The sequence below is a fragment of the Janthinobacterium sp. BJB426 genome (assembly GCF_002735705.1).
GTDB lineage: Bacteria > Pseudomonadota > Gammaproteobacteria > Burkholderiales > Burkholderiaceae_D > Janthinobacterium.
Window position 1 is genome coordinate 170,298 of the sequence record NZ_PDZL01000010.1, and the last position, 54,541, is coordinate 224,838.

The 54,541-nt window shown below is 62.5% G+C and carries 47 protein-coding genes (1 of these 47 running past the window's edge); 38 read left to right on the forward strand and 9 right to left on the reverse strand.

What is annotated here, in order from left to right; all coding sequences use genetic code 11:
- The 3 genes from CSQ93_RS17515 to CSQ93_RS17525 all read left to right on the forward strand — a co-directional run.
- Positions 1–675, forward strand: the 3' portion of a protein-coding gene (locus tag CSQ93_RS17515; protein ID WP_099379135.1) for an FAD:protein FMN transferase. Its footprint begins 366 nt before the window's first position; 675 of the gene's 1,041 nt are visible here — the last part of the coding sequence; the start codon falls outside the window, past its left edge; the stop codon is at positions 673–675.
- Between the two features lie 12 nt (positions 676–687).
- The gene (locus CSQ93_RS17520; protein WP_099379136.1) at positions 688–2,052 is read left to right on the forward strand and encodes a sulfite reductase subunit alpha; all 1,365 of its coding nucleotides are present in this window, start codon (positions 688–690) and stop codon (positions 2,050–2,052) included.
- Between the two features lie 69 nt (positions 2,053–2,121).
- Positions 2,122–2,673: a glutathione peroxidase gene (locus tag CSQ93_RS17525; RefSeq protein ID WP_099379137.1), complete on the forward strand. Its 552-nt coding sequence runs from the start codon at positions 2,122–2,124 to the stop codon at positions 2,671–2,673.
- Between the two features lie 13 nt (positions 2,674–2,686).
- Here the strand turns inward: CSQ93_RS17525 and CSQ93_RS17530 are convergent, their stop codons facing one another.
- From CSQ93_RS17530 to CSQ93_RS17555, 6 genes are all read right to left on the reverse strand, one after another.
- Positions 2,687–3,913, reverse strand: coding sequence for a DUF2325 domain-containing protein (locus CSQ93_RS17530; RefSeq protein WP_099379138.1), 1,227 nt, complete (start codon positions 3,911–3,913; stop codon positions 2,687–2,689).
- Between the two features lie 37 nt (positions 3,914–3,950).
- Positions 3,951–4,277, reverse strand: coding sequence for a hypothetical protein (locus CSQ93_RS17535; RefSeq protein WP_099379139.1), 327 nt, complete (start codon positions 4,275–4,277; stop codon positions 3,951–3,953).
- A gap of 85 nt (positions 4,278–4,362) precedes the next feature.
- Positions 4,363–4,560, reverse strand: coding sequence for a hemin uptake protein HemP (hemP, locus tag CSQ93_RS17540; protein ID WP_034750559.1), 198 nt, complete (start codon positions 4,558–4,560; stop codon positions 4,363–4,365).
- Between the two features lie 250 nt (positions 4,561–4,810).
- The gene (locus tag CSQ93_RS17545) at positions 4,811–5,617 is read right to left on the reverse strand and encodes a Crp/Fnr family transcriptional regulator (RefSeq protein WP_035821063.1); all 807 of its coding nucleotides are present in this window, start codon (positions 5,615–5,617) and stop codon (positions 4,811–4,813) included.
- A 340-nt stretch (positions 5,618–5,957) separates the two neighbouring features.
- Complete coding sequence (locus CSQ93_RS17550; RefSeq protein WP_034783426.1) at positions 5,958–6,602, reverse strand: response regulator; 645 nt, start codon at positions 6,600–6,602, stop codon at positions 5,958–5,960.
- A 155-nt stretch (positions 6,603–6,757) separates the two neighbouring features.
- Positions 6,758–7,225 carry a universal stress protein gene (locus CSQ93_RS17555; RefSeq protein WP_070260284.1) on the reverse strand — a complete coding sequence of 156 codons (468 nt, stop codon included), beginning with the start codon at positions 7,223–7,225 and terminating at the stop codon, positions 6,758–6,760.
- Between the two features lie 466 nt (positions 7,226–7,691).
- Here CSQ93_RS17555 and CSQ93_RS17560 point away from each other — a divergent pair, with 466 nt between their 5' ends.
- Positions 7,692–8,561, forward strand: a complete 870-nt coding sequence (locus CSQ93_RS17560; RefSeq protein ID WP_099379140.1) for a protein phosphatase CheZ — start codon at positions 7,692–7,694, stop codon at positions 8,559–8,561.
- Positions 8,561–10,450 (forward strand): chemotaxis protein CheA, encoded by a 1,890-nt coding sequence (locus CSQ93_RS17565; protein WP_099379141.1) that lies wholly within the window; start codon positions 8,561–8,563, stop codon positions 10,448–10,450. The genes CSQ93_RS17560 and CSQ93_RS17565 overlap by 1 nt, the downstream gene beginning before the upstream one ends.
- A 65-nt stretch (positions 10,451–10,515) precedes the next feature.
- On the opposite strand, the gene CSQ93_RS17570 is transcribed toward CSQ93_RS17565, so the two are convergent.
- Positions 10,516–11,646, reverse strand: a complete 1,131-nt coding sequence (locus CSQ93_RS17570) for a S41 family peptidase (RefSeq protein WP_099379142.1) — start codon at positions 11,644–11,646, stop codon at positions 10,516–10,518.
- A gap of 339 nt (positions 11,647–11,985) precedes the next feature.
- Here CSQ93_RS17570 and leuC point away from each other — a divergent pair, with 339 nt between their 5' ends.
- From leuC to CSQ93_RS17655, 17 genes are all read left to right on the forward strand, one after another.
- Positions 11,986–13,389 (forward strand): 3-isopropylmalate dehydratase large subunit, encoded by a 1,404-nt coding sequence (gene leuC, locus CSQ93_RS17575; RefSeq protein WP_099379143.1) that lies wholly within the window; start codon positions 11,986–11,988, stop codon positions 13,387–13,389.
- Positions 13,390–13,457: 68 nt separating this feature from the next.
- The gene (locus CSQ93_RS17580; RefSeq protein WP_010400408.1) at positions 13,458–13,580 is read left to right on the forward strand and encodes a lipoprotein; all 123 of its coding nucleotides are present in this window, start codon (positions 13,458–13,460) and stop codon (positions 13,578–13,580) included.
- Positions 13,581–13,631: 51 nt separating this feature from the next.
- A complete protein-coding gene (gene leuD, locus CSQ93_RS17585) occupies positions 13,632–14,279 on the forward strand; it encodes a 3-isopropylmalate dehydratase small subunit (RefSeq protein WP_035821053.1) in 648 nt (215 codons plus the stop codon).
- 10 nt (positions 14,280–14,289) lie between these two features.
- Complete coding sequence (gene leuB, locus CSQ93_RS17590; RefSeq protein WP_099379144.1) at positions 14,290–15,360, forward strand: 3-isopropylmalate dehydrogenase; 1,071 nt, start codon at positions 14,290–14,292, stop codon at positions 15,358–15,360.
- 45 nt (positions 15,361–15,405) lie between these two features.
- On the forward strand, positions 15,406–16,533 hold the full coding sequence (gene asd / locus CSQ93_RS17595; protein WP_071653756.1) for an aspartate-semialdehyde dehydrogenase: 1,128 nt from the start codon (positions 15,406–15,408) through the stop codon (positions 16,531–16,533).
- Between the two features lie 250 nt (positions 16,534–16,783).
- Positions 16,784–19,234, forward strand: a complete 2,451-nt coding sequence (locus CSQ93_RS17600; protein ID WP_442778335.1) for a FimV/HubP family polar landmark protein — start codon at positions 16,784–16,786, stop codon at positions 19,232–19,234.
- A gap of 159 nt (positions 19,235–19,393) precedes the next feature.
- Positions 19,394–20,224, forward strand: a complete 831-nt coding sequence (truA, locus tag CSQ93_RS17605) for a tRNA pseudouridine(38-40) synthase TruA (RefSeq protein ID WP_099379146.1) — start codon at positions 19,394–19,396, stop codon at positions 20,222–20,224.
- 28 nt (positions 20,225–20,252) lie between these two features.
- Complete coding sequence (locus CSQ93_RS17610; RefSeq protein WP_099379147.1) at positions 20,253–20,936, forward strand: phosphoribosylanthranilate isomerase; 684 nt, start codon at positions 20,253–20,255, stop codon at positions 20,934–20,936.
- Positions 20,929–22,179: a tryptophan synthase subunit beta gene (trpB, locus tag CSQ93_RS17615; protein ID WP_099379148.1), complete on the forward strand. Its 1,251-nt coding sequence runs from the start codon at positions 20,929–20,931 to the stop codon at positions 22,177–22,179. The genes CSQ93_RS17610 and trpB overlap by 8 nt, the downstream gene beginning before the upstream one ends.
- 79 nt (positions 22,180–22,258) lie before the next feature.
- Positions 22,259–23,056, forward strand: coding sequence for a tryptophan synthase subunit alpha (gene trpA, locus CSQ93_RS17620; RefSeq protein WP_099379149.1), 798 nt, complete (start codon positions 22,259–22,261; stop codon positions 23,054–23,056).
- Positions 23,057–23,253: 197 nt separating this feature from the next.
- Positions 23,254–24,126 (forward strand): acetyl-CoA carboxylase, carboxyltransferase subunit beta, encoded by an 873-nt coding sequence (gene accD / locus CSQ93_RS17625; protein WP_010400390.1) that lies wholly within the window; start codon positions 23,254–23,256, stop codon positions 24,124–24,126.
- A 103-nt stretch (positions 24,127–24,229) separates the two neighbouring features.
- Positions 24,230–25,528: a bifunctional tetrahydrofolate synthase/dihydrofolate synthase gene (folC, locus tag CSQ93_RS17630; protein WP_099379150.1), complete on the forward strand. Its 1,299-nt coding sequence runs from the start codon at positions 24,230–24,232 to the stop codon at positions 25,526–25,528.
- A 24-nt stretch (positions 25,529–25,552) separates the two neighbouring features.
- Positions 25,553–26,512, forward strand: a complete 960-nt coding sequence (locus CSQ93_RS17635; protein ID WP_099379151.1) for an SPOR domain-containing protein — start codon at positions 25,553–25,555, stop codon at positions 26,510–26,512.
- 20 nt (positions 26,513–26,532) lie between these two features.
- A complete protein-coding gene (locus tag CSQ93_RS17640) occupies positions 26,533–27,021 on the forward strand; it encodes a CvpA family protein (protein ID WP_077407525.1) in 489 nt (162 codons plus the stop codon).
- Positions 27,022–27,066: 45 nt separating this feature from the next.
- Complete coding sequence (gene purF, locus CSQ93_RS17645; RefSeq protein ID WP_034750508.1) at positions 27,067–28,590, forward strand: amidophosphoribosyltransferase; 1,524 nt, start codon at positions 27,067–27,069, stop codon at positions 28,588–28,590.
- Between the two features lie 42 nt (positions 28,591–28,632).
- A complete protein-coding gene (locus CSQ93_RS17650; protein ID WP_099379177.1) occupies positions 28,633–29,877 on the forward strand; it encodes a cystathionine gamma-synthase family protein in 1,245 nt (414 codons plus the stop codon).
- A gap of 79 nt (positions 29,878–29,956) precedes the next feature.
- The gene (locus CSQ93_RS17655; RefSeq protein WP_099379152.1) at positions 29,957–30,730 is read left to right on the forward strand and encodes a tetratricopeptide repeat protein; all 774 of its coding nucleotides are present in this window, start codon (positions 29,957–29,959) and stop codon (positions 30,728–30,730) included.
- A 71-nt stretch (positions 30,731–30,801) separates the two neighbouring features.
- On the opposite strand, the gene lexA is transcribed toward CSQ93_RS17655, so the two are convergent.
- On the reverse strand, positions 30,802–31,437 hold the full coding sequence (gene lexA / locus CSQ93_RS17660; RefSeq protein ID WP_035821024.1) for a transcriptional repressor LexA: 636 nt from the start codon (positions 31,435–31,437) through the stop codon (positions 30,802–30,804).
- A gap of 275 nt (positions 31,438–31,712) precedes the next feature.
- Between lexA and rpsF the strand changes: the two genes are divergently transcribed.
- The 7 genes from rpsF to CSQ93_RS17695 all read left to right on the forward strand — a co-directional run bounded on the left by rpsF (position 31,713) and on the right by CSQ93_RS17695 (position 36,519).
- Entirely contained in the window at positions 31,713–32,105 is a 393-nt protein-coding gene (rpsF, locus tag CSQ93_RS17665) for a 30S ribosomal protein S6 (protein ID WP_058049076.1), read from the forward strand.
- A gap of 20 nt (positions 32,106–32,125) precedes the next feature.
- Positions 32,126–32,425 carry a primosomal replication protein N gene (priB, locus tag CSQ93_RS17670; RefSeq protein WP_099379153.1) on the forward strand — a complete coding sequence of 100 codons (300 nt, stop codon included), beginning with the start codon at positions 32,126–32,128 and terminating at the stop codon, positions 32,423–32,425.
- A 25-nt stretch (positions 32,426–32,450) separates the two neighbouring features.
- Positions 32,451–32,741, forward strand: a complete 291-nt coding sequence (gene rpsR, locus CSQ93_RS17675; RefSeq protein ID WP_010400024.1) for a 30S ribosomal protein S18 — start codon at positions 32,451–32,453, stop codon at positions 32,739–32,741.
- 27 nt (positions 32,742–32,768) lie between these two features.
- Positions 32,769–33,224, forward strand: coding sequence for a 50S ribosomal protein L9 (gene rplI / locus CSQ93_RS17680; RefSeq protein ID WP_034783456.1), 456 nt, complete (start codon positions 32,769–32,771; stop codon positions 33,222–33,224).
- Positions 33,225–33,359: 135 nt separating this feature from the next.
- Entirely contained in the window at positions 33,360–34,745 is a 1,386-nt protein-coding gene (locus CSQ93_RS17685) for a replicative DNA helicase (RefSeq protein WP_034750488.1), read from the forward strand.
- Between the two features lie 94 nt (positions 34,746–34,839).
- Positions 34,840–35,466 (forward strand): DUF47 domain-containing protein, encoded by a 627-nt coding sequence (locus CSQ93_RS17690; protein WP_010400015.1) that lies wholly within the window; start codon positions 34,840–34,842, stop codon positions 35,464–35,466.
- Between the two features lie 42 nt (positions 35,467–35,508).
- Complete coding sequence (locus tag CSQ93_RS17695) at positions 35,509–36,519, forward strand: inorganic phosphate transporter (RefSeq protein WP_034783457.1); 1,011 nt, start codon at positions 35,509–35,511, stop codon at positions 36,517–36,519.
- Positions 36,520–36,565: 46 nt separating this feature from the next.
- Here the strand turns inward: CSQ93_RS17695 and CSQ93_RS17700 are convergent, their stop codons facing one another.
- Complete coding sequence (locus CSQ93_RS17700) at positions 36,566–37,462, reverse strand: MBL fold metallo-hydrolase (protein ID WP_099379154.1); 897 nt, start codon at positions 37,460–37,462, stop codon at positions 36,566–36,568.
- Positions 37,463–37,660: 198 nt separating this feature from the next.
- Here CSQ93_RS17700 and CSQ93_RS17705 point away from each other — a divergent pair, with 198 nt between their 5' ends.
- The 9 genes from CSQ93_RS17705 to CSQ93_RS17745 all read left to right on the forward strand — a co-directional run.
- Positions 37,661–39,283, forward strand: a complete 1,623-nt coding sequence (locus CSQ93_RS17705; RefSeq protein WP_099379178.1) for a GAF and HD-GYP domain-containing protein — start codon at positions 37,661–37,663, stop codon at positions 39,281–39,283.
- Positions 39,280–41,535: a CHASE2 domain-containing protein gene (locus CSQ93_RS17710; protein ID WP_099379155.1), complete on the forward strand. Its 2,256-nt coding sequence runs from the start codon at positions 39,280–39,282 to the stop codon at positions 41,533–41,535. Before CSQ93_RS17705 ends, CSQ93_RS17710 begins: the two co-directional genes overlap by 4 nt.
- A 210-nt stretch (positions 41,536–41,745) precedes the next feature.
- On the forward strand, positions 41,746–43,356 hold the full coding sequence (locus CSQ93_RS17715) for a ShlB/FhaC/HecB family hemolysin secretion/activation protein (protein ID WP_099379156.1): 1,611 nt from the start codon (positions 41,746–41,748) through the stop codon (positions 43,354–43,356).
- Between the two features lie 16 nt (positions 43,357–43,372).
- Positions 43,373–49,744 carry a YDG domain-containing protein gene (locus CSQ93_RS17720; protein ID WP_099379157.1) on the forward strand — a complete coding sequence of 2,124 codons (6,372 nt, stop codon included), beginning with the start codon at positions 43,373–43,375 and terminating at the stop codon, positions 49,742–49,744.
- Positions 49,713–50,468 carry a FecR family protein gene (locus tag CSQ93_RS17725; protein ID WP_233516227.1) on the forward strand — a complete coding sequence of 252 codons (756 nt, stop codon included), beginning with the start codon at positions 49,713–49,715 and terminating at the stop codon, positions 50,466–50,468. Before CSQ93_RS17720 ends, CSQ93_RS17725 begins: the two co-directional genes overlap by 32 nt.
- A 103-nt stretch (positions 50,469–50,571) precedes the next feature.
- The gene (locus tag CSQ93_RS17730) at positions 50,572–53,004 is read left to right on the forward strand and encodes a heavy metal translocating P-type ATPase (protein WP_099379158.1); all 2,433 of its coding nucleotides are present in this window, start codon (positions 50,572–50,574) and stop codon (positions 53,002–53,004) included.
- 1 nt (position 53,005) lies between these two features.
- Complete coding sequence (cueR, locus tag CSQ93_RS17735) at positions 53,006–53,425, forward strand: Cu(I)-responsive transcriptional regulator (protein ID WP_099379159.1); 420 nt, start codon at positions 53,006–53,008, stop codon at positions 53,423–53,425.
- A 22-nt stretch (positions 53,426–53,447) separates the two neighbouring features.
- On the forward strand, positions 53,448–54,170 hold the full coding sequence (locus CSQ93_RS17740; protein ID WP_099379160.1) for a glutathione S-transferase: 723 nt from the start codon (positions 53,448–53,450) through the stop codon (positions 54,168–54,170).
- A gap of 95 nt (positions 54,171–54,265) precedes the next feature.
- Positions 54,266–54,541 (forward strand): IS1 family transposase (locus CSQ93_RS17745; protein WP_199534444.1); only part of this gene is annotated, 276 nt, incomplete at its 3' end.

Sequence of the window (54,541 nt, forward strand, 5' to 3'; positions counted from 1 at the left end):
GGCTTCGGCCCCCGCAACCGCTACGATGAGCCGGGTTTCCTGCCGCCGAAAGACGATACCGTGGCGTTGCTGCTGTCGCAGCGCCAGCGCCGCCGCCTGGAACTCGACTTGCCGGCCCGCCGCGCGCGCCAGCCGGGCGGCTTGCAGCTCGATTTGTCCGCCGTGGCCAAGGGCTATGGCGTGGATCGCCTGGCTCGCTACCTGGACAGTCAGGGCATTCAGCATTACCTGGTCGAAGTGGGCGGCGAGCTGTGCGGCGCAGGCTGCAAGCCCGACGGCCAGCCGTGGTGGGTGATGCTGGAACAGGTCGATGGCGCTGCCGATAGTGCCGATACTGCACAGCATCCGCCGGAAATGCTGCTGGCGCTGCATGGCCTGTCCGTGGCGACGTCGGGCGACTACCGGCGTTTCTTCCAGGATGGCTCAGCGCGTTTCTCACACACCATCGATCCGCGCAGCGGCATGCCGATCGCCAATCAACTCGCTTCCGTCACCGTCGTGCATGCCGAATGCATGGCGGCCGATGCCTGGTCGACGGCCCTGACCGTGCTGGGTGTCGAGGCCGGCATGGCCCTGGCCGAAGAGCAGGGCCTGGCTGCGCGCTTCCTGCAGCGCGACGGCGATGGCTACCATGAAACGCTGAGCAGCCACATGCTGGCCATGCTCGACGAATGAACGATTAATTCCATGATTTTTACGCACGATACGACGCGGCTGGCCTTGCTGGCCGCCCTGTCCCTCAGTTATGCGGGCGTGTGCCTGGCGCCCTGGCTGCGCGCGCGCGCCAAGCGCCGCGCGTCCGACGCCGCCAGGGCGGCGCTGGCAAACAGTCCCGCCTGGCTGGTGGCGTATGCGAGCCAGACGGGCAATGCCGAGGAACTGGCCACGCAAACGGCACAGAGCCTGCAACTGGCCGGCATCCCCGTGCGCCTGTGCGCGCTGGCCGAACTCACGGCCCTTGATCTGCAACAAGCGGAACGGGCCTTGTTCCTGGTCAGCACGTATGGCGAAGGTGATGCGCCCGACAATGCGGCGGCCTTCATGGGCCGCCTGATGACGGGTGAGCTGGCGCTGCCGCAATTGCATTACGCCGTGCTGGCCCTGGGCGACCGCAGCTATGGCCAGTTCTGCGGCTTCGGCCGCGCGCTCGACGCCTGGCTGGCCGCGCAGGGTGCGTCGCGCCTGTTCCAGCGCATCGAAGTCGACCGCAGTGCCAGTGCGACCGTCGAGCAATGGTTCCAGCATTTGAGCCACCTGGCCGGCACCAGCGATGCGCCCGACTGGAGCGCGCCCGCCTTTGGCGACTGGCGTCTGACGCAAAGGCAGTTGCTGAATCCTGGCAGCGCCGGCGGCGCCATTTATCACGTGGAACTGGCGCCCGTGGCGGGCAGCTTGCCTGACTGGCAATCGGGCGACCTGGTGCAGGTGACGGCACCCGCCGACCCGTCGCAGCCGCGCGAATACTCGATCGCCTCGATCCCGCGCGATGGCGGCGTGCACTTGCTGGTACGCCAGCATGCGCATCCCGATGGCAGCCTGGGCCTGGCTTCGGGCTGGCTGACGGCGCAAGCCAAGGTGGGCGACGTGGTGCAGCTGCGCTTGCGCCAGCACCGGCGTTTCCGCCTGGAAGACAATGCCCAGCGTCCCCTGATTTTGATCGGCAACGGCAGCGGCATCGCCGGCTTGCGCGGCCACCTGAAAAGCCGCGTGCTGGCAGGGCAGCGGCGCAACTGGCTGATCTTTGGCGAGCGTAACCTGGCCCACGATTTCCATTATCGCGAAGAAATTGAGCGCTGGCACGCCAGTGGCGACTTGCCGCGCCTGGACCTGGCGTTTTCGCGCGACCAGGCAGAGCGGACCTACGTGCAGGACCGCCTGCGCGGCAATGCCGACGAGGTGAAACTGTGGCTGGAACAGGGCGCGGCCATCTATATTTGCGGCAGCCTGGCCGGCATGGCGGGCGGCGTCGACCTGGCCCTGCAGGAAATCCTGGGGCGTCCCGCGCTCGACGCGCTGGCGGCCGAAGGGCGCTACCGGCGCGACGTCTACTGAGTTTTTGACGCCGCCAGCGCGTTCGCGCGCACACGGCTATCATGATTGTTTCATCCAGGGAGAACCATCATGAGCGACAGCATTTACGACATTCCCTTGCGCCGCATCAATGGCGAGCCCACCAGCCTGGACGCGTATCGCGGCAAGGTCGTTCTGGTGGTCAATGTCGCCTCCGCCTGCGGCCTGACGCCGCAGTACGAAGGCCTGGAAAAACTCTACGCCGACAAGCAGGCCGAGGGCCTGGTGGTGGCAGGTTTTCCCGCCAATGAATTCGGCGCGCAGGAGCCGGGCAGCAATGCCGAGATCGCCGACTTTTGCCGTGGCACGTTTGGCGTGCAATTTCCCATGTTTGAAAAAATCGTCGTCAAGGGCCCTGGCCAGCATCCGCTGTACCAGCGCCTGGTGCAAGAGCAGCCGCGGGCGCAGGAAAAGCCGGGCAGCGATTTCCGCGCCAAGCTGGCCGGCTACGGCATCACGCAGGAGCAGCCCAGCGACGTGCTGTGGAATTTCGAGAAGTTTTTGATCAGCAAGGACGGCAAGGTGGTGGGGCGTTTCGCGCCCGATACCACGGTCGATGATGCGCTGTTGCGCGAGGCCATCGCGCAACAGCTGCAGGCCTAAGCTTGGGCCTGGCTTAGTCGGAGGCGTCCAGCGCGGCCGGCTCCATCTCGCCGCTCACTTCCTGCAAGCCGCGCGCCAGGCTGGAAATGCTGGGGTTGTCGATGAAGACGCAGCGCTTGCCCGTGCGCTTGCAATAATCCTTGACGCGCCAGTAGGCGCTGTGGCTGATGCAGCCCGTCTGGCAAATCACCAGGTCGGCCGCCGCCAGGCTCGAGTCGAGCAGGTTGGCATTGTCTTCCAGGCCGCCGTCGTGGTGGGCAAACTGCGCGCCGACCCGTTCGATCAGGGCGCGGTAGGTGGCGACATTGCCGCTGCGTCCGCCCACGCACAAGACGCTTTGATCGACGAGGCGGATCGGCATTTTCAGCTTGCCGCCCGTCGGCACTTCCAGCTTCGGCGCCGGCGGCGGCGCGACCGCGCCTGGACGTGGCTGGGCCTGTTTCAATTCCACGATTTGCTGGCGCAATTCCTTTTCGCGCTCATCCATTTGCGCCAGGCGTTCGACCAGACGCGTGCGCGATTCCAGTGCCGGGATGGCCGCCTGCAATTGCGCCAGTTCCGCGCGCAAGCCATCGATCACGCTATCCTTGCCTATGGCCTCGGCACGCGTGCGCAGCAGCACGGCTTCCTGGCGTTCCAGCTCGCCCGTCTTTTCCATCAGTGCGGCCTGGCTGCGTTGTTGCAGCTTGGCCAGTTCGTGCGTCAGGCGTGCATTTTCTTCCTGCAAGGCCGTAAACTTGCCCATGTCGGCGCGCACGCAGGCGCCGGCCTGGTGCTGGATCATGTGCAGGTCGCGGCACATCTGCTCTTCCAGCTCGGCATCGCAGCGCGGGTGCGTCAGTCCGGCCCAGAAAGCGCCCGACACGTCGCCGTTGGCGACGGCCGTGCGCCACAGTTCGGCCACTTGCGCCGTCGTCTTGGCGCCGCGAAAGCGCAGGATCACGGGAGCGTAGCGGCGTTCGAGTTCCTTTTGCAGCGCTTCGGACAGGCGGTTGCGCGCGCCGCATTCCGTCACGGCACCCACGTGCACTTCGTAATCGTCGGCCAGCACGCGCCCGCCCGTCATCTTGCCCACCAGCTTGCGCAGGTATCCCAAGGGCAAGCCCACGCCGACCAGCGGGCAATGACAGGTATGCGACAGTTCCCACAGCCGGCGGCGGCGCGAAGCGAGTGCGGCCGTGTCGGCCCCGCCGCTGGAACAATTGCTGATGACGGGTAGGGACTGGTCTTTGTCACACATGGCGATATCCTGTTGGACGGTGGGGATGGAAAAGAAATTATTGCGGCAGGGGCGAGGCAGGGCGCTTGGCGCTCAGCATGCGTGCCAGGCGATCCAGCAAGGAGGTCCTGGGCGGCGCGGGCTTGTGCAGCGCCACCAGGGCGGCCCATTGCTGCGACAGTTGCTGGCACGTCGCTTGCAGCACGGGGCCCAGGCCGGGCGAACTCGACAGTACTTGCAGATGGCGTTCGATGACACCGGCCAGTTTCTCGCAGGGACTGCCCGCATGGTAGTGAGACATCAGGTGCAGCACGGCCGACAGCAGCAATTCAGGCTGTTGGCCTTGCGGGGAGGGAAACATCGGGGAAGGTCGGTCGTTCGCCATCAAACACTCCTGTGCGGTGGTTTGGCTGGCTGCGCGCACGGGGCGCGACTGGCTGGCGAGTGTGGTGACTGGCTGCCGTGCTGCTTCAGGCAGTCAGGATCAGCTTGTTCAACTGGGTGACGCGCAGGCGATAGATCTTGCCGCTGTGCTCAATCTCCACTTCGCGACCTTGCTGCAGCAGCGCTTCGCTGGTGATGCGGCGCGCCGGCTGGGCCATGCTGACGGGAGGGCGGACGTGGGCGGTAGCGGCATCCTGGATCAAGGCTGGTTTTGAGCTTTGCATGTTGGGCTTTCTTTATCTCAGTTGAGAATGATTCGTATTTGCATTATTGTTGAATGTGGCCCGAAAAGCAAGGCTTATTTGTGCGGAATCCGTGCTTTTTTATGGTGACATGGCAGCGTGGATGATCGTGCTGCGCAAAGCTGGCCGCAGGAGCGGCGCGGGAGACGGGGGCGGCAAAAAAGACCCGGCAAGGCGTTGTGCGCCTTGGCCGGGTCAAGGCTGTGCCAAGCTTGAGGAAATCGGGATGGCGCTAAATAGTAGCCAGCAATTGCGCCGAAGCGCTGGCGGCGGCGGTGGTGTCAGCCTTGAGCTTGGCGGCGGCCAGCTGCTTGGCGCGCGAGCGCGACGGCGGCAGGCGGCGCAGGGTTTTCAGGGCGTCCGGATCCTTGATGCCGATGGTGCGCTGGTCAACCGTAATCAGGCCGATTTCATTGAAGGCGGACAAGGTGCGGCTCACCGTTTCCAGGGTCAGGCCCAGATAGCTGCCGATTTCATGGCGCGTCATGCGCAGGTTGAACAGCTTGCTCGAATAGCCCATCTGCGCAAAGCGGTCGGCCAGCGAGACGAGGAAGCGGGCCACGCGGGCTTCGGCACTGAGGGCGCCCAGCATGCCGATCATGGCTTGCTCGCGCACCAGTTCGCGGCTCATCACGCCGTACATGACGTTTTCCAGTTCCAGGTGGACTCTGCCCAGCGCCGTCAGCTTCTTGAACGGCAGCAGGATCAGGTCGCAGTCGGACAGGGCCACCGCTTCCGAGGAGTAATGGCGCGAGTGGATGCCGTCGACGCCCAGCATGTCGCCCTTCATGGGAAAGCTGAGCACCTGCTCATTGCCGAATTCATCGATAAGCACGGTTTTCAGGAAGCCTGAATTGACGATGTACAGGGTGTCGAACGGCTGGCCGATCGTGTGCACGCGCTGGCCCGTCTTGAATTGCACGTGCTGGAACAGCAGTTCGTCGGCGGCGATGGTGCAGGCGCTGGAGATATGCAGCAGGTCGCACACCTCCTTCAGGTTCGACCAGAGCCGGCCCTGGCGCTGGCGCCCCGCTTCCATCGGAGAGGAGGGGGGCAGCGATGGTGAGGCGGCGCGGGTGTCGGGCGTTTGCGTGGACAGCATGTTCATCTCCTGGTGACAGGTAGTTCAGAGTTGAATAACGGGGTGCGCGGGACGGCGGGCGGGCAAGGGCCGGCGGCGCGCGTTCAGGCAGGTAATGCTCAATTCGCTGAAGACTTGCTGTGTGATGAAATAACTTCCCAGCAACTTGATTACTGGTTTCAGTATGCCAACAACCGTATGCAATTAATATCAGCAGTGGCTGAATATGGCAGTAGGAGCTGTGGTAGATGTAGTAGGATTGTTCCTACAGTCGACGCGCGGGCGCGCGCCGCCGGACTTAGGTCTTGAAGGGGGAAAGCAGGCGGTGCGCGACGGCATACTGGACCATTTCCGACAGCGAACTCATACCCATTTTTTGCATGATGCGCGTCTTGTGCGTACTCACCGTTTTGACGCTCAGGTGCAGGTTGTTGGCAATTTCCGTGATCGACTTGCCTGCCACCAGCAGGGAAAAGACTTCGAATTCGCGGTCCGACAACTGTTTGTGCAGCAAGCTTTCATTCGGCATCATGATGTTGAGCACGAGTTGCTCCGCCACCTCGGCGCTGATATAGGGACGGCCCGACGCCACCTTGTGGATGGCGCCCACGAGCTGGGTACCCGCGCTTTCCTTGGTCAGATAGCCTTGCGCGCCGGCGCGGATGGCGCGCACCGCATATTGTTCTTCCTCGTGCATGGTGAGGATCAGGATGGACAGCTTGGGCGCCTCGCTGCGGATTTGCCGGATCAGGTCGACGCCGCTGCGGCCCGGCATCGACAGGTCGAGCAGCAACAGGTCGAAGCCGCCCTGGCGCACATGGTTGAGGACTTCAAAACCGTCGATGGCTTCACCCACGATGTCGATATCCGGCGCGCCGTCAAGGATGCGCTTTAATCCTTCACGCATGATGGTGTGGTCGTCGGCAATCACAATACGTATCATAGGCGGGCAATCTGGTGGCGTGTAATCTGCTCTGTCCGTCACCGGACAATCAAATGTTAAGAAACGAGAAATGTTGTCATTTTAACTGAAGTGGCCGCACGTTTGCCTTTTTCTTGGTGCGCCGGCGACGGCGGCCTTCGTGGCCATGTGACCCCTTATTTTGCCGGGGGTTCCTTGATCAGCCTGTGCACGAGCACGGGCAGTTTCGAGTGCGACAGCACCTTGTTGGTCACGCTGCCCAGCAGTAACTGCCCCCAGCCGCTGCGGCCGTGCGAGCCCATGAAGATCAGGTCGCATTGCTGCAATTGCGCCACTTCCACGATTTTCAGGGCCGGGCTGTCGGAAAAGGCCGTCAAGCCCGTCGCCTGCAGACCCCGCTTGGCGGCCGCGTCGAGGATGGGCTGCCAGTGGTCGGCGCCCGCCTTGCGCATGGCGATGCGGTATTCCTCTTCGCTGGGATAGCTCGGTGGAATGATTTCGATGTACACCGGGTACTGGTACTCGGGCGCCACGTACACGGCAAGGATGTCGGCGTGCATCTGTTCGGCAAAGGCAACGCCGGCACAGGCCGTCAAGTTGGAGACGGTGGAGCCGTCCGTGGCGATCAGAATTTTCTTATACATGGCAGGTCCTTTGGCAGTGACTCAGCGCGCGCAACGCCTCTTATTGTAGACGTGGCGGCAGCATTGTATTCATGTAAAGACTTGATAATTATCAATACTACTGCACCTTCAGTATAGACAACATTGGCAGAAAGATCGTGTTTAGCTGCAACGATGGCCGTGCGAGGCTGTTGCGCAGGCGCCCGGAGGCAGGATTTGTCATGTCGCGCGTGGTCTTGCACGCACGCCAATGGTAGTATTTCAAAATACAACAGCAGGAACACTTATTTCCTGGCGGAAAAGCTCTTGTAGACCCGCTTTGCACCAGGAAGCGCGTTTTGAGATTTACCAACAGGGCGGCGCCCTGCTACACTCGCACCATCGCAGCGGTATTGCCTCAAATCATCTTAATCGAGAAATTGTGGGTATCAGTCTGTAAAACGCACAGTTCAGGCGGAATTTTGACAAATTATGGAGAAGCAGGGATATGACCAACGCCGCTGATGATTTCGATGCATTATTCGATGAAGTATCCGCGCAAAGCGCGGCCGCAGCCACGCCGGCGCCCGCCGCCGCGCCCGCTCCTGCCGTGATCGCGGATGATGATTTTGACGCGCTGTTCGACTCCGTGTCGGCCAGCGCCGCCGTCCCGGCAGCCGCAGCGGCGCCGGTGGCTGCCGCGCCAGCCGCTGCGCAAGCGGCCCCCGTGGCCAGCGCCGACGCACATGGCGAGGCGGCAGATCCTGTCGACCAGTCCGACAAGCCGATGTTCGAGCGCTTGGGCGGCATCGTGCGCCTGCTGCACGATTCGCTGCGCGAACTGGGCTACGACAAGGCGTTGACGGAAGCGTCGTCGCAGATCGTCGATGCCCAGGACCGCCTCGAATATGTCGCCACCCTGACGGAGCAGGCCGCCAACAAGGTACTGAATACGCTCGACGAAGGCATGCCGGCGCAAGACGTGTTGTCGAAGAAAGCCAAGGACATGGACGGCCGCTGGACAGCCTTGTTCGACGGCAAGTTGAGCCTGGAAGAATTCAAGGCCCTGGCCGGCGATTCGCGCCAGTTCGCGCAAGCCGTTGCCGAAGCGACGGAAGCGGAAAAAGCACGCTTGCTGGAAATCATGATGGCCCAGGACTTCCAGGACATCACGGGCCAGCTGATCAAAAAAGTGGTCAACATCACCAAGACGGTGGAGCACGAGCTGGCTCAGCTGCTGCGCGACAACGCGCCGGCCGAAGTGCGCGAGAAACTCGCACAGAAGCAGGACGCGCCGCTGATGCAGGGCCCGTCCGTGCCGTCGGTGGCGCTGGACCAGGATAATGTAGACGACCTTCTTGCGGATTTGGGATTCTAATGGACGATATGCTCAAGGATTTCGTCGTTGAGGCGATGGATCTTGCGGTTAATGTTGAAGAGCACTTATTGCGCCTCGAGCGTGATCCTGACAACAAGGAAACACTGAATGCCGTGTTTCGTTCCTTCCACACCATCAAGGGTGGTGCCGGCTTCATGGGCTTGCCCGCGCTGGTGGCAGCCTGCCATCTGACGGAAAACCTGTTCGACGCCTTGCGCACGGGTGCCGCGCCCGTGACGCCGATCGCCATCGAAGCGGCGCTGCAAGCGTCCGGATTCGTGGCCGACCAGCTGACGGAGCTGGCGAATGGCGCCGCGCCGGAAAGCTTGCCGGCCATGCCCGAAGAGCTGGAACACATTCTGACGAACGCCATCGAAGGCAAGGGCATGGACGCGCCTGCGCCAGCTGCCGCCTTGGTGGCGGAAGTTGCCGTTGCCGAGGTTGTCGAAGTCGTCGTGGCCGCGCCTGCCGCCGCCGTTGCCACTGCCAGCGCCGATGGCCTGGACTGGGAAGGCATGTATAACGCCGTCGTGCCTGAGGGTAATCGCGTCGCAGCAGCGCCGCCGGTGTCCGTCGTCGCCGCTGCGCCTGCCGCCGTGGTTGCCGCGCCTGCTGCTGCCGCTGTTGCCGCCAAACCGGTCGCCAAGGCCTGGGATGGCGCCGAACGCCGCGAAGAGCGTCCGGAAGTGCGCCATGCCGCGCCCGTCAAGGAAGACAGCATCCGCGTCGACGCCGTCAAGCTCGACGCCTTGCTGGAAGTGGCCGGCGAATCCGTGCAGGCCGCCAACCAGGCTGCCGTGCTGCTCGAGCGCTTGCTGCAATTCAAATTCGAAGGCCAGGCCGCCACCTTGATGGCGACCCTGGCGGAAACCCTGGAACGCGCTTCGCGTTACTCGACGGAACTGCAGCGGGCCACCCTGGCCACGCGCATGCAGCCTGTCGGCCGCCTGTTCCAGAAATTCCCGCGCCTGGTGCGCGAGCTGGCCAAGGATCTGGGCAAGGATGTCGAACTGACCATCGAAGGCGCGGAAACGGAAGTCGACCGCGTGGTGGTCGACAGCCTGTACGATCCGCTCGTGCACATGCTGCGCAACTCGCTCGACCATGGCGTCGAATCGCCGGAAGCGCGCCTGGCTGCCGGCAAGCCCGCCAAATCGTATATTTCGCTGAAAGCCTGGCAGGAAGCCAACAGTGTCATGATCGTGCTGCAGGATGATGGCAAGGGCATGGATCCGGCCTTCCTGCGCAGCAAGGCCCAGCAAAAGGGCTTGATCAGCGAAAACGCGCAATTGAGCAACGACGAATGCTTCCAGCTGGTGTTCCTGCCGGGCTTCTCGACCAAGGAAGTCGCGTCCAGCGTTTCCGGCCGCGGCGTGGGCATGGACGTGGTGAAAACGGCCGTGGAGAAAAACCGCGGCGCCATCCACATTGAATCGGCGCTGGGCAAGGGCACCAAGTTCGCCATCCGCCTGCCGATCGAACTGTCGATCGTGCCGACCATGCTTGTGTCGACCTCGGGCGCCGCGCTGGCGCTGCCGATGGCGGTGGTGCAGCGCGTCGTCGAATTGCCGGAAACCTTCATGGAGGTGGGCGGCGCGCCCGTGCTGAAAGACCAGGGCCGTCCATTGCCCGTGCGCTCGCTGGCCGGCTCCCTGGGCTACGAATCGTGCAGCGAGCGCGTCGGCATCGTGGTCGCTGCGCCACAGCCGTACATCCTTGCCGTGGAAGCCGTCGATGGCACGGCCGACCTGGTGATCAAACCGATGACGGCCATCACCGTGGAAGGCATCACGGGCACGGCCCGCTCGGCTGAAGGCGAACTGGTGCTGGTAGTTGGCCTGTCGTTCCTGATGGATGGTTGTCGAGGTAGCGTGCGTTTAGCTGCCTGACGTAAGTGTCGCTGTATTCTTTGGAAAGCCCGCCAGGTATGGCGGGCTTTTTTATGGCGCCAGCGTCAAATGTTGTTAGGGCGTAGCGTGCCGCCTTCCAGCCAGCGCTGCACGCGCACGATTTCCTGGGCGCGCCCCGCTTCGTCCTTCGGCGGCGGCAGGTAGATGTCGGGCATGATGCCGCCCAGGTCCACTTGCAGATGCGGCAGCCGGGCCGAGCGCGAGGTCGCGTATTGCAACTCGCGCACGCCGGAGGGCAGGGCGTGCAGGCGCAGGTTGGAATAGTCGAGCGCGCCTTCGCTGTTGCGGCCGATCAATTTGACATGAAAACTTTGCCGCGCCGCCAGCAGGAATTCCTCGCAGGAACTGGCGCACTCGCTGTCCATCAGCACGGCCACGCGTGTGGGGCGGCGCGGCTCCTGCGCGCTCACGCGGGCATAGCTGATGAGTTCGTCATTTTCCTGTGGCACGTAGTCGCCCGGCTTGACCGTGCGCATCTGTTTCACGGCCTGGGTCGCAAAGTCGATGCAGTCCTGGTCGCCGGGTGCCACCAGCGCGCAGATTTTTTCCTGGCTCGCGATATTGGCCGGCGTGGACAGCCATTCGGCGCCCACGCTGACCATCTCGTCTGAGCTGATCCATTGCAGCAGCGGCGCATACGTGCTGTCGCTGCCGCCGGCGTTGCGGCGCACGTCGATGATCCAGTTGGGACGCGCCGCCAGTACCGCGCGATGCGTATCGAGCAGGGCGGCCACGGCGGCGCGGTAGGGGTCGTGAAAGCTGGGCAGGCTCAGCAGCACCGTCGCGTCAGACAAGATTTGCAGCGCCGGCTCCTTCGACGGGGCTGCCTGGCTCGCCACGTTCGGCCTGGCTGGCGCCGGCTTGGCAATCTCTTGCACGCTGCCCGGCTTCACATACAAATGGCTCTTGCGCCACATGCCCAGATAGTTTCCCAGGATCGCGTTGCAAGCCTTGTCGTCGGCCGCGCTGGCCGCCGCCGTGGTGGCCGTGGCCAGCGCCAGGTCGAAGTAAGCCTGGCCCTTTTGCGCCAGGTGGGCACGTGCGCCCGTATCATTTTCCAGCAGGAAGGGAGTAATCGCGCGCAAGTCCCGCACGCAGGTTTCTCCCGGCGCGGCGGCCAACGCATGCGTGTTGGCCAGGGTGAGGGCGGCCAGCGCCCAGAAGTGCAGTTTCATTCAGGTCCCCATCGGTTGTGGGCGCGTGCGCTTGCGCGCGCCGGTCATTATTGTCGAAATACAATACACGAAAGATTAAGTAAAAAATATCATTTTTTTGACCGCGCCGTGACTCGTTCGGCGGCCTGCGTGCGGACGGGGCCGGTATGCCGCCAGCAAGGCGATATCGGCAATTTTTCGCCCATATCCAACAAATGAGCCGAACTTTGTATCGCCAATCCCACGATTTTGCCTGTTTCGGTTCTGTATTCCCCAATATATGGCATAATCCTTGTGGATCACCGTATGACCTGGTATCACTTGATCACTTAAACAGGCTGTGGCAACGCTGCATAAATCATGATGAAGACGCTTTACGACAAACTTTGGGAATCCCACGTTGTTCGGGCCGAAGATGATGGCACGACAATTCTGTACATCGACCGGCACCTGCTGCACGAAGTCACCAGCCCGCAAGCCTTCGATGGCCTCAGCGTGGCGGGCCGCCAGCCGTGGCGCATTTCCGCCAACCTGGCCGTGGCCGACCATAACGTGCCCACCACCAGCCGGGTCGACGGCATTGCCGACCCCGTTTCGCGCCTGCAGGTGGAAACGCTGGACAAGAACGCCAAGCACTACGGCTTGACCTACTTCAACATGAACGACAAGCGCCAGGGTATCGTGCATGTGATCGGCCCGGAACAGGGCGCGACCCTGCCCGGCATGACGGTCGTCTGCGGCGACTCGCACACGTCCACGCACGGCGCGTTCGGCGCGCTGGCGCACGGCATCGGCACGTCCGAAGTGGAACACGTGCTGGCCACGCAGACCTTGCTGCAAAAAAAATCCAAATCCATGCTGGTGCAGGTCGACGGCGCCTTGCCGGCCGGCGTGACAGCGAAAGATATCGTGCTGGCCATCATCGGCAAGATCGGCACGGCCGGCGGCACGGGCTACTGTATCGAGTTTGGCGGCTCGGCCATCCGCGCGCTGTCGATGGAAGGGCGCATGACGGTGTGCAACATGGCGATCGAGGCGGGCGCGCGCGCCGGCATCATCGGCGTGGACGACACCACCATCAATTACGTCAAGGGCCGTCCGTTTTCGCCGGCCGGTCCGCACTGGGAACGGGCCGTGACCTATTGGCGCACCCTGCATTCGGACCCGGGCGCCCGTTTCGACCTCGTCGTCACGCTCAACGCGCAAGAGATTCAACCGCAAGTGACATGGGGCACGTCGCCGGAAATGGTCATCGGCATCGATGGCCGCGTGCCAGATCCGGACAATGAAAAAGACAGCGTCAAGCGCGACGCCATCGAAAAAGCCCTGGTCTACATGGCCCTCAAACCGAACACGCCGATCACCGACGTACGTATCGACAAGGTTTTCATTGGTTCCTGCACCAATTCGCGCATCGAAGATTTGCGCGCGGCAGCCGCCGTGGTGCGCGGCAAGTACCGCGCCTCGAACGTGACCCTGGCGCTGGTCGTGCCCGGTTCCGGCCTCGTCAAGGATCAGGCCGAACGCGAAGGCCTGGACCGCATCTTCAAGGATGCCGGCTTCGAATGGCGCGAACCGGGTTGCTCCATGTGCCTGGCCATGAATGCGGACCGCCTGGAACCGGGCGAACGCTGTGCATCGACCTCGAACCGCAACTTCGAAGGCCGGCAAGGGCAGGGCGGCCGTACCCACCTGGTGTCGCCCGCGATGGCGGCCGCGGCGGGTATCGCTGGCCACTTTGTCGACGTGCGGGGCTTGCGATGACGGCAGGGACTGGCGCCGCTGGTTTACACTAGCGTTCCCAGTCCCTTACTTACTATCAAGAAATCATCATGAAAAAACTCTTCGCCCTCCTCATCGCCACCGTGATCCTGTCTGGCTGCAACACCGTCTCCGGCATCGGCCGCGATGTGCAGAAAGTCGGCCAGGTCGTCACTGGCGCCGGCGGAAAATAAACCGTGACGTGCCGGCGCCCAGCGCCGCGCGTCCTACCGAGTAGAAACAGCATGGATAAATTTACGATTTACGAAGGCCTGGTCGCTCCGCTGGACCGCGCCAACGTCGACACCGACGCGATTATCCCGAAGCAATTCCTGAAATCGATCCACCGCAGCGGCTTCGGCCCCAACCTGTTCGACGAATGGCGCTATCTCGACCATGGCGAACCGGGCCAGGACAACAGCCGCCGCCCGCTGAACCCGGAGTTCGTGCTCAACGAGCCGCGCTACCAGGGCGCCTCGATCTTGCTGACGCGCAAGAATTTCGGCTGCGGTTCCTCGCGCGAACACGCGCCGTGGGCACTCGATCAGTATGGCTTCCGCGCCATCATCGCGCCCTCGTTCGCCGACATCTTCTTCAATAATTGCTACAAGAACGGCTTGCTGCCCATCGTGCTGTCGGAAAGCCAGGTCGAGCACCTGTTCAATGAAGTCAAGGCGTTCCCCGGCTTCAAGCTGGTGGTGGACCTGGAGCAGCAATGCGTGCGCACCAGCAATGGTTCCGTGTCGTACCCGTTCGAGATCGACGCCTTCCGCAAATATTGCCTGATGAATGGCCTCGACGATATCGGCCTGACCTTGCGTCACGCCGACGATATCCGCGCCTTCGAAGAACGGCATCTGACTAATCAGCCTTGGCTGGCCAACGTTATCTAAAGATCATTCCATGAAAATTGCAATCTTACCCGGCGACGGCATCGGTCCTGAAATCGTCGCGCAAGCCGTCAAGGTCTTGAATGTGCTGGGCGAATCGTTCGAGCTGGAAACGGCGCCCGTGGGCGGCGCCGGCTATGCGGCCCATGGCCACCCGTTGCCGGAAGGCACGCTGGCGCTGGCGAAAGCGGCCGATGCCGTGCTGTTCGGCGCCGTGGGCGACTACCAGTACGACAACCTCGAGCGCCAGTTCCGTCCGGAACAGGCGATTTTGGGCTTGCGCAAGAACCTGGGCCTGTTCGCCAACCTGCGTCCGGCCATTTTGTATCCGGAACTGGCGGGCGCCTCGACCCTGAAGCCGGAAGTGGTGTCCGGCCTGGATATTCTGATTATCCGTGAATTGACGGGCGACATTTATTTTGGCCAGCCCCGTGGCGTGCGCGAGTGCCCGGATGGCCCGTTCAAGGGTCAGCGCGAAGGTTTTGACACCATGCGCTATGCGGAAGGCGAAATCCGCCGCATCGCCCATGTGGCTTTTCAGGCGGCACAAAAGCGCGACAAGCGCCTCACCAGCGTGGACAAGGCGAACGTGCTGGAAACCTTCCAGTTCTGGAAAGACATCGTCACCGACGTGCACAAGGAATACCCGGATGTTGCGCTTGATCATATGTATGTCGATAACGCGGCCATGCAACTGGTGCGGGCGCCAAAGAAATTCGACGTCATGGTGACCGGCAACATGTTCGGCGACATCTTGTCGGACGCTGCCGCCATGCTGACGGGTTCGATCGGCATGCTGCCGTCGGCCTCGCTGGACGCCAACAACAAGGGCTTGTACGAGCCATCGCACGGCTCGGCGCCCGATATCGCGGGCAAGGGCATCGCCAATCCGCTGGCGACGATCTTGTCGGCCGCCATGATGCTGCGCTATTCGCTGAACCGCGAAGAGCAGGCAAACCGCATCGAGGCAGCCGTCAAGCACGTGCTGGCGCAGGGCTTGCGCACGGCCGATATCCACGAAGCGGGCACGACTTTGGTCGGTACCGAGGCGATGGGTGATGCAGTTGTAAAAGCACTGGGATAAAATAGTCTAATGACGGCAGTCGCCGTCTCATCTTGAGGAATGGTAATGAAATTAGTTGGCTTGGTAGGTTGGCGCGGTATGGTCGGTTCGGTCCTGATGCAACGCATGCAGGAAGAGGGCGATTTCGCCCACATCGAACCGGTGTTTTTCACCACCTCGAACACGGGCGGCGCGGCGCCGGCCATGGCGAAGAATGAAACCATCCTCAAGGATGCCAACAACATCGCCGAACTGTCCAAGTGCGACATCATCATTTCCTGCCAAGGCGGCGACTACACGAGCGCCGTCTTCCCGCAGCTGCGCGCAGCGGGCTGGAATGGCTACTGGATCGATGCGGCCTCGACCTTGCGCATGGAAAAAGACGCCGTCATCGTGCTCGACCCCGTCAACCTGCACGTCATCAAGGATGCGCTGGGCAAGGGCGTCAAGAACTACATCGGCGGCAATTGCACCGTATCGTGCATGATGATGGGCCTGGGCGGCCTGTTCCAGCACGACCTGATCGACTGGATGACGTCGATGACTTACCAGGCGGCATCGGGCGGCGGCGCGCAGCACATGCGCGAACTGCTGACGCAATTTGGCACCATCAACGGTTCCGTCAAGGCGCTGCTGGACAACCCCGCTTCCGCCATCCTGGAAATCGACCGCCAGGTGCTGGCCACCCAGCACGGCTATTCCCCGGATGAAATCAAGCAATTCGGCGCGCCGCTGGCCGGCAACCTGATCCCGTGGATCGACAAGGACCTGGGCAACGGCCAGTCGAAGGAAGAGTGGAAGGCGGGCGCGGAAACGAACAAGATTCTGGGCCGCGGCATCGACTTCGGCACCAAGGAAATTCCTGTCGACGGCCTGTGCGTGCGCATCGGCGCCATGCGCTGCCATTCGCAAGCCTTGACCATCAAGCTGAAAAAAGACGTGCCGCTCGATGAAATCAACGACATCATCGCCAGCAACAATCAGTGGGTGAAATTCGTGCCGAACACGCGCGAAGCGTCCGTGCGCGACCTGTCGCCGGCGGCCGTCACGGGCAGCCTGACGATCCCCGTCGGCCGCGTGCGCAAGATGAGCATGGGCGGCGAATATCTGTCCGCCTTCACCGTGGGCGACCAGTTGCTGTGGGGCGCGGCCGAGCCGCTGCGCCGCATGCTGCGTATTTTGCTGGACGCGTAAGCGCCACAAATTGCTGATCCAGATCAAGCCGGGGCTGTTTTCCCGGCTTTTTTTTCGTCCTGGGCCCGTCAAGGCTCAACCATGCGGAGCTTGCATAGCTCTGGGCATGATGATATGTTGATACCTCTGGAAAAGTAACAGTTTTCCCATGTCAACTAAGATGCCGCCAACTATGCCTGTACACACTCGTCCCCGGGTCGCCTCCCTTGCCATTCAAACACTCAGCAGCGCTGTCGCCTGTGCGGTGTTATTGTCACCGGCGGTATCCGCAGCCGAGCTGGGCAAGATCACGGTGCTGTCCGCCGCCGGCCAGCCGCTGCGCGCCGAGGTCGAATTATCGGCCGTCAAGCCAGGCGAGGCGACCAGCCTGCTGGCCAAGCTGGCGCCGCCTGACGCCTACCGCCAGGCCAACGTGGAATTCAATCCTGCCCTGAATGCGCTGACGTTTGCCGTGGAAAACCGCAACGGCAAGTCCTTCATCCGCATCAGTTCGGCGCAACCGGTAGCCGAGCCCATGGTCGACCTGCTGCTGGAACTGAGCAGCAAGAGCGGCCGCCAGGTGCGCGAGTATGCATTCGTGCTCGACACGCCGGAAGCGCGCCAGACGCGCGGCGCGCAAGTGACTGCACCAGTCGAGCCGGGCAAGGCCAAGCCGGCCGCCGCCTCTGCCGCTGCCGAGACTGCGCCGCCGGCCGTGAAAAAGGCGGCAGGTGAATACAAGGTCAAGGCGGGCGACACCCTGAGCCGCATCGCCAGCGAACTGAAGCCATCTGGCGTCTCGCTCGACATGATGCTCGTCGCCCTGTACCGCGCCAATCCCGACGCCTTCAAGGGCGAGAACATGAACCGCATGCAGGCCGGGCGCATCCTGGCCGTGCCGGGTGCGGACACCGTGCGCGCCACTGGCGCGGCCGAAGCGAAGGGCATCGTGACGGCGCACGCCATCGATTTCGACGCCTACCGCAACAAACTGGCCGGCCAGGTGTCGCAAAGCAAGCCAGCCAAGGCCGCGCAAGCGACGCAAAGCACGGCCGGCAAGATCGGCCCGACGAAGGTGCAGGAAAAACCGACGGCCGTGAGCGAATCGCAAGACAAGCTGAAGCTGTCGAAGGCGGAGCCGGCGGCCAAGTCGGCCGGCAAGAGCGCCGTCGCCAGCGAAGAAGACAAGATCGCCAAGGCGAAACAGGTCGATGAAGCGGCTGCCCGCGTCAAGGAGCTGGAAAAGAACGTCAGCGACCTGGAAAAGCTGATGGCGGTCAAGAGCAAGGCCATGGCCGACAAGAGCGCGCCGGCACCCGCCAAGCCGGCCGAGGCCGCTGCCAGCGCATCGGTTGGCGCGCCTGCCAGCGCCGTTGCCAGCGCACCGGCCGAAGCCCTGCCACCCGTGCCGAAGGCGAAACCGGTGCCGCTGGTGAAAAAACCATCGCCGCTGGAACCGACCTTTGCCGACAAGATCAACGACCACCTGGGCGCCATCGGCATCGGCCTGGCCGCGCTGCTGGCCGCCGTGGCCGCGCTGGTGATCGCGCGCCGCCGCAAGGAGACGCCGCCGCCCGCCGAAGCTATCGCTCCCGTGCTGGAGCCGGAAGACCAGCAGTCCGAAGCGAGCAACCACCTGTTCGGCACGGGTGCGGCCGCTGCCGGAGTGGCCGCCGCAGCGGGCGCCAGCATGCTCGACGCGAATGAAACGGACCCGGTCGCCGAAGCGGACGTGTATATCGCCTACGGCCGCGATGGCCAGGCGGAAGATATCCTCAAGGAAGCCTTGCGCATCCATCCGGAGCGCCATGCCGCCCGTTTGAAGTTGCTGGAAATCTATTCGGCCCGCAACGACGTGCGCGCGTTTGACGACCAGGCCAGCGAGCTGTACAGCCTGACGCGTGGCCAGGGCGAAGAGTGGCCGCAGGCGGCCGCGCTGGGTCTGGCGCTCGATCCCACCAACCCCCTGTATGGCGATACGGAAGACGACGCCGTTGTCAGCCTGAGCAAGGCTGCCGGCGACGACTTGCACGGCCAGAGCATGGATTTGCCTGACGAGCCGTCAGCGCCGCTGGCCGACCTGGCGCCAGCCGAGCCGGTATCCGCCGTGGCGGCCCGCGATGCCCGCGATCCGCTCGACTTTGACCTCGACAGCCTCGATTTCGAGCCCGTCTCCACCAGCGATCCGATCGTCATGCCGGGGCCGGACAGCAAGCCGGTCTCCGCCGCGCACGATGCGCAGTATGACGCCAGCATGGATTTCGGCCTGGACCTGGAGCCGCCAGCCGGCCCCGTGAATGGCGTGGGCGCCGGCTTGACGCCGTTGCCTGATCCGTTGAAGGATGTCGATCTGGCCCATTTTGACCTCGACGAACCGGTGGCACCCGCTGCCACGCCGGTGGCGGCGGCCGAACCTTCGCTCGACAGCCTGTTTGACGATGCGCAAACGCCCGCCACCTTGCCGGAAGCCATACCGCCGGCACAGGAATTCGACCTGTCCGGCATCGACCTGGACCTGAGTGACGGCAAGACGGCCAGCGTGGGCGTGGACGACCCGCTGTCGGCCATCCACATGGAAATGGATACCAAGCTGGACCTGGCGATCGCTTACCAGGAAATCGGCGACAAGGAAGGCGCGCGCGAGCTGATCGATGAGGTCATCAAGGGTGGCAGCGAAGAGCAGGTGAAGAAGGCGAATACCATGCGCGCTTTGCTCAGCTAAGCTAAGCGTCGATACGACGTCCATGGCTGCGTTGCGCGGTCATGGCGTCCACCTTGTACTATTCGTACTGTCTTCGACCGTGCGCCTTGCCCTGAACGCCGTCTCGCTCGCTTAGGGCGATACGGCGCACCGGGGCTGCTGCGCCGGTATAATGCTTCGATGCAAAATATTACGACAGCAACGCCATTCAAGCGTATCGTCCTCGGCCTGCAGTACGACGGCACGGCCTGGCACGGATACCAGAAGCAGGAAGACGGGCAAACGGTGCAGGACCAGCTGGAAAATGCGCTGGAGCAGTTCGCCCGCGTGCGCCTGGCCACCACTTGCGCCGGCCGCACGGATACGGGCGTGCATGCGCTCGAGCAAGTCGTGCATTTCGATACGGACCTGAACCGTGACGTGCATTCGTGGGTGCGCGGCGTCAACGCCTTCCTGCCGAAATCCATCGCCGTGCGCTGGGCCAAGGAACTCGAAGGTGATCCGACGGTCAATGACTTCTTCCACGCCCGTTTCAGCGCCCGCGCACGCACCTATCATTATGTGTTGTACAACAACGCTACCCGTTCGCCGCTGGTGGAAGGGCGTGCCGGCTTCTTTTTCCGGCCGCTGGACGTGGAACTGATGCGGCAAGCCGTGCAGCCGCTGCTGGGCTGGCACGATTTCACGGCCTTCCGCGCCGCGCAATGCCAGGCCAAATCGCCTGTCAAGCTCATGCATGACATCCGCATCGAGCGGCGCGGCGATTGCGTCATCTTTACCATTACGGCCAATGCCTTCCTGCACCACATGGTGCGCAACCTCGTCGGTTCGCTCGTCTACATCGGCACGGGACGGGAAAAGCCGGAATGGCTGGGGCATCTGCTGGAAAGCAAGGACCGCCACGCGGCCGCGCCCACCTTCATGCCGGACGGCCTGTACCTGGCACAGATCGATTACGATCCGAAATGGGCATTGCCGCAGGACAGCAGCAGCGCTTTGCCCTGGTTTTGATCTGCATCAAATCAAGTAAAGGATTGCCATGCCTCGCACACGCATCAAGATCTGCGGCCTGACCCGCGTTGAAGACATCCAGGCCGTCGTGGCGGCCGGTGCCGACGCCATCGGCTTCGTGTTCTATCCGAAAAGTCCCCGCTACGTCACGCCCGAACAGGCAGCTGCCCTGATCGCCGCCGTGCCGCCCTACGTGACGACGGTGGGCCTGTTCGTCAACGCCACGGTGGAAGAGGTGCGGGCAACGAAGGCCGTGGCGCCTTTATCCCTGCTGCAATTTCATGGCGACGAGACGCCGGAACATAGCGCCGCGCTCGCTGGCGCCGTGAATACGCCGTTTACGCAAGTGTTCCGCGTCAAACCCGACACCTCCTTTGAAGATTTGCTAGAATACGAACAGCGCTATCGCGCCGCCAGTCCCTTGTTTTCGAGTCTCTTGCTCGATACCTATGTGGATGCCTATGGCGGTGCAGGAAAGGTATTTGATTGGTCCCTCATTCCAGAAGAACTCGCGCCTCGGGTCGTTTTAAGTGGTGGCTTGAGCGTACAAAACGCGACTGACGCAGTGGTGCGCGTGCGCCCTTACGCCGTCGACATCAGCAGTGGTGTCGAAGCGTCCAAGGGCATCAAGGACGCGTCCCGTGTCCGCGCGTTTATCGCCGCGGTGCAGGATGCTGATGCCATCATTGCCAGAGGAAACAACCATGAATGACCGTACCACAGCGCCCGGCGCAGCCGCCGCATTGTTCCACGCCACCGATTACCCGTTTCCCGACCTGCGTGGCCACTTCGGCCCGTACGGCGGCTCCTTCGTTGCCGAAACGCTCACCCACGCACTGGCCGAGCTGAAGGATGCCTACGCCCGCTACAGCGTCGATCCGGAATTCCTCGAAGAATTCCGCTACGAGCTGAAACACTTCGTCGGCCGTCCCTCGCCGATCTACCACGCCAAGCGCTGGTCCGAAATGGCCGGCGGCGCGCAAATCTATTTCAAGCGCGAAGACTTGAACCACACGGGCGCGCACAAGATCAATAACGTCATCGGCCAGGCCCTGCTGGCCAAGCGCATGGGCAAGCCGCGCATCATCGCCGAGACGGGCGCCGGCCAGCACGGCGTGGCCACGGCCACCATCTGCGCCCGCTTCGGTCTCGAATGCGTGGTCTACATGGGCAGCGAAGACGTCAAGCGCCAGGCGCAGAACGTGTACCGCATGAAACTGCTGGGCGCGACCGTCGTGCCTGTCGAATCCGGTTCCAAGACCCTCAAGGATGCGCTGAACGAAGCCATGCGCGACTGGGTCACGAATATCGAAAACACCTTTTACATCATCGGCACCGTGGCCGGCCCCCATCCGTATCCGATGATGGTGCGCGACTTCCAGTCCGTGATCGGCGAGGAATGCCTGGTGCAGATGCCGGAAATGACGGGCCGCCAGCCCGACTACGTGCTGGCCTGCATCGGTGGCGGCTCGAACGCCATGGGCATTTTTTACCCGTATATCGACCAGAAGGATGTGAAATTGATCGGCGTGGAAGCGGCCGGCGAAGGATTGGACACGGGCAAGCACTCGGCGTCGCTGACGGCCGGTTTCCCGGGCGTGCTGCACGGCAATCGCACCTATCTGCTGCAGGATGAAAATGGCCAGATCATCGAGACGCATTCCGTCTCGGCCGGTCTCGACTATCCGGGCGTGGGCCCGGAACACGCGTGGCTGAAAGATTCGGGCCGCGCGCAGTATGTGTCCATCACGGATGACGAGGCATTGCAGGCCTTCCACGACTGCTGCCATATCGAAGGCATCATCCCGGCCCTGGAATCGTCGCACGCACTGGCCTACGCGGCCAAGCTGGCGGCCACCTTGCCGAAAGACCAGATCGTGCTGGCCAACCTGTCGGGCCGTGGCGACAAGGACATGCATACCGTAGCGGAACGCATGGGATTGAATTTCAGTTAAGCAACTGACAATTCCAAGCAGGTCGGGTTGGCGCGAGCGCGTAACCCGACATTTCTCACCGATAACACGAAAGCATCCCATGTCCCGTATCGCCACCACCTTTGCCAATTTAAAATCCAACAACAAGACCGGCCTGGTCACGTTCATAACCGCCGGCGACCCCGGCCCTGACGCCACCGTGCCCCTGATGCACGCGCTCGTCGAGGGCGGTGCCGACATACTGGAACTCGGCGTGCCGTTTTCCGACCCCATGGCCGAAGGCCCCGTCATCCAGCGCGCCTGCGAACGGGCCTTGAAATTCAATGTCGGCATCCATGACGTGTTCGGCTATGTGCGCCAGTTCCGTGAATCGAACCAGACGACGCCCGTGGTGCTGATGGGCTATGCCAACCCGATCGAGCGCATCGGCAGCGCCGCTTTTATTGATGCAGCGCAAGCGGCCGGCGCGGATGGCGCCATCGTCGTCGACTATCCGCCGGAAGAGTGCGAGGAATTCGCGGCCGCCATGCGCGCAGCAGGCCTGGACCTGATCTTCCTGCTGGCGCCGACCTCGACCGAAGAGCGCATCGCGCAAGTGGCCAAGGTTGGCGGCGGCTTCAGCTATTATGTGTCGCTGAAAGGCGTCACGGGCGCCGGCAACATTGATACGGAACAGGTGGCTGAGCGCCTCGCGGCCATCCGCCAGCATGTAAAATTGCCTATCGGCGTGGGCTTCGGCATCCGCGATGGCGCCACTGCCAAGGCCGTGGCCAAGGTGGCCGATGCCGTCGTGATCGGCAGCCGCATCATCCAGGAGATAGAAAATGCCCCGGAAGGTGGCGCCGTCGACGCCGTGCGCAGCTTTACGGCAGGTATCCGCTCCGCACTGGATGCCTGAGCAAGCTTGTTGTTTACACAAGCTCGGGTGGCGGCAAAGTTCGACAGCCCGGCGATAAACGGCTACACTTCGGCCACTGATTTGCCTGTTATTGTGCAATAGATAAAATTTTTGGTGGCGCCCTGCGGGGCGTTGCCGTTTACCGTCTGCCGGGGGCGTCCACCGACGCTACCCCTACAAGGGCCCAAGGAGAAAATATGAGTTGGTTGGAAAAACTGCTGCCACCGCGCATCCAGCGTTCGGACGCCGCCGCGCGCAAGACCATGCCGGAAGGCCTGTGGGTCAAGTGCCCGTCGTGCGAAGCCGTGCTGTACCGTACGGACCTGGAATCGAATTTGCACGTGTGCCCGAAATGCGACCACCACATGCGCATCCGCGCGCGTGAACGCCTCGACAGCCTGCTCGACGCGGGCGGCCGCTATGAAATCGGCCAGGAAATCCTGCCTGTCGACACCTTGAAATTCAAGGACAGCAAGAAATACCCGGACCGCCTGAAGTCCGCCATGGAAGCGACGGGCGAGACGGATGCGATGGTCGTCATGGGCGGCGCCATCATGAGCCTGCCGGTGGTCGTGGCGTGCTTCGAATTCGAATTCATGGGCGGCTCCATGGGCTCCGTCGTGGGCGAGCGCTTCGTGCGCGGCGCGCAGATCGCGCTGGAACAGAAAGTGCCGTTCATTTGCATCACCGCCACCGGTGGCGCGCGCATGCAGGAAGGCTTGCTGTCGCTGATGCAGATGGCCAAGACCACGGCCATGCTGACCAAGCTGTCGGAAAAGAAATTGCCATTCATCAGCGTGCTGACCGACCCGACCATGGGCGGCGTGTCCGCCTCGTTCGCCTTCATGGGCGACGTGGTCATCGCCGAGCCGAAAGCGCTGATCGGCTTTGCCGGCCCGCGCGTGATTGAAAACACCGTGCGCGAAAAACTGCCGGAAGGCTTCCAGCGCGCCGAGTTCCTCGTCACCAAGGGCGCCGTCGACATGATCGTCGACCGCCGCAAGATGCGCGAAGAAATCGCTCGTCTGCTGGCCTTGTTGCAAAACCAGGCTGTCGAAGTCTTGGCGTAATCCGCCAACGTAACAGGCCGGGCGGCGTCCGCAGGACACGCCCGGTTGCCACGCTACACCGTCTGCGCGCCGCGCGCACTGTCTCCTCATCAAGAAGTCTCCCATGCACAACCTCCCCACCACCTTGCCGGACTGGCTCGCCATGCTGGAAACCCGCCATTCGGAAACCCAGATCAACATGGGCCTGGACCGCGTGCAAGCCGTCAAGGCGCGCATGCAACTGGCTTTTACCTGCCCCGTGATCATGGTGGCGGGCACGAATGGCAAGGGTTCCACCTGCGCCATGCTGGAATCCGTGCTGTTGCGTGCCGGCTACAAAGTGGGGCTGTACATCAAACCGCACTTTCTCGATTTTAACGAGCGCGCCCGTGTGTTGGGCGAGATGGCCAGCGACGAACAACTCGTCGCCAGCTTCAACTCTGTTGAAGCCGTGCGTGGCGACACGCCGCTGACGTATTTCGAATTCACCACCCTGGCGATTTTGCACCTGCTGTCGCAGGCCAAGCTGGACGTGGCCATCCTGGAAGTGGGCCTGGGCGGGCGTCTGGACGCGGTCAACGTGATCGACGCCGACGTGGCCATCGTCACCAGCGTCGATATCGACCACACGGATTACCTGGGCGACACGCGCGAAGCGATCGGCTTTGAAAAGGCCGGTATCTTCCGTCCGGGCAAGGCGGCCATCTGCAGCGACCCCGTGCCGCCGCAGTCGCTGATCGACCATGCGACCGCCATCGGCGCCGACCTGTGGCTGATGGGCCGCGATTTCAATTATTCGGGCGACAAGCAGCAGTGGAACTACGGCGGGCGCGAGCAGCGCCGCAATTCGCTGGCTTACCCGAGCTTGCGCGGCGCCAACCAGATCCTGAATGCGACGGCCGTGCTGGCCGCGCTGGAAGTGCTGAAGCTGAAACTGCCCGTGGGTGCGCAGGAAGTGCGCACGGGCCTGGTGACGGTGGAACTGCCGGGCCGCTTCCAGGTCTTGCCTGGCCGACCCAGCGTGATCCTCGACGTGGCGCACAACCCCCACGCGGCCTCGGCGCTGAACCAGAACCTGGGCAATATGGGTTTCCACCCGTACACCTATGCCGTGTTCGGCTCCATGCTGGACAAGGATATCGATGGCGTATTGGCCGCGATGAGCGAACATGTCGACCACTGGTGCCTGACGGGCCTGCCTTCGCCGCGCGCGGCCACGGCTTCCGAGCTGGCCGCCAAGGTACAGATCATGCTGGAAGACAAGCCTGACAGCAGCGAACATACTGTGTCTATTTTCGATGATCCGGCACAAGCTTTTGCAAATGCAATGAGCCGGGCCGGTGAGAATGATAGAATTGTGGTCTTTGGTTCTTTCCTCACCGTTGCCGGCGTGATGAAGGCCCGAAAATCCTCACTTCACTGAAACGCACTCGACTGAAAATCACGCATGGGCTTGTTCTCGAAACTGTTTAAAAACAAGCAAGAATCCTCTGGCGAAGACAGCGGCTTTTATGTCCCTGGCGAAGCACAGTCGCCGACCCGCAAGCGCGCAGCCAACACCTCCGGTGGTGGCGGATCGCGCCGTGGCGGCAAGGAAGCGCCGGATCCGGTCTTGCCTGAAAAAAAACGCGCACGCCGCCGCCTGGTCGGGGCCATTGCCCTGGCCCTGGGCGTGGCTGTCGGCTTGCCGATGCTGCTCGATTCCGAGCCGAAGGCGCCCTTCAACGATATCGCCATCGACATTCCGTCGAAGGAAAAGGCTGTGGCGCCTGCGCCGGCGCCCGTGCCTGCTGTTCCGGCCCAGGCCGCATCGAATGGTCTGGACCAGTCCGAGGAAATTGTCGACGCGCCGCTGCCGCCTGCGGCCAAGCCGACGCCGACGCCAGCACCCGTGCTGGCCGCCGCCCAGCCTGCACCGGTCAAACCTGCCTATGTGGAACCGAAGCCCGAGCCAAAACCTGTCAAGGTGGAATCGAAACCGGAACCGAAGCACGAACCCAAGCCGGAGCCGAAACACGAACCCAAGCCCGAACCCAAGCATGAAGTAAAACCGGAAACCAAGCCCGAGACTAAGCCCGCCAAGCCGGCGCAATCGGCCGACGATGCCGCGCGCGCGCTGGCTATCCTGGAAGGCAAGCCGCAAGAGAAGGTGCAAGACAAGGCGCACGACGCCGGCAACGGCAAGTTCGTGGTGCAGGTGGCGGCCTTGGCGACGCAGGACAAGGTCGATGAATTGCAGGACAAGCTGCGCGAAGCGGGCATCAAGTCGTACACGCAGAAAGTCTCCAGCCCGGCGGGCGAGCGCATCCGTGTAAGAGTTGGCCCGTTCGGCAGTCGCGAAGATGCCGAAAAGACCCGCGCCAAGCTGCAGAAGCTGGGCCTGGGCGGCAGCCTGGTACCGGCGTGATGTTGCAAGGCTGAACGCGCGTGACGATCTTCGATTACCTGGTGCTGTTCGTGCTGGTGACGTCCGTGCTGATCAGCATGATGCGCGGCCTGGTCAAGGAAATACTGTCATTGGTCAGCTGGATCGTGGCTTTCGTCATTGCCAACGCCTATGGCGCTACCCTGGCGAAATTCCTGCCGGAAGCCGTGCCGGGCGAGGCCATCCGCCTGCTGCTGGCCTTCGTGGTGCTGTTCATCGGTGTGCGCATTTTGATGGGATTGCTGTCCATGACGGTCGACGCGCTGGTCAAGGTGACGGGCCTGAGCCTGGCCGACCGCACCCTGGGGAGCCTGTTCGGCGTGGCGCGGGGCCTTGTGATCGTGCTGACCGCCGTCATCTTGTGTGGCATGACGTCCATACCGCAGCAGCCCTTCTGGAAAAACGCGCAGCTCAGCCCGCTCGCGGAGCAGGGCGCGCGCGCCATCAAGCCTTATCTGCCTGCCGCTTACGCGCAGCATGTGAAATTTTGAATTTTGAATTTTTTTAAAATCAGTAGCACAGTTTAGGAGCACACCATGTGTGGCATCGTCGGCGTCGTTTCCCATCAACCTGTCAATCAATTGCTCTATGATGCATTGTTGCTCCTGCAACATCGCGGTCAGGACGCGGCAGGGATTGCGACCAATCACAGCAGTATGTTTTCCATGCACAAAGCCAATGGCCTCGTGCGTGACGTCTTCCGTACGCGCAACATGCGTTCGCTGCAAGGCACGACGGGCATCGGCCATTGCCGCTACCCGACAGCCGGTTCGTCGAGCGAAGAGGAAGCACAACCGTTCTATGTGAATGCGCCGTTCGGCATCACCCTGGCGCACAATGGCAACCTGACCAACTGGGAACAGTTGAAGCTGGAAATGTTCAAGAACGACCGCCGCCACATCAACACCGATTCCGATTCGGAAGTGCTGCTCAACGTGCTGGCGCATGAAATCCAGGAAGCGACGACGGGTCTGAACCTCGATCCGGAAGCCATCTTCAAGGCCGTTACCGTGCTGAACCGCCGCGTCAAGGGTGGCTACGCTGCGGTCGCGCAAATCGCCGGCGTGGGCTTGCTGGCCTTCCGCGACCCGCACGGCATCCGTCCGCTGTGCCTGGGCATCAATGAAACGGAGCAAGGTCCTGAATACCTGATCGCTTCCGAATCCGTGGCACTGGAAGGCATGGGCTTCCGCTTCGTGCGCGACATCGGTCCCGGCGAAGCCGTGTTTATCGATGCCGATAAGAAATTGCACAGCGCTCAATGCGCCGACAATGCCAGCCTGAACCCGTGCGTGTTCGAATTCGTCTACCTGGCCCGTCCCGACTCCGTCATCGACGGCGCCTCCGTGTACGCCACGCGTCTGAAAATGGGCGAGTACCTGGCCGAGAAGATCCGTGCCGAATTGCCAGGCGTGCATATCGACGTGGTCATGCCGATTCCCGATTCCTCGCGTCCGGCCGCCATCCAGCTGGCCATGGCGCTGAACATCGAGTACCGCGAAGGCTTCATCAAGAACCGCTACATCGGCCGCACCTTCATCATGCCGGGCCAGGCGGCGCGCAAGAAATCCGTGCGTCAGAAGCTCAACGCCATCCCGTCCGAATTCAAGGACAAGGTCGTGCTGCTGGTCGACGATTCCATCGTGCGCGGTACCACCAGCCGTGAAATCGTGCAGATGGCGCGCGAAGCGGGCGCGACGAAGGTCATCTTCGCCTCGGCCGCGCCACCGGTGATTTACCCGAACGTGTACGGCATCGACATGCCGACGCGCGACGAACTGATCGCCTATGGCCGCACGACGGAAGAAGTGTGCCGCGAAATCACGGCCGACTACCTGGTCTACCAGGATATCGGCGCGCTGAAGCAGGCGATCGCCGACGTCAATCCGGCCCTGACCAACTTCGAAGCATCGTGCTTCGATGGCGTGTACGTGACGGGCGACGTGTCGCAGGAATACCTGGACCGCCTGGAGTATGCACGCCACCATCCGAAGGCGGCAGCGCCCGAAGATACGCCGCGTTCCCAGCTGAACCTGAACCTGGCGACGACAGAAGCATAAGTACCTGCCCGGCCGATGCCGGGCTTTTTTTTCTTTGCGATCATGAACGATAAAAAAAACTACGGCTTTACCACCACCATCCTGCATAACGACCGCCGCAAGGGTATCGAGCACGGCTCCCTGCACAAGCCCGTGCACACTTCCGTTGCCTTTGGTTACGCCGATGCGCGCCAGCTCGCTTCCGTGTTCCAGGGCAAGGAGCCGGGTTTCCGCTACGGCCGCCAGGGCAATCCGACCGTCTCCGCGCTGGAAGACAAGGTCAACAAGATGGAAGACGGCGTGGCGACCCTGTGCTTCGCCACCGGCATGGGCGCCATCGGCGCCGTGGTGCAATCCTTGCTGCGCGCCGGTGATCACGTTGTGTCGTCGGCCTTTTTGTTTGGCAACACCAACAGCCTGTGGCAAACGGTGACGGGGCAGGGCATCGCCGTGTCCTTCGTCGACGCCACCGACGTGGCCAACGTGGCGGCCGCCATCACGCCGGCCACGCGCATCGTGTTTGTCGAAACCATCGCCAATCCGCGCACGCAGATCGCCGACCTGGCAAAAATCGGTGACTTGTGCCGCGAGAAGGGTATTTTGTACATCGTCGACAACACCATGACGACGCCATACCTGTTCCGTCCGAAAGCGGTGGGCGCGGGCTTGGTCGTCAATGCGCTGACGAAATCGATTGGCGGTCACGGCAATGCGCTGGGCGGCAGCTTGACGGACACGGGCGTGTTCGACTGGACGCGGTATCCGAACATCTTTGAGAATTATAAAAAGGCGGCACCGGCACAATGGGGCATTGCGCAAATCCGCGCGAAGGCCTTGCGCGATTTCGGCGCCTCGCTGGGCCCGGAAGCGGCGCACCACATCGCCGTCGGCGCGGAAACCATGGCCTTGCGCATGGATCGCACCTGCTCGAACGCCCAGGCGCTGGCCACCATGCTTGCCGCCGATCCGCGCGTAGCGGCCGTGCATTACCCGGGCTTGGCGTCGCACCCGCAGCACGCGCTGGCGACGGATTTGTTCCGCAGCTATGGCTCGCTGTTCAGCTTTGAGCTGAAAGACGGCATCGACTGCTTCGATTTCCTCAATCGTCTCAATCTTGCTATTCCAGCGAGCAACCTCGGCGACACGCGCACCTTGGTGATTCCCGTTGCCCATACGATTTTCTACGAGATGGGCGCCGAGCGCCGCGCCAGCATGGGCATCGCCGAATCGCTGATACGCGTGTCGGTGGGTATCGAAGACGAGGTCGATCTGCTGAGTGACTTCAAGCAAGCATTGAAAGAAGAATAAGGTTTCACTTTTCCGAGAAAGAGATTACATTTAAGTGTAATTAAAGCATATGTGTCTATTTCTTAATTGGAGAGTGAGAATGAAAAAAATTGTATTGAGTGTTCTTTTATTGTTTTCTTGCGCTGCATATGCTGATGACCTGACGGATGCGAATAAATTCCTGCAATCCAAGGCTTATCCGCAAGCCTTGGATTTGTACAAGAAGCTGGCTCAGGCTGGGAATGCCGAGGCTCAATTTCATTTGGGTGAGATGTATCTGTATGGCGAAGGGGTGGGCGTTGATGCCGCGCAAGCCGGACAATGGTTTGGGCAGGCATCCAAGGCGGGCAACAAGAATGCCGAAGCCGCGCTTGCCCTTATGGCTAACCGTGTCGCGCGAAAAGGTGACATTGATTACTATGTCAACGCATATGCTGGCGAGGATGTTGCCTTGAGTAAGAGCAAGTGCGTTACCCCGGTGATCCCTGCATTCTCCAAAACCAAGCGTCAGATCAGGGATGTAGCCGATAGTGTTGATGCCTGGATGACGTGCTATAACAACTTTGTCAGTAACCTGAATGCTTCTTTACCGCCTGGAAAAGCCATTCCTTCTGCTATTGAATCGTTGATGAATGAGCAGGAATTTGAAAAGGCCAAGCTGCGCATGGATGCAGCCTATGCGAGGGTGAGTGCCGAAGGGCGTGAGCTGGCAAAAAATATCTTGGCGCAGCGTGATGAGTGGCACGCCAAAACAGAGGCGTATCTCTTGGCGGAGAATAAAAAAATTCAGACAGAAAATGAAATGAGTGAACTGAATCGCTCACGTACCGCGAACACGCCGCAATGGGTGACCAGTCCTTTGCCAAGCAAGTAAGACAGTCTTGCCGATGTGCTCAATAGGATGGGAATTAAGCGCTCGCAGGTATGATGCAAGCGCTTTCCCTCTTAATGCCAGCTGCGCATCAGTCCGACGGCCAAACCTTCCAATGCAAACTCGTCTTCCGGTGATACGGTAATCACCTTGAAGTCGGGGTTTTCCGGCAGCAGTTCGATGACGGAACCCGTCTTCTTGTAGCGTTTGACGGTGACTTCGTCGCCGATGCGGGCGACGACGATCTGGCCATTCTTGGCGCTGTCGACCTTCTTGACGGCCAATAAATCGCCATCCATGATGCCGGCGTCGCGCATGGACCAGCCGCGCACCTTCAGCAGGAAGTCGGGTTTGGCCGAGAACAGGGCCGGATCGACGTTGTAGCTCGCTTCCAGGTTTTCCTGCGCCAGGATGGGCGAACCGGCCGCCACCCGGCCGATCAGCGGCAGCGACATCAGCAGCGCTGCCGGCACTTTCGATGGCGCCGCTTCAGCGGCGGCGCCGATCAGGCGGATGCCGCGCGAGGTGCCGGGCGAAATCTCGATCGCGCCCTTGCGGGCCAGGGCCTGCAAATGCTCTTCGGCCGCGTTGGCCGATTTGAAACCCAGTTCATTGGCGATTTCGGCACGGGTGGGAGGAAAGCCCGTGTTTTCAATCGCGTCCTTGATCAGGTTCAGGATTTGTTCTTGTCGTGCTGTCAGCTTGATCATGAGCGGTGGGTGCATACTAAAATGCTGTCTATATGAACAGTCTGTATTTTTGTACAGTATCGCCCACTATGCAAGGGGATTTCCGTGTTTTCGGCGAATTTCGCAAGAAATAGTCGGCTATGGGCGGAAAGCACGCTGGCGCACGGTCTTTTCGGGCGCGGGTGGAAGGAATGATTGAAACGTTTGCAAAAGGCGGTTATAATCTTCGGCTGACCTTCCCACACCCGTCTTGACGCCGGGGTGGGCGATTATCAATCCGACCTGAAGGAGTTTGCATGCGTCATTATGAAATAGTCTTTATCGTCCATCCGGACCAAAGCGAGCAAGTGCCCGCGATGATCGAACGCTACAAAGCCAGCGTAACCACCCGCGGCGGTTCGGTTCACCGCGTGGAAGATTGGGGCCGCCGTCAAATGGCTTACTCGATCCAAAAGCTGCCTAAAGCACACTACATCTGCCTGAACATCGAATGCGACAACGAGACCCTGGTCGAGTTGGAAACAGCATTCAAATTCAATGATGCCGTGTTGCGTCACCTGACCGTTAAAATGAAGAAAGCTGAAACAGCTCCTTCGCCGATGATGAAATCGGTACAACGCGAAGACGCGGCCAAAAGCCACCGCACCGAAGCACCAGCAGCCGCTCCAGCCGCAGCAGCAGCAGCTTAATTCTTGACCAGGATCGTGCGCTGAACCAGCTACAAGTCACCGCCATCATTGCCGAGCGCGAAATATTGCGCTATACCCCGGCAGGGCTGCCGATTGTGAATGCAGTATTGCAACACAGTTCGCAGCAGATGGAAGCAGGGATTGCCCGTTTGACCGAGTTTGATGTTGCCGCGCTAGCCGCTGGCGAAATCTCAGGCCGGTTCAGTCAGGCAAGCTTGGGCGGGGTATATCAGTTCACGGGTTTCCTGGCCAGGAAGAGCCGCAACAGCAAGAGTTTGGTGTTTCACATCATTGATTTTAGTGCAGTCAATTTTGACTAGCGCATTTTAGATACAGGAGCCTGACATGGCATTCGGTAAAAAGTTCGACAAAAATAAGCTCAAGCTTAAAGAAAAACGCAAACAGCAAAACCCGTTGTTCAAACGCAAGAAGTTCTGCCGCTTCACCGCAGCTCACGTTGAGCAAGTCGACTACAAAGACGTCGACACGCTGAAAGACTTCGTCCAAGAAAACGGCAAGATCATGCCAGCACGCCTGACCGGTACCAAAGCGCACTACCAGCGCCAAGTTGACACCGCAATCAAGCGCGCTCGCTTCCTCGCGCTGCTGCCATACACCGATCTGCACCACGCTTAATCGGTCAGATATTCCTGGAGAAGAACTATGCAAATCATTCTGTTAGAAAAAGTTGTTAACGTCGGTAACCTCGGCGAAGTCGTCAAAGTCAAAGACGGTTACGCACGTAACTTCCTGATCCCGCAACGCCTGGCACGTCGTGCTACGGCAACCGCTGTGGCTGAATTCGAAGTCAAGCGCGCCGAACTGGAAAAAGCTGCTGCTGCCAAACTGGCCGCATCGCAAGCCCAGGGCGAAAAACTGAGCGGTCTGACCGTTCAAGTTGCTCAAAAAGCTGGTGTTGATGGCCGTCTGTTCGGTTCCGTCACCAACTTCGACATCGCTGAAGCGCTGACCAAGCAAGGTTTTGCTGTTGAAAAAGCACAAATCCGCATGCCTACCGGCCCGCTGAAGATCGTTGGCGAGCACAACGTTTCGGTTGCTCTGCACACCGACGTGGTTGTGGAAGTTGTTATCGCTGTCGTTCCAGACGCGAACGCGTAATCGTCTGCGGGCCTGGCCCGCAGGCATTGCCGCACTATGAAAAGCCGGGTTCGCCCGGCTTTTTTGTGGCCTTTTTTTCGCTCAATTTCAGCCCTTTATTTTTGCCAGCACGCCGAAGCGGGTATAATTCGCGCCATGAACGCCCCCTCTGATCCGCAACTGGATTCCCTCCGTATTCCGCCGCATTCGATCGAAGCAGAACAATCCGTTATCGGTGGTCTGCTGCGCGACAATGCCGCATATGACCGCATCGCCGACTTCATGCATGCGGAGGATTTCTATCGCTATGACCATCGCATCATCTTCGAGCAAATCGTCAAGATGGTTAACGCTTCCAAGCCCGCCGATGTCATTACTGTTTTTGAAACCCTGACCCAGCTCGGCAAGGCCGATGATGTGGGCGGACTCGCTTACCTGAACGCCATGGCGCAAAACACGCCATCGGCCGCGAACATCCGGCGTTACGCCGAGATCGTGCGCGACCGCGGCGTGCTGCGCAAACTCATCACCGTCGCCGACGATATCTCCGGCACGGCCTTCAGCCCGCAAGGCAAGGAAGTCAAGCAAATGCTTGACGAGGCCGAATCGAAGATTTTTGCCATCGCGGAAGAAGGCGCGCGCGGCGCCCAGGGCTGGACCGCCATCCAGCCCCTGCTGACGCAGGTGGTCGAGCGCATCGACGAGCTGTACAGCCGCGACAACCAGAGTGAAATCACGGGCGTGCCCACCGGTTTCATCGATCTCGACCGCATGACCTCCGGTCTGCAGCCGGGCGATCTGGTGATCGTGGCGGGCCGTCCGTCGATGGGCAAGACGGCGTTTTCCGTCAACATCGGCGAAAACGTGGCCATCGACAGCGGCTTGCCCGTGGCCGTGTTCTCGATGGAGATGGGTGGCGCCCAGCTGGCCATGCGTATGCTCGGCTCCGTCGGACAGCTCGACCAGCACCGCCTGCGCACGGGCCGCCTGAACGACGAAGACTGGCCGCGCCTGACGAATGCGATCCAGAAGATGAACGACGCGCAGTTGTACATCGATGAAACGCCGGCGCTCAATTCCATCGAATTGCGCGCCCGCTCGCGCCGCCTGTCGCGTCAATGCGGCAAGCTGGGCCTGATCATCGTCGATTACTTGCAGCTGATGTCGGCCAATACGCCAGGCGACAACCGCGCCACGGAGATTTCCGAGATTTCACGGGGCTTGAAAGGCCTGGCGAAAGAACTCGGTTGCCCCGTGATCGCGCTGTCCCAGCTGAACCGCTCGCTGGAGCAACGCCCGAACAAACGCCCCGTCATGTCCGACTTGCGCGAATCGGGCGCTATTGAGCAGGATGCCGACGTGATCCTGTTCATTTACCGTGACGAGGTGTATAACCCCGACTCGCCAGACAAGGGAACGGCCGAAATCATCATCGGTAAACAACGTAACGGTCCAATCGGCAGCATCCGCCTTACCTTCATGGGGCAGTACACCAAATTTGGCAATTACAGTGGTGGCCTGGCGCTTTACCAAGGCGACTAAGACTCAGCAGCACTGGCAATTCCATCGGCCGCCCCCGATAACGGGGCGGCTTTCTGTAGTAAATAACACGACTCAATGCTTAACGGAGAATGACATGTTTGGACGCTTGATGCCCACTGAGGGCAAGTTTTTTGAATTGTTTAACCAGCACGCGGAACTGTGCGTCAAGGGCGCCAAAGAGATGCTCGGCCTGATGACCAATTTCGACGACCTGGAAAACCGCGTGCATGCGATCGAAAGCATCGAGAAACAGGCGGACAAAGTCACCTACGCCACCGTGGAAATGCTGCACAAGACCTTCATCACGCCGATCGACCGCGACGACATCCATCAGCTGATCACGCGTCAGGACGACATCCTCGACCTGCTGGAAGATGCGGCGCAAACCGTCTCGCTGTACGACCTGAAAGCCGTCACGCCGGAAGCCAAGCGCCTGGCCGAACTGGTGCTGGCCTGTACCGAAAAAGTGCGCGACGCCGTCGCCATGCTGCACAACATGGACAACTCGCGCAAGATCGTCGCCATCTGCGAAGAGATTGACCGCCTGGAATCGGACGCCGACCACGTGATGCGCGCCGCCATGTCCAAGCTGTTCCGCGACGAACCGGACGTGCGCAACCTGATCAAGTTGAAAGCGATCTACGAAATTCTGGAAACCGTGACCGACCGTTGCGAAGATGTGTCCAATATTATCGAAGGCATCATCGTCGAAAACGCGTAAGCGTTGGGCCTGTCCTGAACCAGAATCAGAAAAGAAACTACAATGACCATACAAATCAGCATCTACGTGCTAGGCCTGTTGATCGTCCTCGCGCTGCTGTTTGACTTCATGAACGGCTTCCACGATGCCGCCAACGCGATCGCCACGGTGGTCTCGACGGGCGTATTGAAACCGCAGACCGCGGTTGCCATGGCCGCCACGTTCAACTTCGTCGCCATCTTCGTGTTCCACCAGCTGACCGTGGCCGCCACGGTGGGCAAAGGAACCATCGATCCGGCTGTGATCGACCAGTACGTGATCTTCGGCGCGCTGATGGGCGCCATCTTCTGGAATTTGTTTACCTGGTACTACGGCATTCCCTCGTCGTCCTCGCACGCGCTGATCGGCGGCTTGGTAGGCGCCGCTGTCGCCAAGTCCGGCACGGGCGCGCTGGTCGCGGCCGGCCTGTGGAAAACCGTGGCCTTCATCGTCATCGCACCGGTACTGGGCTTTGTCTTCGGCTCGATCATGATGCTGCTGGTGTCGTGGATATTCGTGCGTTCGACGCCGCGCAAGGTCGACAAGTGGTTCCGCCGTTTGCAACTGGTCTCGGCCGCTGCTTACAGCCTGGGCCACGGCGGCAACGATGCGCAAAAAACCATCGGCATCATCTGGATGCTGCTGATCGCCGCCGGCTACTCGAGCGCGGCCGATGCCATGCCGCCGATGTGGGTCATCATTTCGTGCTACACGGCCATCAGCTTCGGTACCCTGTTCGGTGGCTGGCGCATCGTCAAGACCATGGGCCAGAAGATCACCAAGCTCAAACCGGTGGGCGGCTTCTGCGCCGAAACGGGCGGCGCGATCACCCTGTTCGTCTCGACGGCGCTGGGCATTCCCGTGTCGACCACGCACACCATCACGGGCGCCATCGTCGGCGTCGGCTCGTCGCAAAAAATGTCGGCCGTGCGTTGGGGCGTGGCGGGCAATATCGTCTGGGCCTGGATCTTCACGATTCCTGCTTCCGCTTTCGTGGCAGCAGTCGCGTGGTGGATTGGCCACCACATCATGTGATGGATAGCCAACGCCAGTAAAAAGGGAGCCTTGCGGCTCCCTTTTTTTATGCACCGGCCAGTTCCACCGTCAGTCCCTCGTAGGCAAGGAACACCTGCAGTCCGGCCAGGCGGCTCGCATAGCGGCCCATTACGTCGGCAAACACGGCTTCGAGCTGCTCGTCGCTGCGGGTCGGTTCGTGGTGGGTGCAGTACAGGCGCCGCGCGCCGCAGCGCAGGGCCAGGTCGAAGGCGGCGTCGAAGGTGCCGTGGCCCCAGCCCTGCTTGCCCGGGTATTCCTCGCGCGTGTACGAGCAATCCATGATCAGAGCATCGACGCCGGCGACGACCGCATCGATGCCGGCCTGGCGCTGCGCATTGCGCGCCGCGCAGGCCGCATGCTCGGCGTGGCCGGGCGGATGCAGGTTGTAGAACGGTTCATGGTCGCCGCTGAAAAACAGCGCGGTGCCGCCGCAGTCGATGCGGTAGCCGAGGTTGACGACCGGGTGGTTCATTTCCGCGCCGCACACGCGCGCGCCGCCCACTTCGACGGCTTCGCCTGGCGCCAGGGTGCGGTACTCGATGCTGGCCGCCATGGCCGCTTCGCTGACGGGGAAATAGCTGCTTTGCAGCTGCACCGCCATCACGTGTTCGATGCCGCGTCCGGCGGCCGCATCGTGGGCGCCGTGCAGGCGCATGCGGTTGCCGGCCACGAACAGCGGCGAAAACATGGGCAGGCCGTGGATGTGGTCCCAGTGGCTGTGCGTGATGAAGACGTGCGCGTCGACGGGCTCGCCCGGCGGCAGTTGCTGTGCCAGCGAAAAGATGCCGCTGCCCGCATCGAGGATGATCAGGCTATCGTTGTCGGTGCGTACTTCGATGCACGTGGTGTTGCCGCCATAGCGCGCCGTGCGCGGGCCGGGAGAGGGGATGGAGCCGCGCACGCCCCTGAACGTGAATTTCATTCAGTACCTTGTTACGGTGTAATTATTGTTGATTCTATTCTAATTAATAAGATTGGCGGCAACATTTATGCGTGTTGCGATACGGCAAGTTATTTCATTTTGTTGTAACTAAGTAATGTACAGTGCGCAGGGGGGCCGTTACACTGGCGCTTGCCGACTTCCCCTTTTTTGCTTGCCCATTACCTGATTGCCGCCAACATGCCTCAGTTGCACCCTGAGAAAATCGCCCACAGACTGGAGCAATTGACCGAACTCAGTGTCGCGCTCGGCCATGGCCTGGGCGGCGAGGGACACGATATCGGCGCCCTGTTGCAGCGCATCGTGCTGCTGGCAAAAAGCATGAGCGGCGCCGATGGCGCGACCCTGTACCGGCCCGTGGCCGAGGGCCGTCAGCTGGCGTTCGACATCAGCGTCAACGACAGCCTGGGCATCGCGCAGGGCGCCGACATGGGCTTGCCGGGCGTGCCCCTTTTCGACGCTGCCGGCCAGCCGAACCTGGCATCGGTGGCCGCGTATGCGGCGAACCTGCGCCGCAGCGTGAATATCGCCGACGTCTACCGCGACGAGGGCTTCAATTTTTCCGGCATGCGCGAGTTTGACCGCCACCACGGCTACCACACGCAATCGATCCTGACGGTGCCCATGAGCGACCACGAGGGCGACCTGATCGGCGTGCTGCAACTGGTCAATGCCAAGGATGGCGAGACGGGCCAGGTGCGCGCCTTTTCCTCGACCGACCAGCGCTTCATCGAGGCGCTGGCCGCGCAGGCGGGCGTGGCGCTGACGAATCAATTGCTCATTTCGCAGCTGGAAGAGCTGCTCGAGTCCCTGGTCACCCTGATCAATATCGGCATCGATGAAAAGTCGCCCTACACGGGACGGCACTGCCAGTTCGTGCCCGAGCTGACGATGCTGCTGGCCGACGCCGCGCATGCGACGGACAGCGGACCGCTGGCCGATTTCCGGCTCAGCGACAACGAGCGCAAGCAGCTGTGGCTGGCCGGGCTGCTGCACGATTGCGGCAAGATCACCACGCCCGTGCACGTGGTCGATAAGGCCACCAAGCTGGAAACGATCTTTGACCGCATCGCCCTGATCGATACGCGCTACGAAGTGCTGCTGCGCGACGCCGAGATTGCGGCCTTGCGCCAGCAGGCGGCGCAGCCGCAGCAAACAGACGCTATCACCCGCGCGCTGGAACAGGAGCAAACGGCGCTGCGCGAAGAGCGCGACTTCATCCGCACGGTGAACGTCGGCGGCGAAAGCATGGCGCAGGCGGACCAGGAAAGAGTGCGGCAGATCGCCAGGCGCCGCTGGCGCGCGGCCGACGGCGAGCTGCGCGATTTCCTCGACGCCGACGAGACGGAAAACCTGACCATCCGCGCCGGTACCCTGACGGCTGCCGAGCGGGCCATCGTCAACAACCATATCAGCGTGTCGATCCGCATGCTCGAGGCGCTGCCGTGGCCCAAGCACCTGCAAAAGGTGCCGGAATATGCGGGCGGCCACCACGAGCGCATGGATGGCAAGGGCTATCCGCGCGGGCTGACGAAAGAGCAGATGTCGGTGCCGGCGCGGCTGATGGCCATCGCCGACATTTTCGAGGCGCTGACGGCGCGCGACCGGCCGTACAAGAAGGGCAAGTCGCTGTCGGAATCGCTGCGCATCCTCGGCAATTTCAGCCTGAACGGGCATATCGACCCGGAGCTGTTCGACGTTTTCATCCGCAGCAAAGTCTATCTGACCTTCGCTGAAAAGCACATGCATCCGAGCCAGATCGATGCCGTCGACGAGGCGGCCATTCCGGGCTATACCCCTTGAAGCTGTCGCCGGCCTGGCGCAAGCACGGGGCGCGCTGCTTGCTGGGCGTGCTCCTGAGCGTGGGCGCGGCCGTCCTGTGCCTGGCCGGGAATGAGAATATTGCCCGCCTCGACGCCATGCTGGGCGACTGGCGCATGCGTGCCGAGACGCCGCAGCTCGACCGCCGCATCGTCATCGTCGACATCGACGAGCAAAGCCTGGCCCGAGTGGGCCGTTTTCCCTGGAGCCGCGATATCCAGGCGCGCCTGGTGCGTCAGCTCACCGGCCATTACGGCGTGGCCGCACTGGGCTTTGACATTGCCTTCCCCGAAGCGGACACCAGTTCCGGCTACGCCGTGCTGCAAGGCCTGGCGCGCGGCGAACTGGCGGGCGTGGTGGGCTTGCCGGCGCAGCTGGAAAAACTGCGCCCGGCCATGGATTACGATGGCCTCTTCGCCGAAGCCATGCGCGGCCAGCCCGTGGTGCTCGGCTACAGCGTGTCGGAGCAACAAAGGAAGGGCGTGCTGCCCAAGCCCGCCTTCACCGTCGCCGACCTGAATGGCCGCACGGTGACGGCTTACGTGGCGCGCGGCTACGAAGCCAATATCGCGCCCCTGCAGGCGGCCGCGCAAGGCGCCGGCATCTTCACGGCGCTGACCGATGCCGACGGCGTCGTGCGTTCCTCGACCCTGTTGCAGCGCATCGGCGACGGCTATTACCCTTCGCTGTCGCTGGCCACCGTGGCCGTCTACCTGCAGACGCGCGCCATCGCCCCCCGTTTCACGGGCACGGCCGATACCCTGTCGGCGCGCGAACTGGCCAGCGGCGGCCTCGAACACATCATGCTGTTTACGCCGCGCGGCGCGCTGGCGATCCCCGTGGGCGAAGCCTTGACCACCACGGTGCAGTACCGCGGCGCGGGCGGCCCCGATGGCGGCGCCTTCCGCTATGTGTCGGCGTCCGACGTGCTGGCCGGCACGGTGCCGCCCGCGCTGCTGAAGGGCGCCCTCGTGCTGGTGGGCACCACGGCGCCCGGCTTGAACGATATCCGCGCCACGCCCGTGAATGCCGAATATCCGGGGGTGGAGGTGCACGCCAACCTGATCAAGTCCATGCTCGACGGGCGCTTCAAGGCGCGGCCCGACTATGCGCTGGCATTGGAACTGGTGCAGATCGTGCTGTTTGGCCTGCTGCTTGCGGGCGCCCTGGCCGTGCTGCCGCCGGCCGGCGTGATGCTGGCCACCGTGGGCGCGCTGGCGGCCGCCATCGGCATCAACCTGTACCTGTACGCCGCGCACGACCTGGTGCTGGGCGGTGCCGTGCTGCTGTTGCTGATCGCGGCGCTGTTCATCGCCAACCTGGCGTGGGGCTACTTTTTCGAGGTGCGCAAGGGACGCGCACTGGTGGCGCGCTTCGGCGAATACGTGGCGCCCGAACTGGTGGCCGAGATGGCCGACGATCCGCAGCGCTACACGATGGAGGGCGAGAACCGCGAACTGACGGTGCTATTTGCCGACGTGCGCGGTTTCACGGCCATTTCCGAGCAGCTGGCGCCGGCCGCGCTGCGCGAATACATCAATACCTACCTGACGGCGATGTCGGAAGATATCCGTGACAGCCATGGCGGCACCCTGGACAAATACATCGGCGACGCCGTGATGGCGTTCTGGGGCGCGCCCGTCGCCTTTGGCGATCACGCCAGCCGTGCCGTGGCCAGCGCCCTGCTGATGCAGGGCAGCGCGGCGCGGCTGAATCAGCAGTTCTGCGCGCGCGGCTGGCCGGTGCTGCGCATCGGCATCGGCCTCAATACGGGACCCATGCATGTGGGCGACATGGGCTCGCGCATCCGCCGCGCCTATACGGTCATGGGCGACAGCGTCAACCTGGCCGCGCGCCTGGAAGGCGCCAGCAAGCTGTATGGCGTGGGCATCGTGGTGGGCGAGGCCACGCGCGCCGCCGCCCCGGATTTCCTGTACCGAGAACTCGATCGCATACGCGTGCTGGGCAAGCAGGAAGCGGTGGCCATCTTCGAGCCGCGCTGCCTGCTGGCCGGTGCCGCTGCCGCCGAACTGGCGCAGCTCGAGCGCTGGCACGCGGTGCTGGCCCGTCTGCGCGCGCGCGACTGGGTGGCGGCCGGCGCGCAGCTGGCCCGTTTGCAGGCGGAGTTTCCTGACGACGGCTTGTACCGGCTGTACGCGGCGCGCCTGGAGCAGTACCGCAACGCGCCACCGCCGGCCGACTGGGATGGCGTGACAGAATTGCACAGCAAGTAAGGCTGGCAGCGCGCCGGAAAATGCAAGCGATTGCGGCATTTTTATCATGCTGCGCGCACGGTTTGTTGCGCTGCGATGAAAATCTGGGAGAAATGTTAGAAATTTCTGACTGGAAACTAAAAGCCGTCTAAAATTTGTCTTCAATCCATTGCCGGACATGCAGGCGCCTGCGGGCCGCGCGCTTGTCCGGTTACACAAGAAATCCTTCACATGACATATCGTTTGGTGCACCTGCTTGCGGGTTCCGCGCTGCTGTTCGCCGTCGGCGCCGCCGGCGCTGCCGTTTCCATGGATGAAGCTGCTCCTGCCGCGCAGGAAGACGGCGTGCCGCGCTTCGAGATCCGCCGCTTCGACGTCCAGGGCAATACCCTGCTCACGTCAGCGCAGGTGCAAGCCCTGCTGGCGCCTTTTACAGGAGCGCAGCGCGATTTTTCCGACATCGCCCGTGCCGTCGAGGCGTTGGAAGCGGCTTACCGCGAGCGCGGTTACAGCGCCGTGCAGGTGCAACTGCCCGAACAGGAACTGGAGCATGGCGTGGTGCGCCTGAGCGTGCTGCAAACGCCGCTGGGCAAGCTCGCCATCAGTGGCAACGCCTACGTCGACGAGGCCAACGTGCGGCGCGCCTTGCCGTCTTTGCGCGAAGGCGAGACGCCGAACCTGCCGGCCTTGTCGCAAAGCCTGAAGCTGGCCAATGAAAACCCCGCGCGCAAGATCGAAGTGCGCCTGCAGGCCGACGAGCCGGCCGGCGCCATCGACGCCATCGTCACGGTGGCCGATGAAAAGCCGTGGAAAGCCATGCTCAACGTGGACAATACGGGCAATGCGCAAACGGGCAAGACGCACGTCGGCGTGGTGCTGCAGCATGCCAATCTGTTCGGCCTCGATCATGTAGCCAGCCTGCAATACACGAGCAGCCTGGAAAAGCCGGACAAGGTGGGCGTGTATGGCGCCGGCTACCACTTGCCGTTGTATGCGCTGGGCGACTCGATGGATTTTTTCGCCAGCTATTCGAACGTCGATTCGGGCAGCGTCTCGGCCGGCATTTTCGACCTGGCCGTCAGCGGCCAGGGCAGCATGGCCGGCATCCGCTACAACCAGAACTTTCCCCGCAGCGGCGATTTCGAGCCCAAGCTCGTGTACGGCGTCGACTACAAGGCTTACCGCAACAGCGTGCAGCTGTTCGGCATGGAGCTGGGCGCCGACGTCACCGTGCACCCGCTCAGCGTCAGCTACATAGGCAACTGGACCTTGCCCACGGGCGAGACCAGCGTGGCGGTCACGTTCGCGCACAATATCCCTGGCGGCAAGCATGGCGCGCAAGCCGATTTTGACCGGGTGCGCGCGCACGCCAAGGCGGCCTACAACACCTTGCGCCTGAGCGCCAGCTCGGGGCGCGTGCTGGCCGGCGACTGGCAATGGCGCGCGCTCGTCAATGCGCAAGTCACGCCGGATGCGCTGGTGCCGGGCGAGCAGTTCGGTGCCGGCGGCGCAGCGTCCGTGCGCGGCTTTGCCGAGCGCGAGGTATCGAACGATTCGGGCATCAACCTGAACCTGGAACTGTACACGCCGAACTGGTGCGGCCAGGCACTCGGCTACCAATGCCGCGCGCTGGCTTTCTATGACACGGCATGGCTGCGCCGCAACCATGCGCTGCCTGGCGAAAGCGCGTCGCAAGGGATCAGCAGCGGCGGCCTCGGCCTGCGTTTACTGCTGAGCCGCTATGCCAATCTGCAACTCGATTACGCCCATGTCGTCAATGGCGGCGACACGGGACAGCGGGGCGCCAACCGCCTGCATTTCCGCCTCGCCTTGGCCTACTAGCATCAGGATGAACACCATGCACAACCACGTTCAACACGCCTCCGTTTTCATCCTGACGCCACCGTTTGCACCACCCTTGCGCCGCACGGCGCTGGCGCTGCTGCTGGCCGGCTGTTTCGGCGCGGCGCAGGCCAATCCCGCCTTGCCGCAGGTGGTCAACGGACAGGCGACGTTCAACCAGCAGGGCAACATCTTCTCGATCACGAACACGCCCAACACCATCATCAACTGGCAGAGCTTTTCCATCCATGCGGGCGAAATCACGCGCTTCATCCAGCAAAACGGCAATAGCGCCGTACTCAACCGCATCACGGGACAAGACCCCAGCAAGATCCTCGGCGCGCTCGAATCGAACGGCAAGGTCTTCCTGATCAACCCGAACGGCATCGTCTTCGGCCAGGGCGCGCGCGTCGATGTGAACGGGCTGGTGGCGTCCAGCCTGGGCATGACGAACGAGGATTTCCTGGCCGGCAAGCGCCAGTTCACGGCCGGCAGCGTGGCCGGCGGCGTCAGCAATGCGGGCACCATCAACGCTGGCAAGGGCGGGCAAGTGCTGCTGATCGCGCCGAACGTGGAAAACACGGGCATCATCACGGCGCCAAATGGCGAAGTGATCCTGGCGGCCGGGCGCAGCGTGCAGCTGGCCGACCCCGGCAATCCGCAATTGCGCGTGCTCGTCTCGGCACCGACCGACCAGGCGCTGAACCTGGGCCAGATCATCGCCCAGGGCGGCAGCATCGGCATGGCCGGCGCGCTGGTCAGCCAGCGCGGCGTGCTCAACGCGAACAGCGCCGTCGTCGGCGAGAACGGCAGGATCGTTCTGAAGGCCAGCGGCAAGGCGCTGCTCGAAGCGGGCAGCGTCACTAGCGCCACGGGCGCGCTGGGCAAGGGCGGCGACATCCAGGTGCTGGGCGAACAGGTGGGCTTGCTGGGCAATGCGACCATCGACGCCAGCGGCACCACGGGCGGCGGCACGGTCTTGTTGGGCGGCGACTACCAGGGCAAGAACGCGGCCGTGCAGAATGCGCGGCAAGTGCTTGTCGGCAAGGACGCCAGCGTCAAGGCCGACGCGATCAACAGCGGCAACGGTGGCAAGGTCATCGCCTGGGGTGATGACTCGGCGCAGGTGCACGGCAGCATCTCCGCGCGTGGCGGCGCGCAAGGCGGCGACGGCGGCTTCGTGGAAACCTCCGGCCATTCCCTGGCCGTCGACGGCATCCGCATCGATACCAGCGCCCGCTCCAGCAGAGGCAAGCGCGGTATCTGGCTGCTTGACCCATTCGATATCGATGTGGTGCAGGGCAGTGGCGGCAGCCTCGATGATGTAGACCAGTTCCTGGAGGGGCCGCCCGCCAGCAGCACCAGCATCGGTGCCGATACCATCTCCAACGCCAGCAGCAATGTGATCTTGCAGGCCCAGCACCGTATCAATTTCAGCGCTGCCGTCAACATGGTGCATGCCGACATCGGCCTGAGCGCCACGGCTGGCGAGACGATCAATGTGTACGCGCCCATCACCACCAATGGCGGTAACGTGACCCTGTCGGCGAACGACGCCAGCAGCGGCGGCGCGTACGGCGCCGGGTCGAACGTCATCCTGAACGCGGCGATCACGACGAATGGCGGCAGCGTGTCCCTGTCCGGCGCCAGCGTGGTGGGTGCGGGCGTAGTCAGTGTCGGCAACGGCAACCTGTCCCTGCGTGCCAACCATGCGGGCGGTGAAATCAACCTGATGGGCGGCGGCGCGCGGCTGGTCGGCAGTGGCATCGCCAACCAGAGCGTGACCCTGCAGGCGGACAGTATCACGCTCGGCGGCACCTTGAATTTCGGCGGTAGCGCCGCAGGCGCCAACGTGACGCTCAAGCCCCTGAGCAGTTCGCGCATCATCGACCTGGGCAGCAAATCCGGTGGCGCCCTGGGCCTGACGGCAGACGAGCTTGCTGGCATCTCGGCCGCGTCGCTGACCATCGGCGACGGCACGAACACGGGTGGCATGCGGATTTCGGATGCGCTCGCCAGGACCGGTGATCTGCACCTCAATTCAGGTTCCGCCATCACGGCCACGGGCGCCGTGACGGTGGATGGCAGCTTTGTACTCGACGGCGGCAGCTGGGTGCAAAACGGGGCGGTCCTGCCAGGATTCAGCGCCAGAAGCTTTGCCATCGGCAGCGGCGCCAGTTTCCTGCGCGCGGCCGGCGGCGACGGCGGTTCGTCCTCGCCTTATCTGATCGCCGATATCTACGGCTTGCAAGGCATCGCCAGCCTTGGGCTTGGCAACAGCTATCGCCTGGCCGGCAATATCGACGCCAGCGGCACCGCGAATTGGAACGCTGGCCAGGGCTTTATGCCGATCGCCGGCGGCGGCAGCGGTTTTTTCGGCGTCTTCGATGGCGGCGGATTTACTCTCAGCAATTTGAAAATCGATCGCAGCCTGGCCTCCGGTTCGGCGGCAGGTCTGTTTGGCACCGTGCAGGGCGGCACCTTGCGCAACCTGACCCTGAGCGGCGGCAGCGTCACCGGCACGGCCAACGTGGGCGCGCTGGCGGGCGAGGTCGTCAGCGGCGTCATCGATGGCGTGAACAGCAGCATGGCCGTCAGCGGCCAGCGCAATGTCGGCGGCCTGGTGGGCAGCAATGGCGGCGTCATCACCTTGTCCGCCAGCAGCGGCGCCGTCACAGGCATCAATGCCGATGGCGGCGGCGCCATCGGCGGCCTGGCGGGATTGAATGCGTCCGGCGCCCGTATCGCGACTTCGTACGCCACTGGCGTGGTGACGGGCGCGCGCGAAATGATCGGCGGCCTGGTCGGCAATAACCAAGGCGCGCTGAGCCAGTCTTATGCCACCGGCAATGTCACTGGCGCGCGCAGCATCGGCGGCCTGGTGGGCCTGAACGGCGGCAGCATCGACGATGCGTATGCCAGCGGCGCCGTGGGCCGGGCGGGCGTTGCCGATCCCATCCTGGCCAGGGAAAACATGGGCGGGCTGGTCGGTGAAAGCACGGGCAGCGTCAGCCATGTCTTCAGCAGCGGCGCCGTGACTGGCGACGGCTATGCGGCCGTGGGCGCGGTAGTCGGCCGCGTGTCCGCCGGTTCTCCGTTCAGCTATGGTTTTTTCAATTCTGAAACGTCGCTGGTGCAGACCGATCCAGGCGGCTCCAGCGGCCGCAGCACGGCGCAGATGCAGCAGCAGGGCAGCTTCAACGACTACGATTTCAGCAGCGTTTGGCGCATCTACGAAGGCTACACGACGCCGATGCTGAAGGCTTTCCTGAAGCCGCTGCAAGTGAATCTTTCTGGCAATGCCGCGGGCAAGGTCTACGATGGCCAGCTGGCTGCCTTCCTCGGTGCAATCGGCTATGTGGGATTGCTCGACGGCGATGCCGGCGTGAATGGCAGCCTCGGGTACGGCAACGCGCGCAACGTGGGCAGCTATGCAGCGACGGGCCTGTGGTCGACCAAGTACGACATCACGATGGGCGGCACGACGACCTTCGCCATCACGCCACGCGCGCTGACGGTGAGCCTCGGCGGCAATGGCAAGATCTATGACGGCACCCTGGGTTACGACGGCGTCAACTTTGTGCTGGGCAATGTGGTTGCGGGCGACAACATCAGCATCAGCGGCAGCGCCGCCTTCCTCGACAAGAATGCGGGCGGCAGCAAGGCCGTGCACGCCAGCGGCCTGGCCCTGGGCGGCAATGAACTGGGCAACTACAGCCTGGCCGCGACGACGGTGGACGGCACGGCGGCCATCACGGCACGCATCCTGAACTATGGCGTCACGGGCGCGCAAAGCCGCGTCTACGATGGCACCTTGCAGGCGGCCCTGAATGGCTACTTCGAAGGCCTGGTGACGGGCGACCAGGTCGGCATGGCCGGCTTGCTGGGCAGCTTCCGCGACAAGCATGTCGGCACCGGCAAAGTGGTTGATTACCAGGTGGCGACCGGTCACCTGACGGGCGCCGATGCGGGCAACTATGTGCTGGGCAGCAATGCGGGCAGCACGACGGCCAATATCACGGCACGCGCCCTGAATGTGAGTGTTAACGGCATCAACAAGACGTATGACGGCACGACGGGCGCGCAAGTGAGCTTTGGCGACGACCGCATCCAGGGCGATGCCTTGAACGTGAGCGGCAGCGCGGCCTTTGGCAACAAGAATGCGGGTAGCAGCAAGGCGGTCATGGTGACGAATGTGGCGCTGGGCGGCGACGACGCGGGTAACTATGTGCTGGGCAGCAATGCGGGCAGCACGACGGCCGACATCACGGCTCGCGTCCTGAATGTGAGTGTTAACGGCATCAACAAGACGTATGACGGCACGACGGGCGCGCAAGTGAGCTTTGGCGACGACCGCATCCAGGGCGACGCCTTGAACGTGAGCGGCAGCGCGGCCTTTGGCAACAAGAACGCGGGTGCCGGCAAGGCTGTCACGGTGACGAACATGGCGCTGGGCGGCGACGACGCGGGCAACTACGTGCTGGTCAGCAATGCAGGCAGCACCACGGCCGATATCGCGGCGCGCGCGCTGAACCTGTCCGGCGTGGCGGGCAACAAGGTCTACGATGGCACGACGGGCGCGCAGCTGAACCTGGGTGATGACCGCATTGCCGGCGACAATTTGACGGCCTCGGCAGTGGCCAATTTTGCGGACAAGAACGTGGGCGTAGGCAAGGCCGTGCAGCTCAGTGGCGCGGCGCTGACGGGCGCCGATGCGGGCAATTACTTTATCGTCTTGCCAACGGGCTTGCTGGCCAGTATCACGCCCGCCAGCCTGACCCTGGCGGGCCTGAGCGCCGCCGGTAAGGTGTATGACGGCACGACTTCCGCTACCGTCAGCGCCACGGCGAACGGCGTGCTGGGCCTGGATGTGGTCAGCGTGGTGGGCGGCAGCGGCAGCTTCGCCGACAAGAATGCGGGTGCCAACAAGCTGGTGACTGCCAGCGGCTTCCGCCTGGCGGGCGCCGATGCGGGCAATTACACCCTGGAAATGTCGGGCGGCACGGCGCAGGCAACGATTGCGCAAAAACAATTGTCGACCTGGGTCGGCAGCGGCAACGGCTTGTGGAGCGATGCGGCCAACTGGGACGGCGGCGTGGTGCCGGAAGGCGCGAACGTGCTGGCTGTCGACTTTAGCAACAGCAAGGGCGTCGTCACCTACAGCGCGGCGGCCGGCAACACCGTCCTGAAAAACCTGAACTCGGCGACGGGCTTGCTGTTGACGGGCGGCAGCCTGACCCTCGGTGAAAGCGCGCTGGACCGCTCCGTGCTGGGCGGTCTGGCTGGCCTGGAAATCAACGGCGGCAGCTTGCTGTTGAATGGCAGCATGTCGGCGGAGCGCTATGCGCAAGGCGGCGGCATGCTGAGCGGCAACGGTAACTTGCTTGTCGCCAACAGTTTTAATCAGACGGCCGGTGCCATCCGGCTGGCGGGTCAGCTGGCCATTACGCAAGCGGCTGGCGATTTGCGCTTCGCCAGCCTGGCGGCGAGCGAAGTACGCTTGAGCGCCCTGAACGGCGCCATAGTCCAGGACGGTGCCTTGCTCGCCAGCAGCCTGGCTGCGCAGGCGCGCGACGGCATCGTGCTGGACCATGCGGGCAACCAGGTAAGCAGTTTTACCGCCAGCAATAGTGCGGGAGGCGGGATTACGCTGAACAATACCTCGGCGCCGGGCACCTTGACTCTGGGACCGCTGACCACGGGCGCGGGCAATATCGCCATCGACAACACGGGCGGCATCAATGCTGGCAACATCAATGCGAATGGCGGCAACGTCAGCGTGACGGCGCACAGCCCCGTCACCGTCAACGGCAAGATCGCGGGCAATGACATCGCGCTTAATGCCAGCACGGATGTCGTGCTGGGTGATGGCGCGCAACTGGCGGCGGTGCGCAATGTCAGCATGACGGCGGGGCGCGACATCAATGTCGGCGGCAATGCGAATATCGTTAGCGGCGGCAATTTCAGTGCCAGCGCGGAAGGCTATGTGCGCTTTGCGGACACGGCAAGCTTCGTCTTGCCGGCAGCGGGCAGCATGAGCGTGCTGGCGAAAACGGGCAACATCACGGGTGACTCGGGCGTGCGCATCAACCGCCAGCGTGCCAACGTCAGCTTGCTGGCGCCGAACGGCACGGTGAGCATGGCGGACGCCATCTTCCTGCCAGCGATCACCATCGACAAACCCGTGATCGACGCCGCCACGAGCGCGGCCATCGACGATGCCTTGCGCATCATCAAGCAGGCCGATCGTGCCAACGATACGCTCGCGTCCACGCCGGCAGCCAAGCCGGACGACAAGAAGAAGGAGAGCAAGGATGTTGCCGATGCCACAGATAAATCCACAGGATACAAATTTGATGACCCTACTAAAAAAATGTACTGCAATTAAGGCCTTGCTGTGGCTGGCCCTGATGTGCCTGGGCGCGCACGCCTGGGCCGGGCAAGTGGCCGGCACGGTGATGCAATTGAGCGGCCCGCTGATGGCCAAGAAAGTGGACGGCAAGGTGAAAATCCTGGCCATCAAGTCCGAGGTCGAGCAGGGCGACACCTTGCTGACGGAAAAGGACACTTATGCCTTGATCAAGCTGATCGACAATAGCGAAATCACCCTGAAGCCGAATACCAGTTTCGTGATCGAGCAATTCAGTTACACGGCCGAGCAGCCCGACGGCGACCACGCCATCTTCAGTTTGCTCAAGGGAGGCTTGCGTTCCGTCACGGGCCTGCTGGGCAAGCGCAACAAGGAGCGCTTCGAAATGAAGACGCCGGCTGCCACCATTGGCATCCGCGGCACGACGTTTATTGCCAGCTATGTCGCTCCCTCGGCAATGCCGCTGCCAACGGCGGCGCCATCGGCAGGACCAGGGCTGGCTCCCGGCCTGTATGTGCATGTGCTTGACGGCCTGATTCAGGTGAGCAATCCGGCTGGCGCGCAAAGCTTTGCCCCGGGCCAGTTTGGCTTTACGCCCAACTTCAGGCAGCCGCCTGTGTTGTTGCCCGTCAATCCAGGCCTGCAGTTCACGCTGCCGCCGGCCTTTGTACCGTCGCCATCGAGTGGGGGCGCCCCTGCCACGCCCGGCAAACCTGCTGCCATCGACTGCGTGGTGCGCTAGGTTTTCAAACAAGCCCTGCACACCGTGCAAATAGGGCTTGACCTTCCCATCATGGGATAGCAGATCCTGACCCTATTCGTTAATCTTTCGTACAGGATCTGCCATGAACCAGAGTGCACTCGCTCCCGCCAATTCCAGTCCTCCCCCTCCCGCCGCCGCGCATGCGCAGGCGCTGGCCATTGAAGGCATGAGCTGCGCCTCGTGCGTGGGCCGCGTCGAAAAGGCCTTGGCCGCCGTGCCCGGCGTGAGCCAGGTCAGCGTCAACCTGGCCACGGAAGTGGCCAAAATCACGTCCAGCACGCCGATTTCCCTGGTCACCTTGCAGGCGGCAGTGGAAAAGGCTGGCTATACGGTGGCGCAGCGCGAGATCGACCTGAACATCGCCGGCATGACGTGCGCCTCTTGCGTGGGCCGGGTGGAAAAAGCCCTGCTGAAAGTGCCGGGCGTGCTGGCCGCCAGCGTCAACCTGGCCACGGAAAGCGCGCGCATCAAGGTGACGGGCGGCCTGGAGGCGGGCACCCTGATCGCCGCCATCGACAAGGCCGGCTATGCAGCCAGGGTGCCCGCCGCCAGTCAGGCCAGTGCGTCCGCTGCCGCACCGAACCGCGACGGCATGAAAGTGGCATTCGCGGCCGTGCTGGCTTTCCCCCTGATGCTGCCGATGCTGCTCGAGTGGGCCGGCATCCATCTGATGCTGCCCGGCTGGCTGCAATTCGCGCTGGCCTCGCCGGTGCAGTTTTACTTTGGCGCGCGTTTCTACAAGGCGGGCTGGAAGGCGGCCCGCGCCGGCAGCGGGAATATGGATTTGCTGGTGGCGCTGGGCACGAGCGCCGCGTATGGCTTGTCCGTCTACCAATGGCTGACGGCGGGCGAAATGCTGCCGCACCTGTATTTCGAAGCGTCGGCCGTCGTCATCACCCTGGTGCTGCTGGGCAAATGGCTGGAAAGCCGCGCCAAGCGCCAGACGGCTTCGGCCATTCGCGCGCTGCAAGTCTTGCGTCCGGAATCGGCCCGCGTGCGCCGCGACGGCGTGGAAATCGACTTGCCCGTGGAGCAGGTGAAAGTGGGCGACCTGGTGGTGATCCGTCCCGGCGAGCGGGTAGCCGTCGATGGCGTGGTGGTGGAAGGCGCCAGCCAGATCAATGAGTCCTTGATCACGGGCGAAAGCTTGCCGGTCGATAAGCATCCGGGCGACAAGGTCACGGGCGGCGCCATCAATGCCGATGGTTTGTTGCTGGTGCGCACCCAAGCCGTGGGCGGCGAGACGACCTTGTCGCGCATCATCCGCCTGGTGGAAGATGCGCAGGCGGCCAAGGCGCCGATCCAGCATCTGGTCGACAAGGTCAGCGCGATCTTTGTGCCCGTGGTGCTGGTGCTGGCGCTGCTGACCATGCTGGGCTGGTGGTTCGCTACCGGCGAGCTGGAGAACGCCATCATCAATGCCGTTGCCGTGCTGGTCATCGCCTGCCCCTGCGCGCTGGGCCTGGCCACGCCGACGGCCATCATGGCTGGCACGGGCGTGGCCGCCCGCTATGGCATTTTGATCAAGGATGCGGAAGCGCTGGAAGTGGCGCACGCCGTCAATACCGTCGTGTTCGACAAGACGGGCACCCTGACGGTGGGCAAGCCTTCCTTGGCAGCCCTGCATGCGCATGGCATCGAGGATGCACGGCTATTGCAACTGGCGGCCAGCATCCAGCGCGGTAGCGAGCATAGCCTGGCGACGGCCGTGCTGGATGCGGCTGCCGCGCGTCATATCGAACCCTTGCCGGCCACGGGCCTGTCGGCCTTGCCGGGCCGCGGCTTGGCGGCCCACGTGGATGGTCTGGAGTTGAAACTGGGCAGCACGCGGCTGATGCAGGAACTGGGCGTGGACATGTCGCCTCTGGCGGCCCAGGCCTTGTCGCTGGAAAACACGGGCAACACGATTTCGTGGCTGGCGTCGGGATCGGAACTGCTGGGCTTGTTCGCCTTTTCCGACCAGGTCAAGCCGAACGCGCAGGCAGCCATTGCCCATTTGCACAGCCTGGGTATCCGCACGGTGATGTTGACGGGAGATAACCAGGGCAGCGCCGACGCCGTCGGCAAACTGCTGGGTATCGACACGGTGGCGGCGAAAATGCTGCCGGCCGATAAAACCGCTAAAATTGTCGCGCTGAAAGGCGAGGGCGCGAAAGTGGCCATGGTGGGCGACGGCATCAACGATGCGCCCGCGCTGGCGGCCGCCGACGTGGGCATCGCCATGTCGACGGGCACGGACGTGGCGATGCATGCGGCCGGCATCACCCTGATGCGTGGCGATCCGGCCCTGGTGGCGGACGCCATCGATATCTCGCGCCGCACCTACAGCAAGATACGGCAGAATCTGTTCTGGGCCTTCATTTATAACCTGATCGGCATTCCCTTGGCCGCCTTCGGCCTGCTCAACCCCATGGTGGCGGGCGCGGCGATGGCCTTCAGTTCGGTCAGCGTGATCAGCAATGCCCTGTTGCTGCGCCGCTGGAAAGCCCGCAGCGCGCATACCAAGGAGTCATAGGATGAATATCGGCCAGGCGGCAAGCGAGACGGGCGTATCGGCAAAAATGATACGCTACTACGAGAGTATTTCATTGTTAAAACCCAGCGCACGCAGCGACGCCGGTTACCGCATATACACGCCGAACGATTTGCACGCCCTGCGTTTCATCAAGCGCGGGCGGGGCCTGGGCTTTTCGCTGGAGCAGATCCGCGAGCTGCTGTCGCTGTGGCAAAACGACCAGCGCGCCAGCGCGGACGTGAAAGGCATCGCGCTGGCCCATGTCGCCGAGCTCAACAAGAGGATCGCCGAATTGACGGAGATGCGCGACACTTTGGCCCACCTGGCGCAATCGTGCCATGGCGACGACAAGCCCGATTGCCCCATCTTGCAAAGCCTGGGGCTGGCCGGAGACGCGGAAGCGAAAGCCTGTTGCCATTGAGGTAAATCAAAGGAGGTGGGGTATGGCGTATGCACTGTATTACTGGCCCGCGATACAGGGGCGCGGCGAATTCATCCGGCTGGCCCTGGAAGAGGCGGGCGCCGAGTACCGCGATATCGCCCGCTTGCCTGAGCGCAAGGGGCAAGGCCTGTCTGCCATGCTGGCCTGCCTTGATGGCGACAGCACGTCACAGGCCGCTTACGCGCCGCCCGTGCTGCGCGATGGCGATGTGCAGATCGGCCAGACGACGAATATCCTGTTGTATCTGGGCCGGCGCCTGGGGCTGGCGCCGCGCGTGGAAAGTGGCCGTTTGTGGCTGAACCAGCTGCAACTGACCATGGCCGACTGGTTAACGGAAGTGCATGACACGCACCATCCGCTGTCGATGAATCAATATTACGAAGAGCAAAAGCAGGCGGCCATGTTGCGCAGCGCGGATTTCCGCGCAACACGTTTGCCCAAGTTTCTCGATTATTTCACGCAAGTGCTGCTGAACAGCCGCGGCCAGTATCTGGTGGGTTCAAAACTGACATATGGCGACCTGTCGCTGTTCCAGATGCTGGCCGGCCTGCAGTATGCGTTTCCGCAAGCCATGGCACGCCTGGCTCCGCAGTATCCTGCCCTGCTTGCGCTGCACGACATGGTGGCCGCGCGGCCGAATATTGCCCGCTACCTGCGGTCGAAGCGCAGGATCGCCTTCAATGAGGAAGGCATTTTCCGCCATTATCCCGAACTGGACGGATAAAAAAAGGCTCTGTCATCGGTAAATAGGGGAACTGCCGGAATCTTCCCTTGGCATTGCTGTCTGACTCTGCATACTTACCACATAGGGAGCAGATCATGCAGCCAGCCGAATGGATGCGTTTTATCGCCCAGTTTGCTCACCTGAACCGACGCCAGCGGCAGACAGGCATGGCCCTGCTGTGTGGCAACGCACCGCATGACGCGACCATCGCGTTGCTGGAAAGCGTGGCGCAGCCGCGATTGGCCTGTCCCGCCTGCCGCTCGCCTCACCTGCACCGGCATGGCCATGCGCACAGCTTGCAGCGCTACCGCTGCGTGCCCTGCGGGCGCACTTTCAATGCCTTGACGGGCACGCCGCTGGCCCGCTTGCGT

What these genes read in the sequence shown, in the direction of transcription:
- CSQ93_RS17685 (WP_034750488.1), top strand. Translation starts at nt 33,360, where the DNA reads ATGAACGCCCCCTCTGATCCGCAACTGGATTCCCTCCGTATTCCGCCG.
- CSQ93_RS17650 (WP_099379177.1), top strand. Translation starts at nt 28,633, where the DNA reads ATGAACGATAAAAAAAACTACGGCTTTACCACCACCATCCTGCATAAC.
- CSQ93_RS17545 (WP_035821063.1), bottom strand. Translation starts at nt 5,617, where the DNA reads ATGGAAGCGGGGCGCCAGCGCCAGGGCCGGCTCTGGTCGAACCTGAAG.
- CSQ93_RS17700 (WP_099379154.1), bottom strand. Translation starts at nt 37,462, where the DNA reads ATGAAATTCACGTTCAGGGGCGTGCGCGGCTCCATCCCCTCTCCCGGC.
- CSQ93_RS17715 (WP_099379156.1), top strand. Translation starts at nt 41,746, where the DNA reads ATGACATATCGTTTGGTGCACCTGCTTGCGGGTTCCGCGCTGCTGTTC.
- trpB (WP_099379148.1), top strand. Translation starts at nt 20,929, where the DNA reads ATGAATGACCGTACCACAGCGCCCGGCGCAGCCGCCGCATTGTTCCAC.
- leuC (WP_099379143.1), top strand. Translation starts at nt 11,986, where the DNA reads ATGATGAAGACGCTTTACGACAAACTTTGGGAATCCCACGTTGTTCGG.
- lexA (WP_035821024.1), bottom strand. Translation starts at nt 31,437, where the DNA reads ATGATCAAGCTGACAGCACGACAAGAACAAATCCTGAACCTGATCAAG.
- rpsF (WP_058049076.1), top strand. Translation starts at nt 31,713, where the DNA reads ATGCGTCATTATGAAATAGTCTTTATCGTCCATCCGGACCAAAGCGAG.
- CSQ93_RS17695 (WP_034783457.1), top strand. Translation starts at nt 35,509, where the DNA reads ATGACCATACAAATCAGCATCTACGTGCTAGGCCTGTTGATCGTCCTC.
- asd (WP_071653756.1), top strand. Translation starts at nt 15,406, where the DNA reads ATGAAATTAGTTGGCTTGGTAGGTTGGCGCGGTATGGTCGGTTCGGTC.
- CSQ93_RS17570 (WP_099379142.1), bottom strand. Translation starts at nt 11,646, where the DNA reads ATGAAACTGCACTTCTGGGCGCTGGCCGCCCTCACCCTGGCCAACACG.
- CSQ93_RS17635 (WP_099379151.1), top strand. Translation starts at nt 25,553, where the DNA reads ATGGGCTTGTTCTCGAAACTGTTTAAAAACAAGCAAGAATCCTCTGGC.
- CSQ93_RS17610 (WP_099379147.1), top strand. Translation starts at nt 20,253, where the DNA reads ATGCCTCGCACACGCATCAAGATCTGCGGCCTGACCCGCGTTGAAGAC.
- cueR (WP_099379159.1), top strand. Translation starts at nt 53,006, where the DNA reads ATGAATATCGGCCAGGCGGCAAGCGAGACGGGCGTATCGGCAAAAATG.
- CSQ93_RS17535 (WP_099379139.1), bottom strand. Translation starts at nt 4,277, where the DNA reads ATGGCGAACGACCGACCTTCCCCGATGTTTCCCTCCCCGCAAGGCCAA.
- rplI (WP_034783456.1), top strand. Translation starts at nt 32,769, where the DNA reads ATGCAAATCATTCTGTTAGAAAAAGTTGTTAACGTCGGTAACCTCGGC.
- folC (WP_099379150.1), top strand. Translation starts at nt 24,230, where the DNA reads ATGCACAACCTCCCCACCACCTTGCCGGACTGGCTCGCCATGCTGGAA.
- CSQ93_RS17520 (WP_099379136.1), top strand. Translation starts at nt 688, where the DNA reads ATGATTTTTACGCACGATACGACGCGGCTGGCCTTGCTGGCCGCCCTG.
- CSQ93_RS17740 (WP_099379160.1), top strand. Translation starts at nt 53,448, where the DNA reads ATGGCGTATGCACTGTATTACTGGCCCGCGATACAGGGGCGCGGCGAA.
- truA (WP_099379146.1), top strand. Translation starts at nt 19,394, where the DNA reads ATGCAAAATATTACGACAGCAACGCCATTCAAGCGTATCGTCCTCGGC.
- CSQ93_RS17560 (WP_099379140.1), top strand. Translation starts at nt 7,692, where the DNA reads ATGACCAACGCCGCTGATGATTTCGATGCATTATTCGATGAAGTATCC.
- hemP (WP_034750559.1), bottom strand. Translation starts at nt 4,560, where the DNA reads ATGCAAAGCTCAAAACCAGCCTTGATCCAGGATGCCGCTACCGCCCAC.
- CSQ93_RS17705 (WP_099379178.1), top strand. Translation starts at nt 37,661, where the DNA reads ATGCCTCAGTTGCACCCTGAGAAAATCGCCCACAGACTGGAGCAATTG.
- leuD (WP_035821053.1), top strand. Translation starts at nt 13,632, where the DNA reads ATGGATAAATTTACGATTTACGAAGGCCTGGTCGCTCCGCTGGACCGC.
- CSQ93_RS17525 (WP_099379137.1), top strand. Translation starts at nt 2,122, where the DNA reads ATGAGCGACAGCATTTACGACATTCCCTTGCGCCGCATCAATGGCGAG.
- CSQ93_RS17655 (WP_099379152.1), top strand. Translation starts at nt 29,957, where the DNA reads ATGAAAAAAATTGTATTGAGTGTTCTTTTATTGTTTTCTTGCGCTGCA.
- accD (WP_010400390.1), top strand. Translation starts at nt 23,254, where the DNA reads ATGAGTTGGTTGGAAAAACTGCTGCCACCGCGCATCCAGCGTTCGGAC.
- CSQ93_RS17725 (WP_233516227.1), top strand. Translation starts at nt 49,713, where the DNA reads ATGACCCTACTAAAAAAATGTACTGCAATTAAGGCCTTGCTGTGGCTG.
- CSQ93_RS17720 (WP_099379157.1), top strand. Translation starts at nt 43,373, where the DNA reads ATGCACAACCACGTTCAACACGCCTCCGTTTTCATCCTGACGCCACCG.
- CSQ93_RS17565 (WP_099379141.1), top strand. Translation starts at nt 8,561, where the DNA reads ATGGACGATATGCTCAAGGATTTCGTCGTTGAGGCGATGGATCTTGCG.
- leuB (WP_099379144.1), top strand. Translation starts at nt 14,290, where the DNA reads ATGAAAATTGCAATCTTACCCGGCGACGGCATCGGTCCTGAAATCGTC.
- CSQ93_RS17730 (WP_099379158.1), top strand. Translation starts at nt 50,572, where the DNA reads ATGAACCAGAGTGCACTCGCTCCCGCCAATTCCAGTCCTCCCCCTCCC.
- CSQ93_RS17530 (WP_099379138.1), bottom strand. Translation starts at nt 3,913, where the DNA reads ATGTGTGACAAAGACCAGTCCCTACCCGTCATCAGCAATTGTTCCAGC.
- CSQ93_RS17555 (WP_070260284.1), bottom strand. Translation starts at nt 7,225, where the DNA reads ATGTATAAGAAAATTCTGATCGCCACGGACGGCTCCACCGTCTCCAAC.
- CSQ93_RS17550 (WP_034783426.1), bottom strand. Translation starts at nt 6,602, where the DNA reads ATGATACGTATTGTGATTGCCGACGACCACACCATCATGCGTGAAGGA.
- rpsR (WP_010400024.1), top strand. Translation starts at nt 32,451, where the DNA reads ATGGCATTCGGTAAAAAGTTCGACAAAAATAAGCTCAAGCTTAAAGAA.
- CSQ93_RS17690 (WP_010400015.1), top strand. Translation starts at nt 34,840, where the DNA reads ATGTTTGGACGCTTGATGCCCACTGAGGGCAAGTTTTTTGAATTGTTT.
- purF (WP_034750508.1), top strand. Translation starts at nt 27,067, where the DNA reads ATGTGTGGCATCGTCGGCGTCGTTTCCCATCAACCTGTCAATCAATTG.
- CSQ93_RS17580 (WP_010400408.1), top strand. Translation starts at nt 13,458, where the DNA reads ATGAAAAAACTCTTCGCCCTCCTCATCGCCACCGTGATCCTGTCTGGC.
- trpA (WP_099379149.1), top strand. Translation starts at nt 22,259, where the DNA reads ATGTCCCGTATCGCCACCACCTTTGCCAATTTAAAATCCAACAACAAG.